Annotated in this window: 39 protein-coding genes and 4 tRNA genes; 24 read left to right on the forward strand and 19 right to left on the reverse strand. The window is 68.3% G+C overall.

The window, feature by feature from the left end:
- Window positions 1–2,382, forward strand: a 2,382-nt coding sequence (locus BGN98_RS11765; protein WP_288121493.1) for an AAA family ATPase, incomplete at its 5' end; no start/stop codon positions are given.
- 150 nt (window positions 2,383–2,532) lie between these two features.
- Entirely contained in the window at window positions 2,533–2,916 is a 384-nt protein-coding gene (locus BGN98_RS11770; RefSeq protein ID WP_125131914.1) for a sulfate permease, read from the forward strand.
- 193 nt (window positions 2,917–3,109) lie between these two features.
- On the opposite strand, the gene glnA is transcribed toward BGN98_RS11770, so the two are convergent.
- The gene (gene glnA / locus BGN98_RS11775; protein WP_005049465.1) at window positions 3,110–4,534 is read right to left on the reverse strand and encodes a type I glutamate--ammonia ligase; all 1,425 of its coding nucleotides are present in this window, start codon (window positions 4,532–4,534) and stop codon (window positions 3,110–3,112) included.
- A gap of 131 nt (window positions 4,535–4,665) precedes the next feature.
- Here glnA and BGN98_RS11780 point away from each other — a divergent pair, with 131 nt between their 5' ends.
- Window positions 4,666–5,115, forward strand: coding sequence for an RDD family protein (locus BGN98_RS11780; protein WP_005049466.1), 450 nt, complete (start codon window positions 4,666–4,668; stop codon window positions 5,113–5,115).
- A gap of 3 nt (window positions 5,116–5,118) precedes the next feature.
- Here the strand turns inward: BGN98_RS11780 and BGN98_RS11785 are convergent, their stop codons facing one another.
- The gene (locus tag BGN98_RS11785) at window positions 5,119–5,829 is read right to left on the reverse strand and encodes a DUF4191 domain-containing protein (protein WP_005049467.1); all 711 of its coding nucleotides are present in this window, start codon (window positions 5,827–5,829) and stop codon (window positions 5,119–5,121) included.
- Between the two features lie 143 nt (window positions 5,830–5,972).
- On the opposite strand from BGN98_RS11785, the gene BGN98_RS11790 reads away from it, so the two are divergent.
- The gene (locus tag BGN98_RS11790) at window positions 5,973–7,331 is read left to right on the forward strand and encodes a hypothetical protein (RefSeq protein ID WP_005049468.1); all 1,359 of its coding nucleotides are present in this window, start codon (window positions 5,973–5,975) and stop codon (window positions 7,329–7,331) included.
- 28 nt (window positions 7,332–7,359) lie between these two features.
- Here the strand turns inward: BGN98_RS11790 and sucB are convergent, their stop codons facing one another.
- From sucB to BGN98_RS11805, 3 genes are all read right to left on the reverse strand, one after another.
- On the reverse strand, window positions 7,360–9,042 hold the full coding sequence (sucB, locus tag BGN98_RS11795; protein WP_288121494.1) for a 2-oxoglutarate dehydrogenase, E2 component, dihydrolipoamide succinyltransferase: 1,683 nt from the start codon (window positions 9,040–9,042) through the stop codon (window positions 7,360–7,362).
- Between the two features lie 100 nt (window positions 9,043–9,142).
- Window positions 9,143–10,522, reverse strand: coding sequence for a dihydrolipoyl dehydrogenase (lpdA, locus tag BGN98_RS11800; protein ID WP_016465204.1), 1,380 nt, complete (start codon window positions 10,520–10,522; stop codon window positions 9,143–9,145).
- A complete protein-coding gene (locus BGN98_RS11805; protein ID WP_288121495.1) occupies window positions 10,519–11,988 on the reverse strand; it encodes a leucyl aminopeptidase in 1,470 nt (489 codons plus the stop codon). Before BGN98_RS11805 ends, lpdA begins: the two co-directional genes overlap by 4 nt.
- Window positions 11,989–12,112: 124 nt before the next feature.
- Between BGN98_RS11805 and BGN98_RS11810 the strand changes: the two genes are divergently transcribed.
- The 3 genes from BGN98_RS11810 to BGN98_RS11820 all read left to right on the forward strand — a co-directional run bounded on the left by BGN98_RS11810 (window position 12,113) and on the right by BGN98_RS11820 (window position 15,317).
- On the forward strand, window positions 12,113–13,081 hold the full coding sequence (locus BGN98_RS11810) for a proteasome assembly chaperone family protein (RefSeq protein ID WP_016465206.1): 969 nt from the start codon (window positions 12,113–12,115) through the stop codon (window positions 13,079–13,081).
- Between the two features lie 206 nt (window positions 13,082–13,287).
- Window positions 13,288–14,619, forward strand: a complete 1,332-nt coding sequence (locus BGN98_RS11815; RefSeq protein ID WP_005049475.1) for an RNA polymerase sigma factor — start codon at window positions 13,288–13,290, stop codon at window positions 14,617–14,619.
- Entirely contained in the window at window positions 14,616–15,317 is a 702-nt protein-coding gene (locus BGN98_RS11820) for a coenzyme F420-0:L-glutamate ligase (RefSeq protein ID WP_005049476.1), read from the forward strand. Before BGN98_RS11815 ends, BGN98_RS11820 begins: the two co-directional genes overlap by 4 nt.
- 66 nt (window positions 15,318–15,383) lie before the next feature.
- Here the strand turns inward: BGN98_RS11820 and BGN98_RS11825 are convergent, their stop codons facing one another.
- Window positions 15,384–16,409 carry a sugar-transfer associated ATP-grasp domain-containing protein gene (locus BGN98_RS11825; protein WP_005049477.1) on the reverse strand — a complete coding sequence of 342 codons (1,026 nt, stop codon included), beginning with the start codon at window positions 16,407–16,409 and terminating at the stop codon, window positions 15,384–15,386.
- Between the two features lie 60 nt (window positions 16,410–16,469).
- Window positions 16,470–16,688 (reverse strand): DUF7455 domain-containing protein, encoded by a 219-nt coding sequence (locus tag BGN98_RS11830; protein WP_005049478.1) that lies wholly within the window; start codon window positions 16,686–16,688, stop codon window positions 16,470–16,472.
- Between the two features lie 192 nt (window positions 16,689–16,880).
- Between BGN98_RS11830 and BGN98_RS11835 the strand changes: the two genes are divergently transcribed.
- Window positions 16,881–18,953, forward strand: coding sequence for a DNA gyrase/topoisomerase IV subunit B (locus BGN98_RS11835; RefSeq protein WP_043340223.1), 2,073 nt, complete (start codon window positions 16,881–16,883; stop codon window positions 18,951–18,953).
- Window positions 18,954–19,265: 312 nt separating this feature from the next.
- Here the strand turns inward: BGN98_RS11835 and BGN98_RS11840 are convergent, their stop codons facing one another.
- Window positions 19,266–20,447 (reverse strand): sensor histidine kinase, encoded by a 1,182-nt coding sequence (locus BGN98_RS11840; protein ID WP_288121496.1) that lies wholly within the window; start codon window positions 20,445–20,447, stop codon window positions 19,266–19,268.
- A gap of 185 nt (window positions 20,448–20,632) precedes the next feature.
- On the opposite strand from BGN98_RS11840, the gene BGN98_RS11845 reads away from it, so the two are divergent.
- Window positions 20,633–21,295: a response regulator transcription factor gene (locus BGN98_RS11845; protein ID WP_005049481.1), complete on the forward strand. Its 663-nt coding sequence runs from the start codon at window positions 20,633–20,635 to the stop codon at window positions 21,293–21,295.
- Window positions 21,296–21,301: 6 nt separating this feature from the next.
- Here the strand turns inward: BGN98_RS11845 and BGN98_RS11850 are convergent, their stop codons facing one another.
- Complete coding sequence (locus BGN98_RS11850; RefSeq protein ID WP_005049483.1) at window positions 21,302–23,746, reverse strand: DNA gyrase/topoisomerase IV subunit A; 2,445 nt, start codon at window positions 23,744–23,746, stop codon at window positions 21,302–21,304.
- 72 nt (window positions 23,747–23,818) lie between these two features.
- Between BGN98_RS11850 and BGN98_RS11855 the strand changes: the two genes are divergently transcribed.
- On the forward strand, window positions 23,819–24,955 hold the full coding sequence (locus BGN98_RS11855; protein ID WP_005049484.1) for an alkaline phosphatase family protein: 1,137 nt from the start codon (window positions 23,819–23,821) through the stop codon (window positions 24,953–24,955).
- A gap of 30 nt (window positions 24,956–24,985) precedes the next feature.
- Here the strand turns inward: BGN98_RS11855 and sepH are convergent, their stop codons facing one another.
- Window positions 24,986–26,026 carry a septation protein SepH gene (gene sepH / locus BGN98_RS11860; protein WP_005049486.1) on the reverse strand — a complete coding sequence of 347 codons (1,041 nt, stop codon included), beginning with the start codon at window positions 26,024–26,026 and terminating at the stop codon, window positions 24,986–24,988.
- A 247-nt stretch (window positions 26,027–26,273) separates the two neighbouring features.
- Here sepH and BGN98_RS11865 point away from each other — a divergent pair, with 247 nt between their 5' ends.
- A complete protein-coding gene (locus BGN98_RS11865; RefSeq protein ID WP_005049487.1) occupies window positions 26,274–26,564 on the forward strand; it encodes a DUF4193 domain-containing protein in 291 nt (96 codons plus the stop codon).
- Window positions 26,565–26,607: 43 nt separating this feature from the next.
- Here BGN98_RS11865 and BGN98_RS11870 read toward each other — a convergent pair whose 3' ends face one another.
- Window positions 26,608–27,084 (reverse strand): DUF3093 domain-containing protein, encoded by a 477-nt coding sequence (locus tag BGN98_RS11870; RefSeq protein ID WP_005049489.1) that lies wholly within the window; start codon window positions 27,082–27,084, stop codon window positions 26,608–26,610.
- Between the two features lie 12 nt (window positions 27,085–27,096).
- Here BGN98_RS11870 and dut point away from each other — a divergent pair, with 12 nt between their 5' ends.
- The 5 genes from dut (at window position 27,097) to dxs (ending at window position 33,988) form a co-directional block, all read left to right on the forward strand.
- A complete protein-coding gene (dut, locus tag BGN98_RS11875) occupies window positions 27,097–27,546 on the forward strand; it encodes a dUTP diphosphatase (protein WP_051498858.1) in 450 nt (149 codons plus the stop codon).
- Window positions 27,543–28,127: a DUF3710 domain-containing protein gene (locus BGN98_RS11880; protein WP_005049491.1), complete on the forward strand. Its 585-nt coding sequence runs from the start codon at window positions 27,543–27,545 to the stop codon at window positions 28,125–28,127. Before dut ends, BGN98_RS11880 begins: the two co-directional genes overlap by 4 nt.
- Complete coding sequence (locus tag BGN98_RS11885) at window positions 28,124–28,882, forward strand: DUF3159 domain-containing protein (protein ID WP_005049492.1); 759 nt, start codon at window positions 28,124–28,126, stop codon at window positions 28,880–28,882. Before BGN98_RS11880 ends, BGN98_RS11885 begins: the two co-directional genes overlap by 4 nt.
- A gap of 202 nt (window positions 28,883–29,084) precedes the next feature.
- Window positions 29,085–31,922 (forward strand): aconitate hydratase, encoded by a 2,838-nt coding sequence (locus BGN98_RS11890; RefSeq protein ID WP_288121497.1) that lies wholly within the window; start codon window positions 29,085–29,087, stop codon window positions 31,920–31,922.
- Window positions 31,923–32,008: 86 nt separating this feature from the next.
- Window positions 32,009–33,988 (forward strand): 1-deoxy-D-xylulose-5-phosphate synthase, encoded by a 1,980-nt coding sequence (dxs, locus tag BGN98_RS11895; protein ID WP_204947051.1) that lies wholly within the window; start codon window positions 32,009–32,011, stop codon window positions 33,986–33,988.
- A 45-nt stretch (window positions 33,989–34,033) separates the two neighbouring features.
- On the opposite strand, the gene BGN98_RS11900 is transcribed toward dxs, so the two are convergent.
- The gene (locus BGN98_RS11900) at window positions 34,034–34,711 is read right to left on the reverse strand and encodes a TetR/AcrR family transcriptional regulator (RefSeq protein ID WP_204947050.1); all 678 of its coding nucleotides are present in this window, start codon (window positions 34,709–34,711) and stop codon (window positions 34,034–34,036) included.
- Between the two features lie 42 nt (window positions 34,712–34,753).
- Between BGN98_RS11900 and pepN the strand changes: the two genes are divergently transcribed.
- Window positions 34,754–37,267: an aminopeptidase N gene (pepN, locus tag BGN98_RS11905; protein WP_288121498.1), complete on the forward strand. Its 2,514-nt coding sequence runs from the start codon at window positions 34,754–34,756 to the stop codon at window positions 37,265–37,267.
- Window positions 37,268–37,382: 115 nt separating this feature from the next.
- Here pepN and BGN98_RS11910 read toward each other — a convergent pair whose 3' ends face one another.
- The 4 genes from BGN98_RS11910 to BGN98_RS11925 all read right to left on the reverse strand — a co-directional run bounded on the left by BGN98_RS11910 (window position 37,383) and on the right by BGN98_RS11925 (window position 42,610).
- Window positions 37,383–39,527, reverse strand: coding sequence for a 3-hydroxyacyl-CoA dehydrogenase NAD-binding domain-containing protein (locus tag BGN98_RS11910; RefSeq protein ID WP_288121499.1), 2,145 nt, complete (start codon window positions 39,525–39,527; stop codon window positions 37,383–37,385).
- A 13-nt stretch (window positions 39,528–39,540) separates the two neighbouring features.
- Window positions 39,541–40,743 carry a thiolase family protein gene (locus BGN98_RS11915; RefSeq protein ID WP_005049503.1) on the reverse strand — a complete coding sequence of 401 codons (1,203 nt, stop codon included), beginning with the start codon at window positions 40,741–40,743 and terminating at the stop codon, window positions 39,541–39,543.
- Window positions 40,744–40,815: 72 nt separating this feature from the next.
- Window positions 40,816–42,012 carry a ribonuclease D gene (locus BGN98_RS11920; protein ID WP_005049505.1) on the reverse strand — a complete coding sequence of 399 codons (1,197 nt, stop codon included), beginning with the start codon at window positions 42,010–42,012 and terminating at the stop codon, window positions 40,816–40,818.
- Window positions 42,005–42,610 carry a DUF3000 domain-containing protein gene (locus BGN98_RS11925; RefSeq protein ID WP_036290729.1) on the reverse strand — a complete coding sequence of 202 codons (606 nt, stop codon included), beginning with the start codon at window positions 42,608–42,610 and terminating at the stop codon, window positions 42,005–42,007. The genes BGN98_RS11920 and BGN98_RS11925 overlap by 8 nt, the downstream gene beginning before the upstream one ends.
- Window positions 42,611–42,635: 25 nt before the next feature.
- Between BGN98_RS11925 and BGN98_RS11930 the strand changes: the two genes are divergently transcribed.
- The 4 genes from BGN98_RS11930 (at window position 42,636) to BGN98_RS11945 (ending at window position 47,026) form a co-directional block, all read left to right on the forward strand.
- Entirely contained in the window at window positions 42,636–43,880 is a 1,245-nt protein-coding gene (locus tag BGN98_RS11930; protein WP_288121500.1) for an alpha/beta hydrolase family protein, read from the forward strand.
- Window positions 43,877–44,905: a cell division protein ZapE gene (zapE, locus tag BGN98_RS11935; protein ID WP_288121501.1), complete on the forward strand. Its 1,029-nt coding sequence runs from the start codon at window positions 43,877–43,879 to the stop codon at window positions 44,903–44,905. The genes BGN98_RS11930 and zapE overlap by 4 nt, the downstream gene beginning before the upstream one ends.
- A gap of 191 nt (window positions 44,906–45,096) precedes the next feature.
- Window positions 45,097–46,368, forward strand: a complete 1,272-nt coding sequence (locus tag BGN98_RS11940) for an ammonium transporter (RefSeq protein ID WP_288121502.1) — start codon at window positions 45,097–45,099, stop codon at window positions 46,366–46,368.
- 91 nt (window positions 46,369–46,459) lie between these two features.
- The gene (locus BGN98_RS11945) at window positions 46,460–47,026 is read left to right on the forward strand and encodes a type II toxin-antitoxin system PemK/MazF family toxin (RefSeq protein WP_005049512.1); all 567 of its coding nucleotides are present in this window, start codon (window positions 46,460–46,462) and stop codon (window positions 47,024–47,026) included.
- 24 nt (window positions 47,027–47,050) lie between these two features.
- On the opposite strand, the gene BGN98_RS11950 is transcribed toward BGN98_RS11945, so the two are convergent.
- The 3 genes from BGN98_RS11950 to BGN98_RS11960 all read right to left on the reverse strand — a co-directional run bounded on the left by BGN98_RS11950 (window position 47,051) and on the right by BGN98_RS11960 (window position 48,038).
- The gene (locus BGN98_RS11950) at window positions 47,051–47,398 is read right to left on the reverse strand and encodes a YnfA family protein (RefSeq protein ID WP_005049513.1); all 348 of its coding nucleotides are present in this window, start codon (window positions 47,396–47,398) and stop codon (window positions 47,051–47,053) included.
- 54 nt (window positions 47,399–47,452) lie between these two features.
- Window positions 47,453–47,878, reverse strand: coding sequence for a hypothetical protein (locus BGN98_RS11955; RefSeq protein WP_005049514.1), 426 nt, complete (start codon window positions 47,876–47,878; stop codon window positions 47,453–47,455).
- Between the two features lie 84 nt (window positions 47,879–47,962).
- Window positions 47,963–48,038 (reverse strand) — tRNA-Val (locus BGN98_RS11960).
- Between the two features lie 160 nt (window positions 48,039–48,198).
- Here BGN98_RS11960 and BGN98_RS11965 point away from each other — a divergent pair.
- The 3 genes from BGN98_RS11965 to BGN98_RS11975 all read left to right on the forward strand — a co-directional run bounded on the left by BGN98_RS11965 (window position 48,199) and on the right by BGN98_RS11975 (window position 48,509).
- A tRNA-Gly gene (locus BGN98_RS11965) sits at window positions 48,199–48,271 on the forward strand.
- 67 nt (window positions 48,272–48,338) lie between these two features.
- A tRNA-Cys gene (locus BGN98_RS11970) sits at window positions 48,339–48,409 on the forward strand.
- 28 nt (window positions 48,410–48,437) lie between these two features.
- Window positions 48,438–48,509, forward strand: a tRNA-Val gene (locus BGN98_RS11975).
- Window positions 48,510–48,572: the final 63 nt, after the last annotated feature.

Genomic DNA, 48,572 nt, shown 5'->3' on the forward strand with positions numbered 1-48,572 from the left:
CTGCGCGCGGAGGATGTGCCGCTGGAGCGGATCGCCAGGCTCGGCGCGTCGGTGGTCGCCGCGGTTGCCGAGAAGCGCACGACGTGGAGCCTCTGGAACCTGTACGCCGAGGCCGCACGGCAGACGATGGGCTGGCGCTTCACCGGCACGGAGGACCGCGAGGCGATCACTAGCATGATCGTCGATGCCGCAGAGCAGGCGTCCATCCGGCTCACCCCGCCCGAGCTTGCCTCCAGTCCCGCTGCGTTCCAGCGCACGGACGGCACGAGCGTGTTCCGGCCTCGCAACGCCGCCCGCTATAGCGGGGCCGCGGTGCTCGCTGCTGAGGATCGGCTGCTTGCACGCTCCCGCGAGCAGGTTGCACCGCGCCTGGCCGACGCAACCATCGCGCACGCGCTGCAACCCCGCCGTGGGCGCGCGCTCGGCGACGACCAGCGCGCCGCGCTCACCGCGATTGCGTCTTCCGGCCGGATGCTCGACCTGCTCATCGGCCCCGCAGGGGCGGGCAAGACCACCGCTCTGCGCGCGTTGCGGCGCGCATGGGAAGCCGAGCACGGGCACGGCTCGGTGGTCGGGCTCGCCCCGTCTGCCGTGGCCGCCGAGGTGCTGGCCGGGGATCTCGGCATCCCGACGGAGAACACCGCGAAGTGGTGGCAGACTTACCGCGACCACGGCATCGGCTTCACCGCCGGGCAGCTCGTGATCGTGGACGAGGCATCCCTCGCCGGAACGCTCGCCCTTGACCGGCTCGTGCGCGTCGCGGTCGACGCTGGGGTGAAGGTGCTGCTCGTGGGCGACACGGCGCAACTGCAATCCGTGGACGCCGGGGGAGCGTTCGGGCTGCTCGTCGCCGACCGCGACGACGTGCCCGAGCTGACCGACGTGCGACGCATCGCCGCAGCCTGGGAGAAGGAAGCCACGCTCGACCTTCGCCACGGGCGCATCGAGGCGATCGACACCTACCACGCCCACGGGCGCATCCATGCAGGGGAGGCCGAACGCATGGCTGATGCCGCCTACGCTTCGTGGCAGAGCGACCGCGTCGCAGGACTGGCGAGCATCCTCATTGCCGAGTCGAGCGCGATGGTCACTACCCTGAACCAGCGCGCCCGCGCCGACCTCATCCTCGCCGGGCAGGTCGACGCGCGCGCCGAGGTGCGGCTGCATGACCATACCGAGGCATCCGTCGGGGACGCGATCATCACCCGCCGCAACGACCGCGAGCTGCGCATCGGCCGCGGCTGGGTACGCAACGGCAGTCGATGGACGATCACCGCCATCGACGCCGATGGGTCGCTGCGGGTGCGTCCCGCCGGACGGCGCTGGGGCGCGACCCTAAGGCTCCCCGCTGAGTACGTCGCCGAGCACGTCCAACTCGGCTACGCCGTCACCGCGTACCGGGCGCAAGGCGTCACCGTCGACACCGGACACACGCTCATCGAGCCCGGCGCGACGCGCGAGAACTTCTACGTCGCCATGACCCGCGGAAGGCTCGTGAACACCGCCTACGTCTCGATCAACCGTCCCGACGACGACCACATCCATCCGCCCACCCAGGACACCAAGGCAGTCGCGGCCCGCAAGGTGCTCGCCGGGGTGCTCCAGCACGTTGGAGCCGAACTCTCAGCCCGCCAGATGATCGCCGCCGAGCAGGACGCCTGGGGCTCGGTCGGCCAGCTCGCCGCCGAGTACGAGACCATCGCCGCCGCCGCACAGCAGCAGAGATGGGAAGCCCTCGTGCGCGCCACCCGACTCACCGAGGCCGAAGCCGACGCCGCCATCGGATCGACCGCGTTCGGTGTGCTCGGTGCCGAGCTGCGCCGCGCCGAGGCGGACGGGTACGACACGGAGCGCCTGCTGCACGCGCTCGTCGCCTCGCGTCCGCTCGACGACGCCGAGGACGTGGCCGCGGTGCTCCACGAACGGGTGATCCGAGCCCTGGCGCGCGCGAACGGTGCGGGGCGCGTGCGCCAGCCCGCCGCGCCCATCGCTGGACTCATCACCCCGGCGCTCGGCACGATGGACGACGACATGCGCGCCGCGCTCCGCGAACGCGCCGCACTCATCGAGCAGCGGGCCGACGCGCTCGTCGCCGAAGCGGTCGAGGCGTCCGAGGCATGGGCCGCGGAACTCGGCCCGGAGCCCGCCGATCCGCAGCTTGCCGCGATTTGGCGACGCGAGGCGCGCACCGTCGCGGCCTACCGCGACACCTACGGCATCGCGGAGACCAGCGCGCTCGGACTCATCGGCGACGACGCGCGGCAGCACGCAGATGCCGCGCGAGCACGCGCCGCGATCCACCGCGCACGGCAGCTCGCGGCACGCGCAGCAGAACCGGAGTCCACGGTCACCGCGGTCGGGGTATCCGCGCCACGTCTGTAGTTGCCCTTCCGTGTGTCCGAGGTCGGGCGTACCCTGAGTGTCGAGGTAGTAGCCACGATTTCTAGGTCGCTTGCGACGGTCCTCTCGGGACGCTCACCACATGATCTACCTCCTCGGCGGAGCTACGCACCCTCTCAGGAGGCGGACATCATGCTCCGACTGCTCTGGAATCTCAGCATCCGAGTTCGGCTGTTCCTGCGGACGTACATGCCGACGAACATCCTGCTCAACGCGCTGCGGACGCGCCGCGGACTGAAGTGGGGTGTGCCCGCCATGCTGATCGCCGTGCCGTACCTGCTCGGCGCGTGGCTGCTGACCGTCTGGATCGCCGACGGCGGGCCGGGGTGGCTGAACCTGCTCGTGCTGCTGTTCATCTGGAACGCGCTGAAGTTCCTCGTCAACGGCCCGATCACGCTCGTCATTCTGATCCGGGCTCGCCTCGCCGAGCGGCGCGACGGCCGACTCGTCGAGCGCGAGTCGGCGGCTTACGCGGCGGGCGACGACCTTCCCATTCTCACCGCGACGCGACTCTGACTTGGACGCATCGGGATCGTCAACGGTACTGCAAGAGCGGCCCGCGCCCTGTCCGAAAACCTGTCCGTTTACTGTCCGTAGCCGTCCGTAAACGTCCAGAGGTACACTGAGCCCCAGACGGCAACTGCCGACTGGGGCTCAGTGAATTGCTGGTCTCAAGAACCGGAAGTGTGGCCCTGAGGGCCTCCCGGAATCAGACCCCGAAGTACAGCTCGTACTCGAACGGGTGCGGACGCGCGGCGAGCGGCTTGATCTCGTTCTCGATCTTGTACTCGATCCAGGTCTCGATCAGCTCGGGCGTGAACACACCGCCGGCGAGGAGGAACTCGTGGTCTGCACGAAGCGCCTCGAGCGAGTCGAGCAGCGAGTTCGGCACCTGCGGAATGTTCTTGGCCTCCTCGGGCGGCAGCTCGTAGAGGTCCTTGTCGACCGGCTCGTGCGGCTCGATGCGGTTCTTGATGCCGTCGAGGCCGGCCATCATCTGCGCCGCGAAGGCGAGGTAGGGGTTACCCGAGGCGTCGGGCGCGCGGAACTCGATGCGCTTGGCCTTCGGGTTGCTGCCCGTGATCGGGATGCGGATCGCGGCTGAGCGGTTGCCCGCGGAGTAGACCAGGTTGACCGGAGCCTCGTAACCCTTGACGAGACGCTTGTAGGAGTTGAGCGTCGGGTTGGTGAAGGCGAGAACGGCCGGCGCGTGCGCCAGCAGGCCACCGATATACCAGCGGGCGAGGTCGGACAGGCCGCCGTAGCCCTTCTCGTCGTAGAAGAGGGGCTTACCCTCGAGCCACAGCGACTGGTGGGTGTGCATGCCCGAGCCGTTGTCACCGAAGAGCGGCTTCGGCATGAAGGTCGCGACCTTGCCCCACTGCTCGGCGACGTTCTTGACGATGTACTTGAACTTCAGGATGTCGTCCGCCGCGTGCACCATCGTGTCGAAGCGGTAGTTGATCTCCTGCTGACCACCGGTGCCCACCTCGTGGTGCGCGCGCTCGAGGATGAGGCCGGACTCGATGAGGTGGAGGCTGATGTCGTCGCGGAGATCGGCCGTCTTGTCGACGGGGGAGACGGGGAAGTAGCCGCCCTTGTAGGCCGTCTTGTTGGCGAGGTTGCCGCCTTCTTCGGCGCGACCCGTGTTCCAGGCGCCCTCTTCGGAATCGACGCTGTAGAAGGAGGCGTTCTGCTTCACTTCATAGCGGACGTCGTCGAAGATGTAGAACTCCGCCTCGGGGGCGAAGAACGCGGTGTCGGCGATGCCCGTCGACGCGAGGTACTTCTCGGCCTTCTTGGCGACCTGACGCGGGTCCTTGCTGTAGATCTCGCCGTTGCGCGGGTTGTAGATGTCGAAGAGCATGATCAGCGTCTTCGCTTCGCGGAACGGGTCGAGGTAGGCCGTCGACACGTCGGGGATGAGCTGCATGTCCGACTCGTGGATGTTCGCGAAACCGCGGATCGACGAACCGTCGAACAGCTGGCCGACCGTGAAGAACTCCTCGTCGACGGTCGAGGCCGGGATGTTGAAGTGCTGCTGCACACCAGGCAGATCCGTGAACCGGATGTCGAGGAACTTGACGTCCTCGTCCTTGATGAACTTCAGAACCTCGGATGAATCTTTGAACATGGAGTCTCCAAGATCGGGTGTGGAACACGCCTGAACGGGATCAGGCCCGCCTCGACGCTATCGATGACCGGTTGCCCGGCAGTATCCCCCGTGTTTCGGGGATGTTACAGCGACGCGGATAAGCTGACCCGGTGACGGCAGGTACCTCCGACAATACGGGACATCGCGACAGCACCTATCCCGGGGAGCGACTCGGGCTGCCCCGGTCGGGCTCGGGGAGCATCGCGAGACTCGGTCGACGCGTCGGCGCTCTCGCCGTCGATCTGGCAACGGCGACATTGATCGCCTACGCGTTCTTCCCGGTCCTGGACGAGGTCACCGGGTTCCGGTACGCCAATCCGGTCGCGTCGAACCTGATCTTCGTCGCCGTGCAGGTGCTGTTCATCCCGACGCTCGGGGGAAGTCCGGGACATCGACTGTTCGGCATGCGGATCGTCCGTGTCGACGGGGGCTGGAGCGGCCTCTGGCGTCCGGTGGTGCGCACACTGCTGCTCGCCCTGATCATCCCCGCCGTGATCTGGGATGGCGATCACCGCGGCCTTCACGACAAGACCGCGGGGACGGTCCTCGTCCGCGGTTGAGGCTCAGCGCGGGCGCGGCGCGCGCGCACGCATCGGGTCGATGCCCTTCGGGATCGGCAGCGAGGTGACGGACTGCGAGACCGAGTCCACGCGCTTGACGACAGCGGCCATCGTCGTACGGTCGACCTTCTTGGGGAACGACTTGATGGTCGCGGAGAGCTTCGAGATGGGCACGTCGCCCTCACCGTGGCCGATGTACAGCACATTGATCGGAACGCCCGAGGCCACGCGCTGGACCTTCATCTTCTCGTCGTTGACGAGTCGGGTCAGCCGCCCCCGCGCGCCCTCGCCCACGATCACGACACCACCGCGGCCGATCACGCGGTAGACCGCGTCCTGCGTCTTCGGGTTGACCCCCACGGGCATCTCCGAGGCCACCCAGCTGCGGCCGAGCGAGGTCGACAGCACGTGACCGGCAGCTCCCGGCATCCCGTCGAGCTTGATGTACATCGCGCGGGTGGACAGACGTGTGAGCACGATCATGGCGCCCAAGAGACCGAACAGCAGGCCGGTGACACCCCACAGGATCACGCTCCAGATGGCCGCAGGCGGGATGAGGAACCCGATGAGGACGCCGATGCCGATTCCGACGACCACGACAGCGGCCAGCACCCACGGCAGCCAAGAGAATTCGGCCTTCGTGAAGGTGTAGAGCGAGCGGATCTGGGAGAAGAAGCCAGGGCCCTTGTCGGGTGCGGAACTGCGGGATGCCATGGCACACAGCCTACCGTCGCGGCGACACGGCGCACGCGCACGCGGTGCGACGAGAACTCCTCCCCAGCGTGGCGAACCCTTGGCGTCTGCACAGTTGACCCGCGCGGCGGCCGGCCCGGTCCACGAGCGGCGACACTCACGATATGAGCATCGATTCCGGTGTGCTCGCCCCGCCGCCGCTGCTGAGGACGCTGGGCGCCGCCGACGCCCCGTTTCCCGGCGACCTGCGCGCGGGCACGCCTCCGAGAGTGTGGGTGCCCCTGCAGGATCTGCCGAGCGAGATCTGGCGGGTACGGGGCGGCGAGCATGTGCTCGCCCCCGTCGACCTGGCGCGCACTCCGGACGGTCACGCCGCCCTGCTCCCGCACTGCCCGCACCGACTCATCACTCTCGTCGCCGGGCGTGTGTGGGAGGCGGGAGCGCTCGTCACCGCCGCCGTCAGTGTGCTGCGTGGCGCCGCCGAGGCAGAGCGCTGCGGGTTCACCGTCGGCTCCTGGTGGGTGGATGCCGACGGGTGTCCACTCCTCGCTGCGACCGGACCGGCCTGGCGGGACGATTCCGTCGCACTGCTGAAGGAGCTCGCCGAGGCTGCCGCGCCGGGTCTGCGGCAGGCGGTGCTCGACGCCGCGGAACTGATCAGCGAGGGTCGCATCACGCCGGGGCGGCGCGAGCGTGCGGAAGATGAGCTCTTCGCCGCCGCTGAACCGGCTCCTCTGCCGACCGCCGACGCGAACAGGGGGGTCGCGGCCATCCCGGCGCCGCGTCGGGCCGTACACCGCGGTCGAACCGGCGACGATCTCGCCTCGGATGCGTCGAGCTGGGTCGCGCCGCTCGTCGAGCGCGATCTTGCCGCTCGTGCGCTGAACGTCCTGGGCGATGTTCGCTCCGCGCTGAGGCGCACGATGAGCGCGACGCGCAGGCACGGGCTGACGGCGGTACGAGACCGGGCCGGACGCCGCGCCCTGTCGGCGACGACCACACGGGCGCACAAGGATCGTGCGCCACGCCGCCGCCGGCGATCCCCGCTGCTCGTGGCCGCTGCCGCGGCCGCGATCATCATCGCCGTGGGTCTCGCGTGGCCGGTCGACGAGAGCGCTTCATCCACGACGCCCGCGGCATCCACACCGTCGCTGGACAGCGGCGCCGTGTCCACCCCGGCGGCGACCCTCGACTCCGGCGCGTCGGATGCCGCAGCGCCTGCGCCGTCGCACAGCGCCGACGAAGGCGACATCGCGCGCCGCCTGCTTGCCGATCTCGCGTCATGCGCCCGGGAGCAGGTCGCCGACTGCTCCGACATTCTGGAGGACCCGAGCGCCGGCGTTCCTGACAGCGTCGTCGTCGAGGACGCTGAACTGCGCGAGGTCACCCTCCTCGACGAGTACGGCGGCGTGGCCGCCTATCGCGTCTCCGGCGGACAGCAGCCCAGCCAGGTGCTCGTTCTCGTGCAGGTCGACGGAAAATGGCTGATCCGCGACGTGTACGACGTCGCGGATCAGCCATGACATGCGAGCCCGTTGGCCGGGCGCGCGCTCAGATCCCCAGGTTGGCCTCGAAGTCCGCCGTCTCCAGGCGGGTCTTGACCGCACCCAGGAAGCGGGCCGCGTCGGCGCCGTCGACGATGCGGTGATCGTACGACAGTGCCAGATAGACGTAGGAGCGCACGGCGATCGCCTCGACGCCGTCGACCTTGACCACACCGGGCTCCTTCACGACCGCGCCTGTGCCGAGGATCGCGGACTGCGGAAGGAAGACGACCGGGGTGTCGAAGAGGGCGCCGCGGGAGCCGGTGTTGGTCACGGTGAACGTGCCACCGGCGAGCTCGTCGGGCTTCAGCTTGTTGTCGCGCGTGCGAGCGGCGAGGTCGGCGATCTCGGACGAGATCCCCGCCAGCGTCTTGGCGCCCGCGTCACGGAGAACGGGGGTCAGCAGGCCGCGCTCGGTGTCGACCGCGATCGAGATGTTCTCGGTGGCGGGGTAGACGATGTCGGTGCCGTCCACCGTGGCGTTGATCACCGGGAACGCCTGCAGCGCCTCGGCGGCAGCGAGGACGAAGAACGGCAGGAACGACAGCTTGCCGCCCGTCTTCGCGACGAAGTCCTTCTGGACCGCCGTGCGGTACGACGCGACCTTCGTGACGTCCACCTTCACGACCGTGGTGAGCTGGGCCGTCTGCTGCATCGAGGCAACCGCGCGCTCGGCGAGCACCTTGCGAAGACGGGACATCGGTTGGGTCGTACCGCGCAACGGCGAGACCTCGAGCGGGGCGGGTGCCGCCGCCGCAGGCGCGACGGCTGCGGCCGCAGGAGCGGCCTGGGCGGCCTCGGCCGCCTTGAGCACGTCTTCCTTGCGGATGCGACCGCCGACGCCGGTCCCCGTGACGGACGCCAGGTCCACGCCCTGCTGCTGCGCGAGTCGGCGCACGAGGGGAGTGACGTAGGTCGCCGCGTCGTCGGCAGGCGCGGCAGCGGGAGCAGGAGCAGCGGCCGGTGCAGGCGCCGCAGCGGGAGCAGGCGCCGCGGCGGGAGCAGGAGCGGCAGCGGCAGCAGGAGCGGCCGGTGCTTCGGCAGCCGGAGCAGGCGCAGCTGCCGCCGGGGCAGCGGCTGCAGGGGCACCCGAACCAATGCGCGCGAGCACGGCGCCGACGGCGACCGTCTCATCCTCGGCGACGAGGATCTCCTGCAGCGTGCCGGCGATCGGGGAAGGGATCTCGGTGTCGACCTTGTCGGTCGAGATCTCGAGGAGCGGCTCGTCGACCGCGACCTCTTCGCCGACCTGCTTGAGCCACCGGGTCACCGTTCCCTCGGTGACGCTCTCACCCAGCTCGGGAAGCACGACGTCCTTCGCGTCGCCGGACGGCGCCGCGGTGGCCTCAGGAGCCGCGGGAGCCTGTTCGGGGGCGGGAGCCGCTTCGGCCGGAGCCTGCTCAGCGGCGGGCTGCTCCGCGGCGGGCGCATCGTCGGACGGTGCGGCAGCCGAGCCGTCTCCGATCTTCGCGAGAACGGCGCCGACCTCGACGGTCTCGTCCTCAGCGACCAGGATCTCCTCGATCACGCCGCTGACGGGAGAGGGGATTTCGGTGTCGACCTTGTCGGTCGAGATCTCGAGCAGCCCTTCGTCGGCCTGGATCGTGTCACCGACCTTCTTGAGCCAACGGGTGACCGTTCCCTCGGTGACGCTCTCTCCGAGCGCGGGGAGGACCACGGATGTGCTCATGACTGTGTCTCCTTCAGAAGTTCGATGTCCGACAACTAGCTTAGTGACCCTCACGGGGCCGAAGCGGTGACGTGTCGGACGGGGGAGGAATGGTGGGTTTTCAGAGGGCGTGCAGAGGCTTGCCCGCGAGGGCGAGGAACGCCTCGCCGAGTGCCTCGCTCTGCGTCGGGTGCGCGTGCACGTACGGCGCGATGTCTTCCGGGTGCGCTTCCCAGGCGACGGCCAGCTGGCCCTCGCTGATGAGCTCGCCGACGCGATCGCCGACCAGATGGACGCCGATCACGGGCCCGTCGACCAGGCGGACGATCTTGACGATGCCGCCCGTGCCGATGATCTCGCTACGGCCGTTGCCGGCCAGGTTGTACTCAGAGACGGCGACCGCGTCACCGTGGGCGGCACGCGCGGCTGCCTCGGTGATGCCGACGGAGGCCACCTCGGGGTGCGAGTACGTGACCCGCGGGATGGTGTGCTCCGCGACCATGACGGGGCCGAGGCCCGCGATCTCCTCGGCCACGAAGATCCCCTGCTGAAAGCCACGGTGGGCCAGTTGCAAGCCGGGGACGATGTCGCCCGCCGCCCAGACGTGCGGGACCGATGTCCGCAGGCGCTCGTCCACGCTCACGAAGCCGCGCTCTAGAGCCACCCCCGCCTCATCGAATCCCATCCCGGCCGTCGACGGACCGCGTCCGACGGCCACGAGGAGGTAGTCCGCGCTCAGCTCGCTGCCGTCGGCCAGGACGATCGTGACCCCGGCATCCGTCTGCGAGACGGAGGCGAAGCGGGAACCGAGTCGAGAGACGATGCCGCGCTTGCGGAAGGCACGCTCCAGGGCTTTGCTCGAGGAGATGTCCTCCGCGGGCAGGAGGTGGTCGAGCGCCTCGACGATCGTGACCTCCGCACCCATCGATCGCCACGCGCTCGCGAACTCGACGCCGATGACCCCGCCGCCGAGGACGATGACCGACGCCGGCACCTCTGCGAGCGCGAGCGCCTCTTCGCTGGAGAGGACCCGGCCGCCGATCTCGATGCCGGGGAGGGTTCGCGTGTGCGAGCCGGTGGCGAGAAGGACGTCGGCACCGCGATAGGTGTCCTCGCCGACCGCGACGGCGGGACCGTCGTCGTCGACGACCAACCGTCCCTCTCCGGTGACCACCGTGATCCCGCGTGCCTTGATGAGGCCGGTGAGTCCCGCGAACTTCTTGGCGACGATGCCCTCGCGGAAAGCGGTGACCCCCGCCACGTCGATGCCCTCGAACGTCGCCGCCACGCCGACGCTCGACGCGTCACGGACGGCATCGGCGATCTCTGCCGCATGCAGGATCGCCTTGGTCGGGATGCAGCCGCGATGAAGGCACGTGCCGCCGAGCTTGTCCTTCTCGACGAGGGTGACCGAGCGACCGAGCTCGGCCGCGCGGATCGCCGCTGCGTATCCGGCCGACCCGCCGCCCAGGACGACGAGATCGGAGTGGTGTGCGGTCATCGTGCGTCTCCTTCGACGAATGCGAGCAGGGATCGAACGGTGGCCGCGGTGGGGCCCTTGTCCGTGGCACCGGTCGCGGATTTGGTGCTCCCGCTGCCGGCGATGTCCAGGTGCACCCAGGGGATGCGAGGCGCGTCCGCGTCGTCGGAGACACGCCCGACGAACCGCTGGAGGAAGAGTCCGGCGAACAGCGAACCGCCCGTCGGGTCGCCGATCTTCGCGTTGACGAGGTCGGCGATGGGGGAGTCGAGCTCCTCTTCCATATGCGCCGGCAGCGGGAGCGGCCAGGCCAGCTCGTCCGCGGACTCCGCCGCATCCAGGTACTCGGCAACCGCTTCCTCCGAGCCCATGACGCCGGTGTGGCGAGAGCCCAGCGCCACCGAGATGGCTCCGGTGAGCGTGGCGACGTCGACGATCACGTCCGGGTGCGTGCGGCTGGCCGCGACGAGACCGTCGGCCAGGACGAGCCGTCCCTCGGCGTCGGTGTTCAGCACCTCGACAGTGGTGCCGCCCAGAATCCGCAGCACGTCTCCGGGACGCGTTGCTCGTCCCGACGGCATGTTGTCGGCGAGACACAGCCATCCCGACACGCGCACCGGCAGACGCAGCTGCGCGGCCGCACGGACCACGGCCAGAACCGTCGCCGCACCGGCCATGTCGTACTTCATGCCCACCATTCCCGCGGGCGGCTTGAGCGAGAGCCCACCGGTGTCGAAGGTGATGCCCTTGCCGACGATGGCGACGTGGCGCTCGGCATCCGCAGGGGAGTAGTCGAGTCGCACGAGACGGGGCGGTCGGTCCGACCCCTGCCCCACGCCGAGGATGCCCCCGTAGCCGTCAGCGGCGAGCTGCTCCTCATCGAGGACGACGACGTCCACGGGGAGCTCCGCCAGCGCCTCCCGAGCGGCATCCGCGACATCCTGCGGCCCCAGCCACTCGGCCGGGGTGTGGACGAGATCCTTGACGAGCGCGGCGGCAGCGCCGACGGCCTGCGCTCGAGCCAGCGCCGAGGCGGCGGGGGGACGCTCACCACGAATGACCACGTGTGACGCGCGAGCGGCAGCGGCAACCGACTTGTACCCGTCGAAGCGGTACGCGCCGAGCGCGGCGCCCTCCGCCACGGCTCGCCACCCGTCCTCATCGACTGCCGGGGCTTCGACGGCCACGGTGTCGAAGCCGGTCGTCGTTCTCAGAGCGGCGCCGACCGCTTCACGCAGCGCCGCGGTGTCGGGCGCGGGTCCGGTGCCGACGACGATCAGGGGCAGCGACGTCGCCTCCGGCGCGTAGGCGCGCACCGTTGCGCCGAGAGCGCCCGAGAAGCCCACGGCGTTCAACGCCGGGGCCAGCCCCGGCCACTGGTCGAGAGCACCCGCATCATGATCGAGGGGAGGGAGGGCGAGCACGAGGGCATCGGCCTTCGTCTCGCGCAGCGGATCGGTCGTGTACGACAGCTCGGGAAACGCCATGACCTCCATCCTAGGTTTGCGTCCTCCGGGGTCGGCGACGCTCGAGGGCGGCGAGCCGCACCCCGCGTGTTCGCTGTCAGCGGCACGCGGACCTGCGCCCGGGGAAGGCTCGTACAGTGGACTCATGCCCTTGAGCGGTCCCCTGTACGAGCGTGTGGCGTCGGCCCCACCGGTCCCTGCCGACCTTCCGCTGGTGATCGTGCTGACCGGGTTCACGGATGCCGGGGGCGCCGTCTCGCAGATGGTGGCGATGTTCCGCGACGACCTCGAGCCGGCGCCGATCGTGACGTTCTCGGCCGACGTGCTCCTGGATTACCGCGCGCGCCGCCCGACGATCACCTTCGACGCCGACCATCTCGCCGACTACCGCCCGCCGCGCCTGGAGCTCTCGCTCGCGCATGATGCGCTCGGTCAGCCCTTCGTTCTGCTGGCGGGGTACGAGCCGGACTTCGCCTGGGAAGCATTCACCGAGACGGTCGTGGGCTTGGCCGAAGGGTTGCAGGTGTCGTCGGTGACGTGGGTGCACGCCATTCCCATGCCTGTACCGCACACGCGCCCGATCGGCACGACGGTGAGCGGGACGCGCGCCGACCTGACACAGGCGCACTCGGTGTGGCAGCCTCACACGCAGGTGCCGGCGACGGTCGGTCATCTCCTGGAGCACCGCTTCGCGCAGAGCGGAGCCTCGGTCGCAGGATTCGTGCTTCTGGTGCCCCATTACCTCGCCGACACCGACTACCCGGCCGCCGCACTGGCGGGACTGGACAGCCTCTCGGTGGCCAGTGGCCTCGTCTTCAACGTCGACGATGTGCGCGAGGAGAACCGAGAGTACGTCGCGAAGGTCGACGACCAGGTTGAGGGCAACGCCGAGCTGACCTCCATGCTGCACGCTCTGGAAGAGCGTTACGACGCGTACATGGCTGGATCGAACCTCGGTCAGCCGATCATCCACCCCGGTGATCTGCCCAGCGCAGACGAGCTCGCTGCGGAACTGGAGCGCTTCCTCGCTGACCGTCGCACCGACGACCACCGCCGGGACGACGACCGCCGAGGCGACGACTGGCGCGGTGAGGACCGCCGCGGTCGACGCTGAGCGGAATGCGCAGCGTCCCCGCGATGTTATGGATGCTGTGGGGATCCTGACGGACTGTTGCGCACGGTCTGTCCGATGATGTATGCGACAATGGAAACCTGACCCGTTGTCGAACCGGGGTCGGCTCGTGACGAGGCGACTGCGGACTTGACAAGGGTCTTACTCCTGTCCGAAAACCCGGCGCGTGCGTCGGTGAAAGGCAAGACGTGACCTCAGGCACGAAGACCACCCGCTCCCGCAAGGTCGAGGAGGAGGAAGCCACGGAGTCCGCCACGGAACAGGCGACGACCACGACCGCCGCCAAGAAGGCGACGTCGAAGGCTCCGGCCAAGGCGAAGGCGGCGCCCAAGAAGGCGTCGAAGAAGACCGCGGACGACGACGAAGAGATCGACGACGACGTCGAGCTCGATGACACCGACATCGAGGACGCCGCGGACGACGAGTCCGGCGATGATGCTGCCGAGGCGTCGACCGGAGCCGCCGGCAAGAAGGGCGAGGACGACGACGAGGATGAGGACGGCACGACGAAGCCTGCATTCTCCGAGCCGCTCCCCACGGGCGCCATCGTCATTTCCTCGAGCGACGAGGACGATGTTCCCGTCTACTCGACACAGATCACCGGCGCGACCGCCGACCCCGTCAAGGACTACCTGAAGCAGATCGGTAAGGTCCCGCTGCTGAACGCGGCCGAAGAGGTCGAGCTCGCGATGCGGATCGAGGCGGGTCTGTTCGCCGAAGAGAAGCTCTCGCACATGTCGGCGTCGGAGAAGTCGAGCCAGCTCGGGCTGGACCTCCAGTGGGTCGCTCGCGACGGCCAGCGCGCCAAGAGCCACCTGCTCGGCGCCAACCTGCGCCTGGTCGTCTCCCTCGCCAAGCGCTACACGGGCCGCGGCATGCAGTTCCTGGACCTGATCCAGGAGGGCAACCTGGGCCTCATCCGCGCGGTCGAGAAGTTCGACTACACCAAGGGCTTCAAGTTCTCGACGTATGCCACCTGGTGGATCCGTCAGGCGATCACGCGCGCCATGGCCGACCAGGCTCGCACGATCCGTATCCCCGTTCACATGGTCGAGGTCATCAACAAGCTTGCGCGCGTGCAGCGTCAGATGCTGCAGGACCTCGGCCGCGAACCCACGCCCGAAGAGCTCAGTCGCGAACTCGACATGACCCCCGAAAAGGTCATCGAGGTGCAGAAGTACGGGCGCGAGCCGATCTCGCTGCACACCCCCCTGGGTGAGGACGGCGACAGCGAGTTCGGTGACCTCATCGAGGACACCGAGGCGGTCGTCCCGGCGGATGCCGTCGGGTTCACCATGCTGCAGCGTCAGCTCGAGTCGCTGCTGGACTCGCTGAGCGAGCGCGAGGCGGGTGTGATCCGCATGCGCTTCGGCCTCGGTGATGGACAGCCCAAGACGCTCGACCAGATCGGCGATACCTTCGGCGTCACGCGCGAGCGCATTCGTCAGATCGAGTCGAAGACCATGGCGAAGCTCCGACACCCCTCGCGATCGCAGTCGCTGCGGGACTACCTCGAATGAGCGGGGAGCTTCCCAACGACGGCAAGGCGCTCACCGTCACCATCGAGGGGACGACGTTCGCACGGATTCCGATCCGCACGCGCGTCGTCATGCCCGGTGACGATCTCGACGAGGTCGTCACCGCGTACGCAGCCGACCAGGTGACGGACGGCGACCTGCTGTTCATCACGGAGAAGATCGTCGCGATCACGCAGGGCCGTTCCTACACGCTCGACGAGATCCGCCCACGCCGCCTGGCGCACTTCCTGTCGAAGTACGTGACGAAGACCTCCTACGGTATCGGGCTCGGCATGCCGGAAACGATGGAGATGGCCCTTCGGGAGTGCGGCACCCCGCGGATCCTCTTCGCTGCGGCGATCAGCGCGGTGACGAAGGCGTTCGGACGCCGCGGCGACTTCTACCGCATCGCCGGCGACAAGGCGCGCGCGATCGACGGTCCGACCAACGGGACCATCCCGCCGTACGACCGCGCGGTCGTTCTGGGCCCGACGCGCCCGGCTGAGGTGGCCGCACGCGTTCAGGCGCTGCTCGGCGGGAACGTGCAGGTCGCGGTCGTCGACATCAACGACATCGGCGGGAACATTCTCGGCTCGACGCTCGACAAGGCGGGGGAGCGTCAGCTCGTCCGCATCCTTGCGGACAACCCCCTGGGCCAGGGCCGCGAGTCCACCCCCCTCGGCATCATCCGGGCGGCGTGACACCGCGCTGAAAAGTGCGAAACGCCGGCGACCTCCGTGAGAGGCGCCGGCGTTTCTCGTCGGTGATCAGAAACCCATTGCAGCGCGGTAGCGGGGAAGATGCCCGTGGCGGATCCCCGTCGCGGAGGGCTTGTTCTCGAACACGCCCGCACCCCAGTTGCCCTCGACCAAGACCGGGCCGGTCGGAGTGACGACGACGTCCCAGCCGACGTAGCGCACCTCGGGGATCACCAGCGCCACGTCGGTGATGAGCGCACGCACCTCGTCCATCATCGGCAGCCGGTAGTCGGCGATGCGGAAGCCGGTGTCCGGGTGGGTCTCGAAGAGCTCGCCCGACGTCGAGTAGCCCATCCCCATGGCGCGCCCGTCTTCGTGGAGGGCGGTGTAGAATCCGCCGAACGATGCCTGGTCGCTGACCTGACCGCGCCCGAACTTCTGCGCCATGTTGATGATCGCGACCGTTCCGTCATCCTTGACGAAGGTCGTGACGCGGGTCGTGTTGGCCGTGCCGGGAGCGATGGCTTCGAGGTCCGGATGCTGCATGATGCGCTCTTCGATCAGGACCTCGCCCTTCGCCAGCAGCTCAGCGTGGAACGCCTCCCAATCGGCGACGGCGCTCGCGTCATAGCGGCGCACCCCGAGTCCGGACTTGCTCACGGGGACCTTGGCGATGAACACGGGATGCCGCTGGGCGAAGGCCGCGAGCTGGTCAGCATTGCCGGCGACGAGCTCGAGCCACTCTCGGCCCAGGAAACGATCGAAATCGCGATTGAAGTCCACTTTGTTGTGGAAGCGATGGACCTGAGCCGGATCGTCGTAGCGGTTCGAGAGCTCCAGTGCGAGGGGACTGGTCACCCATGTGGCCCGCTCGGCGCGCGTCAGGATGGCGAAATCGAACTCCATGTAGTCGTTGAATCCGACGCGATGGCGCGCCGCCGACCAGAGCATGTCGACGAACACCAGCGGATAGCTCTTCCCGTGCACGCGCGCAGTGAAACGCGCCCTCTCACGCACCGATGCGAGATCGAGCCCGCGGGCACGCTCGAAGAGCACTTCGAAACGGTGCAGGAGAGGAAGGCCTCGAGGCGCCATGACAGAGTCCTTCCGGGGACGGACGGAAAAGGGGAACTCCGCCAGTCTACGTGTGAGGGCTCAGCGCGCGTCGGCCAGACGAGCCGTCTCGTCGTGCCACGACGTCGCGATTGCGCGCAGCTTCTCTTCATACTTGCGTCCGTGGTGCGCGCAGAACAGTAGTTCGCTGCCGTTGACTTCGGCCGCGATGTAGGCCTGGGCTCCGCACGAGTCGCAACGGTCCGTCGCGGTCAGTCGGTACTCGAGGACGTCAGGCTCAGCGGTGGTCGACATGCTCATTTCGGTTCCTCCTCGGTACATGAGATGCGGTGCGGTGTCATGACATACAACCATGCCGCGAGCTCAGCAATGCCGCGATCCGGTCACATTTCGCTGTGCGCGTACCCCGCCTCCGTCGCCATCGCCCGCGGTAGGAGGTGCTTCTGTGTGTCGCGGCGCGGGTGTCCGTGGGGCTGGATACGCTTGAGGATTGTGACCGCCGAGTATTCCGCCCACCACCTCCAGGTGCTTGAGGGCCTGGAGGCTGTCCGCAAGCGTCCCGGCATGTATATCGGCTCGACCGACTCCCGCGGGCTCATGCACTGCGTGTGGGAGATCATCGACAACTCGGTCGACGAAGCCCTCGCCGGCTACGGCTCACGAATCGACATCGTCCTGCACTCCGACGGCAGCGTCGAGGTCCGCGACCGCGCACGCGGCATCCCTGTCGACATCGAGCCGCGAACCGGGCTCAGCGGCGTGGAGGTCGTGTTCACCAAGCTGCACGCCGGCGGCAAGTTCGGCGGCGGCTCCTACGCGGCATCCGGCGGTCTGCACGGTGTGGGCGCCTCCGTCGTCAACGCATTGTCCGAGCGTCTGGACGTCGAAGTCGACCGGGGCGGCAAGACCTATGCGATGTCGTTCCGTCGCGGAGAGCCCGGCCTGTTCGCAGGCCCGGGGCCGGAGTCGCCGTTCACCCCGTTCGAGAAGGCCTCGCAGTTGCGTGTCATCGGCACGGCGCCCAAAGGCGTCACCGGGACGCGCATCCGCTACTGGGCCGACCGTCAGATCTTCACCAAGGACGCGACGTTCCATGCGGAAGAGCTGGAGCAGCGGGCGCGCCAGACGGCCTTCCTCATCCCCGGCCTCGAGATCGCGATCGTCGATCAGCGCGGCGAGGAGCCCGTCGAGACGTCTCATCGATACGACGGAGGCATCTCGGAGTTCGCGGACTTCCTCGCACCGGATGCCGCGATCACGGACACCTGGCGTCTGACCGGAGTCGGCACATTCACCGAAACCGTCCCCGTGCTGCAGGCCGGTGGAGCGATGGTGCCGACGGAGGTCGAACGCGAGTGCGAGGTCGACATCGCGCTGCGTTGGGGGACAGGCTACGAAACAGTCACGCGCTCGTTCGTGAACATCATCTCGACGCCGAAGGGCGGAACCCATCAGACCGGCTTCGAGCAGGGGCTGATGAAGGTCGTCCGCGGCCAGGTCGAGCAGAACGCGCGACGCCTCAAGGTCGGCGCGGGGGAGAAGCTCGAGAAGGACGACATCACTGCCGGCCTGACGGCTGTTCTCACTGTTCGACTGCCCGAACCGCAGTTCGAGGGCCAGACGAAGGAGATCCTGGGCACGCCCGCGGTTCGCGCCATCGTCGCGAATGTGGTCGCCAAGGAGCTCGCCGAGCGATTCTCGTCGAGCAAGCGCGACGACAAGGCGCAGACCGCGCTGCTGCTCGACAAGGTCGTGTCCGAGATGAAGGCGCGCATCTCGGCTCGCACGCACAAGGAGACCCAGCGTCGTAAGAACGCCCTCGAGTCGTCGTCGTTGCCGGCGAAGCTCGCCGACTGTCGAACCTCGGATGTCGAGCAGTCGGAGTTGTTCATCGTCGAGGGTGACTCGGCCCTCGGCACGGCGAAGCTCGCGCGCAACAGCGAGTATCAGGCGCTGCTGCCCATTCGCGGCAAGATCCTCAATGTCCAGAAAGCGTCGATCAGCGACATGCTCTCGAACGCGGAATGCGCGGCGATCATTCAGACGATTGGGGCCGGCTCCGGTCGAAGCTTCGACCTCGATGCGGCGCGCTACGGCAAGATCATCCTGATGAGCGACGCCGACGTTGACGGCGCGCACATCCGCACGCTTCTGCTGACGCTGTTCTTCCGCTACATGCGCCCTCTCATCGAAGCCGGCCGCGTATACGCTGCCGTGCCGCCGCTGCACCGCGTCATCGTGGTCAATCCGGGCTCGAAGCCGAACGAGACGATCTACACGTACTCGGAGCAGGAGCTGCACACTCTCCTCACGAAGGTGCAGAAGTCGGGACGGCGCTGGCAGGAGCCGGTGCAGCGCTACAAGGGACTCGGCGAGATGGATGCCGATCAGCTGGCCGAGACGACGATGGACCGTGCGGGGCGACTGCTGCGGCGCGTACGCGTTCAGGATGCCGAGGCGGTCTCGGGAGTGTTCGAGCTGCTCATGGGGAGCGATGTGGCACCGCGACGCGACTTCATCGTCACCTCCAGCGACCGACTCAACCGTGAGGCCATCGACGCCTGACCGCCGGCGTCATCGGGGCCCGCTCTCGCGGAGCCCAGAAAAGACGCGGGGCCCGAGGCCGATCTGGGGGGATTCGGTCTCGGGCCATCGCCGCGGCTACGGGGGACATCCGGATGACGTCGAGCCCCGAACGGTCTCTTCGTCCCCGAAATCACGGACGTCTCGCGCCGTGCCCTGTGAAGAACCGACTGGGGATCAGTTCTTCGGCTAGCAAAAGGTTAGGCGCGCATAGGCGCCGCCAACGTGAACCATCGGCGGATTCGACTGCGACTTTCGTCTACTTTGACGCTGCGCGCTGAAATGTCGTGCTGATCAGCCCGAGAGCGGGAGTGAGGCGCTGACGACCCAGCCCTGGGACTTTCGTTCCGATTCGAAAGTGCCACCGAAAAGTCGGAAGCGCTCACGAAGACGCATGATGCCGTAACCCGACGTGCGGGCAGGCGGCGAGTCGTCGGCAAAGGTGAGGTGCACCCAACCACGCTCGACCCGAAGGACGATGGAGACGGTGTGGGCGCCGGTGGCGTGCTTGAGCACGTTCGTTGCACTCTCGCGGATCACGCGGGTGAGAGCAACGAGGGATGCACTCGGCAGCCGCAGGTCAGAGGGGACATCCGCGGTCACCGCAATGCCCGCCTGTCCGAGTTCTTTCGTGACGGCGGCGATGGTGCCCGTGATCCCGTCCGGCGAAGACACGCGTTCGGGGGAGAGGTTCTCTTCACCTCGAACCATCCCGAGCACGCGACGGATGTCGGTGAGCGCCTGAACCGCCGCTTCGCGGATCGCCGTCTGCGACTGCGACCGCGTCTGCATGTCTTCGGTGCGGTCCAAGACCGCGGCGTGCAGAGCGACGATGGTGATCTCGTGCGCGACGATGTCGTGCAGTTCGTCGGCGATGAGGTCTCGTTCGTGTTTGAGCTGCTCCGCGACCTCTCGCTCGCTCACTTCGAGTTGCAATGCCAAAGATTGTGCCCTCTCGAACTGCCGCCGAATCGCCAGCCCGATCAGGAGACTCACGAGGCTGAGAAGTGCTATGACTAATCCGCCTAGAGGTTGGAAGCCGGACTCGGGTCTGCCGAGAACCGCTAGTAGCCATCCACCGAGCGAAACCGCGTAAAGCAACGTCAGCGCTGCGCTGCAGGTGTAGCTGACAAGTCCCAGGATCGCCGCACCGGCAATCAGGCTGTCCGCAACCCCCGCCGCACCGGCCACGGCTGCCGCAGCGATAAGAACTATGGTAGCCACCGGAGGACGCCACACGAAGATCCCGACGGCCAGCGTGATGCTGGTGGTCACGATCGCCGAGGTTATGCTGCTCGCGCCGCCCACGGTCGCTCGAAAAAGGGAGTCGATCACGATCGCCGTAACGACGAGAATGATGACAAGTCGCCGAACCACAGGGCTCAGCGATTGATACGCCCAGAAGGGCGTCCGCACGTAGCGGAGGACGTTGTCTCGGACGGAGGTCACCTCGCGATTATCTCGCGAACCCACCATCACTTACTTCCAGATGCCCAGCTGCTGACCGATCCAGTACCACATGTGTTTCACCTCCTGCAATCTCTCGAATCGATTCTTCAAACAGAGGTCATCGCGCACGACCGACGTATGGCTACATCAATAGCGACTTTTGTCGACATCGCACGGAAGAGGGGACAACGCGCGGTTCGTAAGATGGTGCTGTGACCCAACCGATTCGCGTGATCATCGTCGACGACGAGTCGCTGGTGCGCGCTGCACTGCGCGTCTTCCTGGACTCTTCGGACGGGTTCGATCTCGTCGGAGAGGCCGACAACGGCATCGACGCCATCGCGCTGGTGCGCAGCACGCACCCCGACGTCGTGCTCATGGACGTGCAGATGCCCAAGATGGATGGCATCGAGGCGACCCAGCGCCTCACCCGGGAGTTTCCCGGGATCAAGATCGTCGCGCTGACCACGTTCTCCTCGGAGCGCGTCATCGTCCCGATGCTCAGTGCCGGCGCTGCGGGCTTCCTGGTGAAGGACACGTCGCCCGACCGCATCCTCGACGCCGCGCGCCTGGCTCACGAGGGCGGCTACGTGCTGTCGCCACGCGTCGCGAAAGAACTCGTCAGCTCGGTGCAGCAGAACGAACCTCCCGCGCCGCGCCAGCTGGGCCGGGAGGAGGAGCTCACCGAACGGGAGCTCGAAGTGGTCACCCTTCTTGCCCAGGGAATGTCGAACGCCGAGATCGCCGCCGCCATGTTCGTGTCCGAGGCGACCGTCAAGTCACACCTCGGCCGCATCACGGCGAAGTGGGGTGTGCGCGATCGCATCCAAGTGCTGATCCGTGCGACCCAGTACGGTCTCGTGTCCCTGGGCTGACGCTCGTCAGGCGATCGCCGCGCCCACGGCAGCGACGACGGCATCCAGCGGGTGACCGGACGCATCCCGCTTCGCGCCCGCGTCCGGCAGCGTGCGCACAGCACCGTCTGCAGCAAGCCCACGGGGCTCTGTACCGACCCAGGCGAGGGTGAGGACGTCCTCGCCCTTCAGGAAGCGCTGGGCGCGCACACCGCCGGTGGCGCGGCCCTTCGGCGGGAACTCCTCGAACAGCGACACCTTCGCGCTGCCCGCGTCGGTTCCGGCGATCGCCTGGGATGAACCGGCGATCGTGACGACCACGGCATCGGCCGGTTCGGTCACCACATTGAAGGCCACGACGGAGGCTCCCGCGCTCAGGCGGACTCCGGCCATGCCCCCCGCCGCGCGGCCCTGCGGTCGCACGCTCGCAGCATCGAAGCGCAGGAGCTGAGCGTCGGAGGCCACGAAGACGAGTTCAGCGCCGTCGGGGGCCACGGCAGCGCCCACCACGAGGTCTCCGTCCTTCAGCGCGATGATCTCGGCCTCGTGCTTTCCGGGCGCGAGCTCCGAGGTCGCAACGCGTTTGACGACTCCCTGTGCGGTGCCCAGCGCGATGACGACGTCACCCAACGGCACGACGGCCACGACGTGCTCACCCGATCCCAGACCGAGGTACGGGTCGGCGCGGGTGCCCGCTGCGAGCTGCACGGCATTGGCCGGCACCGACGGCAGATCGACGGGCGAGAAGCGCACCAGCCGGCCGCGCGTTGTCACTGCACCGAGCTCGCCCCTCGTCGTCGTGTCGACAGCGGACAGGATGCCGTCGTGCTTCGCCCGCCGCGTCGGAGCGACGATCTCGCCGGACTCGCCGAGTTCGGCGCGCACCATCCGCCCGGTCGCGGACAGGAGCACGCGGCAGGGGGAGTCGGCGATCTGCAGGTCTGCCGCTGCGGCGCTGCGTGAGCGCGCTGCGACGGGTCCGCCGTTGAGCAAAAGGGTGCGGCGGGGTGTGCCGAAGGTCTCGGCCGCGGCATCCAGCTCTCGGGCGACGTGCTGCCGGAGGAGCACATCGCTGGCCAGCAGAGCCTGGAGGTCGGCGATCTCCTTCTTGAGCGTGTCCTGCTCGGACTCCAGCTCGATGCGGGAGAAACGCGTGAGACGCCGCAGGCGCAACTCCAGGATGTACTCGGCCTGCACCTGCGACAGCTCGAAGACGCTCATGAGCTTCGCTCGCGCCTGCTCGGTGTCGTCGGAGGCGCGGATGACCTGGATGACCTCGTCGATGTCGAGGATCGCGATGAGAAGACCCTCGACGAGGTGGAGGCGTTCCTGCTTGCGCGCGAGGCGGTAGCGGCTGCGGCGCGTCACGACCTGGATACGGTGATCGAGGTACACCCGCAGCAGCGGCTTGAGACCGAGGGTCTGCGGTTGCCCGTCCACGAGGGCGACGTTGTTGATGCCGAACGAGTCCTCGAGCGGCGTGAGCCGGTAGAGCTGCTCGAGGACGGCTGCGGGATCGAAGCCGGTCTTGATGCCGATGACGAGGCGCAGGCCGTGGTTGCGGTCGGTGAGGTCGTTGACGTCGGCGATGCCCGTGAGCTTCTTGGCGTTGACCGCGTCTTTGATCTTCTCGATGACGCGCTCGGCGCCCACCATGTACGGCAGCTCCGTCACGACGATGCCGGTGCGGCGGGGGCCGAGCGACTCGATCGATGTCTTGGCACGCGTGCGGAAGGTTCCACGTCCGGTCTCGTAGGCCTCGGTGATGCCGTCGAGTCCGACGATGATGCCGCCGCCGGGGAGGTCCGGTCCGGGGACGAACTCCATCAGCTCAGCCGTCGTGGCGTCGGGGTTCTCGAGCAGATGGATCGCGGCGGCGACGACCTCGTTGAGGTTGTGCGGAGCCATGTTGGTCGCCATGCCCACCGCGATGCCGGAGGCGCCGTTGACGAGCAGGTTGGGGAATGCGGCGGGGAGGACCGCCGGCTGCTGGAACTGCCCGTCGTAGTTCGGGACGAAGTCCACGACGTCCTCGTCGAGGTTCTCCGTGAGGGCGAGGGCGGCGGGAGCGAGGCGCGCCTCCGTGTAACGAGCCGCCGCGGGCCCGTCGTCGAGCGAGCCGAAGTTGCCGTGGCCGTCGACCAGGGGCACCCGCAGCGCGAACGGCTGGGCCAGGCGCACGAGGGCGTCGTAGATCGCCGAGTCGCCGTGCGGGTGCAGCTTTCCCATGACCTCGCCGACGACGCGGGCGCTCTTGACGTGCCCGCGGTCGGGCCGCAGCCCCATGTCCGCCATCTGGAACAGAATGCGCCGCTGCACCGGCTTGAGACCGTCGCGGGCATCGGGGAGAGCGCGCGAGTAGATGACCGAGTACGCGTACTCCAGGAACGAGTCCTGCATCTCGGCGGAGACATCGACATCCTCGATGCGGCCGTGGTCTTCAGGAATGGACGCGGTGCGCGAAGCTGCCATGGATCTGCGGTTCCCTCGGTGCTCGGGTGGGCCGGGAAGTGGGGCCGCGCGCCATGTGCGAGACTGGCCCCGATGTCGTTCAGCCTACCCGCGGACCCGCCCACAGCCCGGAGCCTCACCGCCATCGTGCCGCAATTGCTTGCGTCGCTGACGGGCGACGGTGACTGGTTCGCGCCGGCCCGATCGGCGATCCTGATCCTCGTCGACGGTCTCGGTCGCGGGAACCTCACTGCCCGGGCCGGACACGCCCGGTTTCTGACGGGCGCGATGACGAAGAAGGATGCCGCGCGCAGCACTTTTCCCTCGACGACGGCCACGGCCCTCACCGGGCTTCTCACGGCGACCGACGCCGGCGCCCACGGAATCGTCGGATACCGTGCCCGTATCCCGGGGACCGATATCGCGCCCAACCAGCTCAAGGGGTGGGAGAGCGACGGACTCGACCCGATGACCTGGCAGCGCTCGGCGCCCCTGCTCGAACGGGAAGCCCACGCCGGACGTCCCACCTTCGTGGTGACCAAGGGGCTGTATCGCGACAGCGGCTTCACGCAGGCGATCCAGCGCGGGGCGGAGTTCGTCGCCGCCGCGACGCCGTCCGAGCGTCTCGCCGCTGCCGCGGCGCGCGCGGCCGCGCACCCCGGCGCACTGGTCTACGTGTACATCCCGGAGCTCGATACCCTCGGACACGCCTACGGGTGGGAGTCCGCGCAGTGGCTGCAAGGACTGGAGGAGCTCGACGCGGACCTTCGCCGGTTCGACGCTCAGCTCGCCCCGGGTGTCGGCGCCCTCGTCACGGCTGACCACGGCATGGTCGACGTGCCGGCTCATCGGCAGGTGCTGCTGCGGGACGGCGATCCGCTGCTCCAGGGTGTGCGGCTGGTGGCGGGGGAGCCTCGAATGCTGCAGCTCTACACGGAGGACCGCGAGTCTCGCGCCGTCGCGGAGCGCTGGAGTGAGGCCGAGCAGTCGCGCTCGTGGGTGATGACGCGCGACGAAGCGATCGATGCCGGCCTGTACGGCGCCGCGGTGCACCCCGACGTCCGCCCCCGCATCGGCGACGTGCTCGTCGCGGCCCGCAGCGCGGTGGCCTACTACGACGACCGCCTGGCCGACAAGAAGCCACAGCGGATGATCGGCCAGCACGGATCGTTGACCGATCAGGAACGCATCGTCCCGCTCATCAGACTCGGCGCGCTCGCGAAGGGCTGAGCATCCGTCCCGCGCCGACCTCGACGCGACTCACCCGTCTTCGGTGCGCGCTCCGAAGACGATCTCGTCCCACGACGGCATCGAGGTGCGCCCCTTGCGGCGAGACGAATCGCTGATGACGGTGTCTTCCATCGCGGATGCCGAGTCCTCGGCATCCGTCGCCGATTCGTCGTAGCCGGGCTCGAGTGCGTCGAACAGGGCCACGGGGGAGTGCGGACGCTCCGTGGCCGACTCCTCCGCGGGCATGGGCTCACGCTGGCCGCGACGGCGGCGCAGCGCCTCGAGGAGGTCTGCTGTCTCGGCCGATGTGACCGCGTGGTCGGGAGCGCGCTTGATCGCGGCATCCTGAACCGCGGGCGCGACGGGCACGCGCACGTCCGGCCGCGTGATGTCCGCTTCGGGAGCGAGGGAATCGGCGTCCAGACGCCGCGGGACGAACGCACCGGAGTCGAACCGCGACGCATCCTTCAGCGGCGACGCATCGAGCGCGCGCAGGCGGGGGATCAGTCCTTCGGGGAGCGACCCCTGACGAGAGAGCTGGGTCGCATCGGCGTTGAGCGGAGCGAGACTGCTGCGGCGCGGGTCGAAGCCCCACCGTGCGTCGTGGTCGACCTCGTTCGCCGTGAACTCGAGCTTGACGACCCAGCCGTCCTCGTCCTTCCAGCTGGTCCACCGTTCACCGCTCGCGCCCGCTTCGGCGAGCTTGGCCCGCACCGCGACACCGAACGTCGGCTGCGCCGCGGCATCGAGCTCTCCCGCGATCAGCACCGGGACGGCCAACGCCTGGCCCACGATGTGCTCACGCTCGGCGAGAACGGGACGCTCGAAGCGCTGCACGTCCTCCAGACGAGCGCCGAGCAGCTCCGCGACCTCCTGCGCCGACATACCGGAACGGATATGCGCCTGGATGTCGCGAGGGCTCGGTCGCGCTGCACGCGGCTCGTTGTCGCGCTGTGCGCGGCGCAGCTGGCTGCGCAGCGTCTCGTCGATCGGCAGCGCGTACCGTTCGCCGGACTCCGTGGCGAGAACGAGGACACCTTCCTCGGTTCCGATCACCTTGAGCTGTTCCATGCGAAACACCCTCCCGTTCCCTGTTCGGGCACGATTCGATTGCCGGGGCCATGCTGTCACAGCACTTCGCCGCACTCGGGAATATCGCGGGCGCGCCGCGAGTTCCATGCGACGCACCCGCCGGAAGCGGGCACGCACACGACGATCATTTGCGAAATCCGAACCCGTCGTGCAAACTATCGCCGCCCCACGTCGGTCCCCCCGGCCGCGAGTCGGCACTTTGGCAACACACCTGGAAGTTGAGAGCATGGCGACCGATTACGACGCCCCCCGTAAGACCGACGACGACAGCGAGTCGATCGAGGCTCTGAAGGAGCGCGTTCCCGACAAGATGTCCGGGGCCGTCGACGTCGAGGATGCCGACAACCCCTCCGGCTTCGAGCTGCCCGGCGCCGACCTCTCCGACCTGGAGCTGGACGTGGTCGTCCTGCCGCCGCAGGAAGACGAATTCACCTGCGTCGAGTGCTTCCTCGTGAAGCACCGCACCCAGATCGACCACGAGATCGCGGGCGGCGCCGTCTGCATCGAGTGCGCCTGAGAACCCTCGGCCCCGCAGAGCCGATCCCGCTGTCGAGCTGATCTCAGCGCGACTGCGCACGCGTGATCGCGGCGACCACCCGGTCAGGCGTGCGCGTCGCGAACACCCACTCCGTGACGGGGTCGCCGGGATCGAGGACGGGAACGCGAACCACGGGGTCGATCCCGCCGCAGAACATGTGCCATGCCTTCGCGGACAGCTGAGGACCACGCGCAGCACGCGCCTCGTCTGCCCACAACGGCTCGGCGGTGCCCAGCTGATCGACCGGGATATGCGCGCGACCGACTCGCAGCTCGCCGCCTCGCACCTCCACGACCGGAGACGCGAAGACGAGCAGGCAGATCAGGACCGCACCCACGGCGATTCCCGCGGCGAGGGCGATGGTCGGATCCAGCGGGACGAACACCAGTGCGACCATCGGCGCCACCACCGCCGAGCTGAGCAGCGTCCACAGCGACGGACTGAGCCGTTCGCGGTAGCGGACGTCGGAAACGGGAGCGGCTGGAGCGGCGATGTGCATTACCCTCGTGGAGTGATCGAATCCGTGGACGTTCCCATTATCGCGCCGCAGGTTCCCGTCTACGCACATCCCGGCGACGCCGGCGCAGATCTGGTCTCCTCCGAGAGCGTGAGACTCGAACCGGGCGCCCGCGCACTGGTGGGCACGGGCGTGCGCATCGCCCTGCCGGACGGATACGCCGCTTTCGTCGTGCCCCGCAGCGGTCTGGCCGCGAAGCACGGCATCACCATCGTCAACGCGCCCGGAACGATCGACGCGGGGTACCGCGGTGAGATCAAGGTCGCGCTCCTGAACACCGATACGCGCGAGGCGTACGACATCGCCGTGGGCGACCGCATCGCACAGCTCATCGTCATGCCCGTCCCGCGCGTCCGCTTCCTCCCCGTCGACGACTTGCCCGACACCGCACGCGGCGAGGGCGGGTTCGGCTCGACGGGCTATCAGACAGGAGTCACCGCATGAGCGATGAACTGCAGCCCACCGGCACAGGCGACCGCGCGTCGACGGGGCCCTTCGACGAGGCGGAGGCGAACCCCGTTCGCCCCTACATCGATCTCGGTGGCATCAAGGTGCTCCCGCGCGAGGGACTGAACCTTCGCCTCGAAGTCGAGGAGCAGACCAAGCGCATCGTCGCGGTCGGGCTCGACTACGCCGATTCGACCCTGCAGGTGCAGCCGTTCGCCGCCTCGCGCTCCAGCGGACTGTGGGAAGAGACCCGCGACCAGATCCGCCAGCAGATCCGCCAGCAAGGCGGGCGCGTGGAGGAGCGCCACGGCCCGCTCGGCGCCGAACTGCTCGCGGAGGTTCCCGTGGTGAGCGGGCCCGACGCGGTGGCCGGCAAGCGCCTGGCACGGTTCGTCGGCGTAGACGGACCCCGCTGGTTCCTGCGCGGTGTGATCGGGGGAGCGGCCACGACCGACGTCGAGGCGGCTGCGCGTGTGGAGGATCTCTTCCGCTCGATCGTCGTGGTGCGCGGCGGTAGCCCCATGCCGCCGCGCGATCTCATCCCGCTGAAGATGCCCGCCGCCCCCGGCACCGCATGAGCTCGCCCGCGCAGGAGCCCGAGGACGCGGCATCCGATCCGCTCACGCCGCCACCGCCGTCGGCGTCGGATCTTCTCGGAAGCGCACTGGGCAATGCGGCGCGACGGGCCGGCCTCGATCCGTCCCGACAGTCGCACACGGGACACGTCGTCTGGGCCGCCATGGGCGGCTGGCGAGGCGTGCTGGAGAGCGTGCTGCCCGGACTCGCGTTCGTCATCCTGTTCACGACCACGGCTGACCTCACGCTCTCGCTCGCGATCTCCGTGGGCGCAGCGGCGATCTTCACGATCGTCCGCCTCATCCAGCGCTCGCCCGTCAGTGCCGCACTGGGAGGACTCATCGCCACCGGTGCCGCCGCCGCCCTCGCACTGTGGACCGGCCGAGGACAGGACAACTTCGTCCCGGGCCTCATCACCAACGCTGTCTACGGGACTGCGTTTCTGATCTCGGCTCTCGTCGGGTGGTCCTTGATCGGACTGGCCGTCGGCTTCCTCATGAACGAGAGCACACGCTGGCGCAGCGATCCGCGCAAGCGCCGGGTGTTCTTCTGGCTGGCGATCGCCTGGGCCGCACTGTTCTACCTGCGCCTCGCGGTGCAGCTTCCCTTCTACTTCGCTGGCGATGTCACCACGCTCGGCACCCTGAAGCTCGTGATGGGACTGCCGTTGTTCGCCCCGCTCGTCGCCGTCACCTGGCTGGCCGTGCGGGCGGTCTATCCGCGCCACCACGACGCCAGCGCGGCATCCGAGGCGTGATAGATTTATCTTGACATCAAGATAAATTCCTTCGCCCGTGATGCGCCAGAGGCGCCATCCGCGGGTAAGGACAACCTCACTAGCCCGCCGCCGCGGCGGCGGGGATGATGGAGAATCAGGCGACGGCCGTCCATGCCCGACCCTGACCCCGCCGACCGACTGAGCCCGCGGCCTCAGGAACTCCCAACGAAGGAGAGCAGACGTGTCCACTGTTGACAGCTTCGGAGCCAAGAGCACCCTCACGGTCGGTGGCACCGACTACGAGATCTACCGGATCGACACCGTCGCCGGGTACGAGAAGCTCCCGTTCAGCCTGAAGGTGCTGCTCGAGAACCTCCTTCGCACCGAGGACGGCGCCAACGTCACGAAGTCGCAGATCGAGGCCCTCGGCAACTGGGATGCCGATGCGGAGCCCGATACCGAAATCCAGTTCACCCCGGCGCGCGTCGTGATGCAGGACTTCACCGGCGTGCCCTGCATCGTCGATCTCGCCACCATGCGCGAGGCCGTCACGGCCCTCGGTGGCGACGCGGCGAAGATCAACCCGCTGTCGCCGGCGGAGATGGTCATCGACCACTCCGTCATCGCCGACCTGTTCGGCACCGAGAACGCGCTCGAGCGCAACGTCGAGATCGAGTACGAGCGCAACGGCGAGCGTTACCAGTTCCTGCGCTGGGGCCAGACCGCGTTCGACGACTTCAAGGTCGTCCCGCCGGGAACCGGCATCGTCCACCAGGTGAACATCGAGCACCTCGCGAAGGTCATCTACGACCGCACGGGCCGCGACGGCGTGCTGCGCGCCTACCCCGACACCTGTGTGGGCACCGACTCGCACACCACCATGGTCAACGGCCTCGGCGTGCTCGGCTGGGGCGTGGGTGGCATCGAGGCCGAGGCCGCCATGCTCGGTCAGCCCGTCTCGATGCTCATTCCCCGCGTCGTGGGCTTCAAGCTCACGGGCGAGATTCCCGCGGGCGTCACCGCCACCGACGTGGTCCTCACGATCACCGACATGCTGCGCAAGCACGGCGTGGTCGGCAAGTTCGTGGAGTTCTACGGCGCGGGCGTCGCTTCGGTACCGCTGGCCAACCGCGCCACCATCGGAAACATGAGCCCGGAGTTCGGCTCGACCGCGGCGATCTTCCCCATCGACGACGTCACGCTGGAATACCTGCGCCTCACGGGACGCGACGAGCAGGCGGTGGCCCTGGTCGAGGCGTACGCCAAGGAGCAGAAGCTCTGGCACGACGCTGACAGCGAGCCGGTCTTCAGCGAGTACATGGAGCTCGACCTCTCGACGGTCGTGCCGTCGATCGCCGGCCCGAAGCGTCCCCAGGACCGCATCCTCCTCAGCGAGGCGAAGACGCAGTTCGAGAAGGACATCGTCAACTACACCACCCCGTCGGTGTCCAACTCGATCGTCGACCTCGACTCGATCCACTCGTTCCCGGCATCCGACCCGGGCTCCACCCCGGGCGAGGAGGAGCCCGCGACGCGCGACGTACGCATCTCCAGCGGGGCGCCGGCCGCGGCATCCAACCCCGTGCCGGTCACGTCACCGGCAGGTGAGTCCTACCTGCTCGACAACGGCGCCGTGACGCTCGCCGCGATCACCTCCTGCACCAACACGTCGAACCCGTCGGTGATGATCGCCGCCGGCCTTCTCGCCCGCAAGGCGCGCAACAAGGGCCTCAAGCAGAAGCCGTGGGTGAAGACGACGCTCGGCCCCGGTTCCAAGGTCGTCACCGATTACTACGAGAAGTCGGGGCTCGACAAGGACCTCGAAGGCCTCGGCTTCTACACGGTCGGCTACGGCTGCACCATTTGCATCGGCAACTCCGGACCTCTCATCGAGGAGGTCTCGGCGGCGATCAACGAGAACGACCTGGCCGTCACGGCCGTGCTGTCGGGCAACCGCAACTTCGAGGGCCGCATCAGCCCCGACGTGAAGATGAACTACCTCGCCTCGCCGCCCCTCGTCGTCGCCTATGCCCTCGCCGGCTCGATGCACTTCGACTTCGAGACCGACCCGCTCGGGAAGGACTCGGAGGGCAACGACGTGTTCCTCAAGGACATCTGGCCCTCGCCGGACGAGGTCCAGGAGGTCATCGACTCGTCGATCTCGCGCGACCAGTTCATCAAGCAGTACGCCACCGTGTTCGACGGTGACGAGCGCTGGACGAGCCTGCCCACCCCCGAGGGCCCCATCTTCGAGTGGGATGCCGATTCGACGTACGTGCGCAAGGCGCCGTACTTCGAGGGCATGTCCATGGACCTGACCCCGGTCACGGACATCCACGGCGCTCGGGTGATGGCGACCCTCGGCGACTCGGTCACCACCGACCACATCTCGCCCGCGGGGAACATCAAGGCCGGCACGCCCGCCGCGCAGTACCTCACCGAGCACGGTGTCGCACAGAAGGACTTCAACTCCTACGGCTCGCGTCGTGGCAACCACGAGGTCATGATCCGCGGCACGTTCGCCAACATCCGCCTCAAGAACGAGCTGGTCGCCGCGGTCAACGACGGTCAGATCGTCGAAGGCGGCTTCACCCGTGACTTCACGCAGGAGGGCGGCCCGCAGTCGTACATCTTCGACGCGTGCGAGAACTACCGCGCCGAAGGCACCCCGCTCGTCGTCTTCGGTGGCAAGGAGTACGGCTCGGGCTCATCGCGCGACTGGGCCGCGAAGGGCACGTCGCTGCTGGGCGTCAAGGCGGTCATCACCGAGAGCTTCGAGCGCATCCACCGCTCCAACCTCATCGGCATGGGCGTCGTGCCGCTGCAGTTCCCCGAGGGCCAGAGCTGGAAGTCGCTGGGCCTGGACGGCACCGAGATCGTCTCGATCGAGGGCCTCGAGAAGCTCAACGAGGGCGTCACCCCGAAGACCGTGAAGGTCACGGCGGCCCCCAGCGAGTTCTCGCCGGAAGGCAAGGAGACGATCGTCTTCGACGCCAAGGTGCGCATCGACACCCCCGGTGAGGCGGACTACTACCGCAACGGCGGCATCCTCCAGTACGTGCTGCGTTCGCTGGTCTGAGCGCCGGTTATAACGCCCCGGCATCGGTCCCTGCAAGGGGACGCCGATGCCGGGGCGTCGGCGTTTGGGCGACGTAGACTCGGAGGATGAGTCTGCTCGCTTCGATCACCGGTCCGCGCGACCTGGACTCCCTGTCCACCGAGCAGCTCGAGCAGCTCGCGCACGAGATCCGTGACTTCCTCGTCGAGAACGTGGCGCGCACGGGCGGTCATCTCGGACCAAACCTCGGTGTCGTAGAGCTCACCATCGCGCTGCACCGGGTCTTCAACTCACCCGACGACCCCTTCGTCTTCGACACCGGCCATCAGTCGTATGTGCACAAGCTGCTCACCGGCCGCCAGGACTTCCGCGGCCTGCGCTCGCGCGGCGGACTCGCCGGCTACCCGCAACGCGCGGAGAGCGTCCACGACGTCGTCGAGTCCTCGCACGCGTCGAGTTCGCTGAGCTGGGCGGACGGCATCTCGCGCGCGCTGACCCGCACCGGCCGCAAGGATCACCACGTCGTCGCTGTCGTCGGTGACGGCGCGCTGACGGGCGGGATGACCTGGGAGGCACTGAACAACATCTCCGACGACAACGATCGCAATCTGGTGATCGTCGTCAACGACAACGGACGCTCCTACGCTCCGACGATCGGGGGGATGGCTCGCTATCTGAACCGGGTGCGCACCACCGAGGGCTATGAGAGCCTGCGCAAGAGTTCGGCATCCTTCTTCCGTCGACTCGGGCCCATGGGGCGCGCCGTCTACCGTGGTGTCCGCGGCGCCACGCATGGATTCCTCTCGCGCTTCTCCAACAACGAGGCGCTGTACTCGAACCTGGACATCAAGTACCTCGGGCCGATCGACGGACACGACCTCGTCGCGCTGCAGGAGACGTTGCAGCTGGCCAAGGACTACGGTGCCCCGGTGATCGTGCACGTCATCACCGAGAAGGGCCGCGGCTACGAGCCCGCACGCAACGACGAGGCCGATCAGTTCCACGCCGTCGGCAAGATCGACCCGGCGACGGGCGAGCCGCTGGGCTCCTCGGATGCCGTCGCCTGGACCGACGCTTTCGCCGACGCACTCGTGGCGGCGGGGGAGCGACGTGACGATGTCATCGCGATCACGGCGGCGATGCTGCGTCCGACGGGCCTGCAGCCGTTCGCGCAGCACTTCCCCGACCGCGTCTATGACGTGGGCATCGCCGAGCAGCACGCGGTGGCCTCGGCGGCGGGCCTCGCCTTCGGCGGACTGCACCCGGTGGTCGCGATCTATGCGACGTTCATGAACCGCGCCTTCGACCAGGTGCTGATGGATGTGGCCCTGCATCGCGCGGGCGTGACGTTCGTTCTCGATCGCTCCGGTGTGACCGGCCCCGACGGCCCCAGCCACCACGGTGTGTGGGATCTCGCGATGCTGCAGCTGGTGCCCGGCATCCGCATCGCCGCGCCCCGCGACGAAGCGCGGTTGCGGGAGGAGTTCGACGAGGCGATCGCCGTCGATGACGCGCCCACGGTGATCCGCTTCCCGAAGGGCGCCGTCGCGGTGGATCAGCCGGCCCTCAAACGCCTCTCCGACGGCGTCGACGTGCTGTGGCAGGACGGCGCCGAGGATGTTCTACTCGTCGGCATCGGCCCGATGACGCAGCTCGCGGTCGAGGTCGCCGAGCGCCTCCGTGCCCAGGGGATCGGAGCGACCGTCGTCGACCCGCGCTGGGTCGTGCCCGTGCAGCCCTCGATCGTGAAGCTCGCTGCCGCCCATCGCCTGGTGATCACGATCGAGGACGGCATCCGCGTCGGTGGCGTCGGAACGCGCGTGCGTCAGGTGCTGCGCGAGGCGGGCGTGGACACGGCGGTCGACGAGCTCGGCCTGCCCGACGCCTTCATCGATCACGCGAGCCGGGAGCAGATCCTCGAGGATGCCGGCCTGTCGGCCGCGAAGATCGCGCAGGACGTCGTCGCGCAGGTGCTCGGCACCCGCATTCCGATCGCCCGCCCCTCGACCGAAACGGGCGCCATCTGGACCGTGCGTGGCGGCGCCGACAACTCGGAGCACGCCGACCACGGCGATGGTCGGGGCTGAGCCGGAGTCAGGGGACGACCGCGCGCCGCTGTCGCGTGCGCACGATCACCGCCCCGCCTCGGCGATGAGTTCGAGCAGGTCGCGCACCACGCCGCGCACCAGCGGCAGCCGCGCCAATGGCAGCGTCGTCCGCAGCAGCGCCAGGCCGAGATCGAGCAGGCGCCGCGTCCGCTGCTGACCGTCGGAGCGGTCGTAGACCCAGAAGAGCGCCAGCAGGAGATGCCCGAGGAAGAGCACCGTGGGCAGCGCCTGACGGAGATCGCTCGGGACGGTTCCGGAACGTGCGCCGTCCACCGCCTCCCCGAAGAGTGCTTCCGTGATGGCGCGCGCCTCGCCGGATGCCTCGGCGAGCGGGTTGATCTCCGAGCGTGGGGAGACGGCGGCAGAGAGAAACTGCGCCGCATGCTCGTGGTACGCCGTCAGCTCGTCGAGCCCGGTGCGATAGACGATGGCGATGCGTTCGACGAGATCCTCCGTCTCGGCGAGGGCCGGTTCGGCAGCCGCACGATGGCGGCGTTGCACGTCGAGGTACAGCTCCTGGACCAGGTCGTTCTTGGTGGCGAAGTGGTAGTAGGCGTTACCCACCGACACGCCCGCCTCCTGCGCGATGAGGCGCATGGTCGTCGCTTCGTATCCGCGCTCGCGAAACGAGGCGAGCGCCACCTCGCGAAGCCGGCCACGCGTGCGTTCGCTTTTGGACGCAGGCCCTTCAGAAGTGAACATGTTCGGAAAATATCACAACGTCCGGCGTGACAGCATGGAGCAATGAGTTCCGCCAACCTCACGCGCGAAGAGACGGCGGCTCGCGCCGCCGGCGTCCGACTGCACACCGTCGAGGTCGACCTCGACCTGCGTTCAGCCCCGGATGCCGCGGTGACGACGTTTCCCACGCGGTCGACGTTCGCGTTCACGGCCGTGACCGACACCACGTGGGTCGACTTCATCGGTGAGAGCGTCATCGAGGTGATCGTCAATGACCGTGCGCAACCGGTCGAGTGGGACGGTGCGCGCATCCGCCTGCGCGGGCTGGTGGCCGATGGGGCGACGCCGAATGTGGTGCGCATTGACGCGGCGGCGCGGTACAGCACGACCGGCGAGGGTCTGCACCGCTTCCGCGACCCCGTCGATGACGCCACCTATCTGTACACCCAGTACGAGCCTGCCGACTGCCGTCGCGTCTACCCGTGCTTCGAGCAGCCGGATATGAAGGCGCGCTGGCGCTTCACCGTCGCCGCCCCGACGGGCTGGGAGGTGCTGTCCAACGGCGCTGAGGCCTCACGCGACGAGGTCGCGGGGGGAGTGCGCGTGCACTTCACGGAGACGCTGCCACTGTCGAGCTACATCACCGCCGTCGCCGCGGGTCCCTACCATCGCGTCGACGGCACGCATCGCGGCACGCAGGCCCCCATCGCTCTCGGTGTGCTCTGCCGCGCGTCGCTGGCCGCTCACTTGGACGCCGCCGAGATCCTCGACATCACCCGACGGGGCTTGTCGTTCTTCGAGAACGCGTTCGACTTCCCGTACCCCTGGGGGAAGTACGACCAGATCTTCGTCCCCGAGTACAACCTCGGGGCCATGGAGAACCCCGGATTGGTGACCTTCACCGAGGCGTACGTGTTCCGCGGTGCGTCGACGACCGCGCAGCACGAAGCCCGAGCGAACACGATCCTGCACGAGATGGCCCACATGTGGTTCGGCGATCTGGCGACGATGCGGTGGTGGGATGACCTGTGGCTGAAGGAGTCGTTCGCCGACTACATGGGCACGCATGCTGCCGCGGCCGTGGGGGGCTTCCCGGACGCGTGGGTCAGCTTCGCCACCCGGCGCAAGGGATGGGCATACACGCAGGACCAGCTGCCCACCACGCACCCGATCGTCGCCGATATCCCTGATCTGGAAGCCGCCAAGCTCAACTTCGACGGCATCACGTACGCAAAGGGCGCGTCGGTGCTCAAGCAGCTCGTCGGCTTCGTGGGGGAGGAGGCCTTCTTCCGCGGAGCGCAGCGCTACTTCGCCCGACACGCCTTCGGCAACACCACCCTCCCCGACCTCCTCACGGCTCTCGAGGAGGCATCGGGGCGTGATCTGGCGGCGTGGAGCGCGGCGTGGCTGCAGACGACCGGTGTCACCGAGCTCAGTGCCGAGCGCACGTCGGACGGCCTGGAGCTGGCCGTCTCGACGGTACGCCCCGACCGGGTGACCGTGGGGCTGTACGGCGACGCGGGCGGGCGTCTCGTGCGCCGCGGCGAGATCGCGACCGATGTCGTCGCACCGCGCACGCCGCTCGAGGGGGCCCGGCACGATGACGTCGTCCTCGTCGTCCCCAACGACGACGATCGCACCTATGCGAAGGTCCGTCTGGATGCCGCGTCCACCGCGGCCGTCGCCCGCGGTCTGTCGACGATCGACGACGCGCTCGCGCGCGCCGTGATCTGGGCGGCACTGTGGAATGCGACGCGCGACGGCATCCTGCCCGCGCGGCGCTACATCGACATCGTCGCGCGCCATGCGCCGGAGGAGACGGATGCGGCGCTGCTGACGGATGCGACGGCCCGCGCCGCGTTCACGATCGGCCATTTCGCCGCGGATGATGACCGCGCCCCGCTGGCCGCGCAGTGGCTGGACACGGCGTGGAATGCGCTGAGCCACGCGACACCGGGCTCTGACGCTCAGCTCATCTGGGCACGTACGGTCGGCACCGCGACATCGGTCTGCGGCGACCGCGCCGCCGACCTGCGGGCAGCGCTGTCCGGAGCCATCCCGCCGCCGGCGGGTCTGCCGCTGGACCCCGAGCTCCGCTGGGCGTGGCTCATCGCCCTCGCCACGAGCGGAGACGCCGACGAGGCAGACATCGCACGCGAGCTGCGCACCGATGACACCGCGTCGGGACGCGTGGCCGCGCGGACCGCGCGGACCGCTCACCCCGCGGCATCCGTCCGCGCCGCGGCGTGGCAGGCGGCATGGAGCGACGAGACGCTGACCAACGATCACCTCGATGCCACGATCGCCGGCGTGCGCGCGGGCGGACGCCGTGACCTGGTCGCCGACTTCGACGACGACTACTTCGCACGTATCCTGCCCACCTGGCAGTCACGGTCGATCGAGATCGCCCGTCGCCTGGTGATCGGCCTGTTCCCGGCATCCCCGTCGCTCGACGCCGCCGACGCCTGGTTGCGAGATCACCCGGACGCGCCGGGGGCCCTCCGTCGTCTCGTGATCGAGCAGCGCGACGGCCTCGCCCGCGATCTGCGCGTGCGGGCGGCACAGCCCTCGCGCTGAGCCTGCCCCGGCGTCGCCACCGGACGCGGACATGAAGAACGGAATCGGATGCCGCGAGGTGCGGCATCCGATTCCGTTGCGTTCGTCCGGATCCGTGACGACGGATCCGGCGGTATCAGCCGCCGATGCCGCGAATCGGCGGGTGGTGGAAGGTGTCGCCGAACGCCCGCTCCGACGCGCCCTCGCGGTCGAGGTAGGGTGAGGCGCCGCCGTCGATGAACGGCCAGCCGGCGCCCAGGATGAGGCACAGGTCGATGTCTTCGACCTCGGGCACGACACCCTCGTCGAGCATCAGCTTGATCTCGGTGGCCAAGCCGTCCTGCACGCGGCGCAGGATCGTGTCGGCGGATGCCGGGGCCGACGCAACATGCCCCTTCAGCGCCTTCTCGGCGGCCTTGGTGAAACCGGTGACCCGTCCGCCCTTGTCCTTCTCGACGACCTCCGGCAGCTCTGCGAGCTGATGGAAGTTCTCGTTCGCGTAGAAGCGGTCGGGGAACGCATGGACCATCGTGTCTTGGACGTGCGCAGCGACCTTCCAGACCACGAGATCGATCAGCTGGAACGGCCCCATCGGCAGGCCGAGCGGCGCGAACGCCTTCTCGACATCCGCGACGGGAGTGCCCTCATAGACGGCGCGGGCCGCCTCGCCCATGACCTTGGCCAGAAGACGGTTGACGACGAAGCCGGGGGCATCCGCGGTCAGCACCGCGTTCTTGCCGAGGCCCTTCGCCACCACGAAAGCGGTCGACAGCGCGGCATCCGTCGTGTCCGACGTCTTGACGATCTCGATCAGCGGCATGACCGCGACCGGGTTGAAGAAGTGGAATCCGACGAGCCGCTCGGGGTGCGCGAGCTTCGAGCCGATCTCCGCGACCGACAGCGACGAGGTGTTGGTCGCGAGAATCGCATCCTCGGCGACGATCTTCTCGATCTCACCGAAGACGGCCTGCTTGACGCCGACCTCCTCGAAGACGGCCTCGATGACGAAGTCGCAATCGGCGTACAAGCTCTTGTCGGTCGTCCCGGTCACGAGCGCGCGCAGCTTGTTCGCCGCATCGGCATCGAGGCGGCCCTTGGCCTCGAGCTTGCCGATCTCGTCGTGAATGTAGGCGACACCCTTGTCGACGCGAGCCTGATCCAGGTCGGTGATGAGCACCGGCACCTGGAGCTTGCGCACGAACAGCAGGGCGAACTGGCTCGCCATGAGTCCGGCACCGATGATGCCGACCTTCGTGACCTTCTTCGCGAGTGCCTTGTCGGGGGCGCCGACGGGTCGCTTCGCCCGCTTCTGTACGAGGTCGAAAGCGTACATGGATGCCGCGAACTGATCGCCCGTGACGAGATCGGCCAGAGCCTCGTCTTCCCGCGCGAAGCCTTCGGCCTTCGTGCCGCTCTTGGCCTTGTCGAGCAGTTCGAGCGCGGCGTAGGGGGAGCGGGGGACGGTGCCGATCTTGGATTCGAGCATGCCGCGGGCCATCTTGATGGCGATGGGCCACTTGGTGAGGCGCTCGATCTTGCCCGGCTCGTTCTTGCGCTCGACCTTGACGGCGCCCGTGAGCACCGCGTCGGCCCAGGCCAGGGAGCTCTCGAGGTAGGTCGCCGCGGGGAAGATCGCGTCGACGATCCCGTAGTCGAACGCCGGCTGCGGCTTCAGCATGCGGTTCTGCTTGAGCGGGTTGCTGATGACGACCTCGAGCGCGTTCTCGATGCCGATCAGGTTGGGCAGCAGGTACGCGCCACCCCAGCCGGGGATGATGCCCAGGAACACCTCGGGCAGCGCGATCGCGGCTGCCGAGGCATCGACCGTGCGGTACGTCGAGTTCAGCGCGATCTCCAGGCCGCCTCCGAGAGCGAGGCCGTTCACGAAGGCGAAGGAGGGCACCCCGAGATCGCCGAGCGAGCCGAGCACTTTGTGGCCGAGCTGCGCGACCAGTCGGGCGTTGTCCTTCGAGCCCACCCGAGTGATGTCGGAGAGATCGGCGCCGGCGGCGAGGATGTACTGCTTGCCCGTGATGCCGACGGCCTGGATCTCGCCGGCGGCTGCGCGGGCCTTGAGTGCCGCCAGCGTCTCTCCGAGCTGGGTGAGGGTCGCCGGCCCGAGGGTGTTGGGGCGCGTGTGGTCGCGACCGTTGTCGAGCGTGATCAGTGCGAGCACTTTGCCCGAGGGCAACGTGATGTCACGCACGCGCGAGTGGGTCACGACCTCACCGTCTGCGAGTGCGGTGAGCGGGGAGAAGTCGATCTCGTCGTAGTTCGTCATGTCCGTCGTCCTCTCAGCGCTTGCGACCGTTGTAGTGCGGGTTCTCCCAGATGACCGACCCGCCCTGGCCGAGCCCCACGCACATGGCCGTGAGGCCATAGCGGACGTCGGGGCGTTCGGCGAACTGCGCGGCGAGCTGGATCATCAGGCGCACGCCCGACGCGGCCAGCGGGTGGCCGAGGGCGATCGCCCCGCCCCACTGGTTGACGCGCGGGTCGTCGTCGGCGATGCCGAAGTGATCCAGAAGCGAGATGACCTGCACCGCGAAGGCCTCGTTGAGCTCGAACAGCCCGATGTCGGCGATGGTCAGACCCGCCTTCTTGAGCGCCTTCTCGGTGGAGGGGATCGGGCCGATGCCCATGATCTCCGGTTGCACTCCGGCGAAGGCGAACGAGACCATGCGCATCTTCGGGGTGAGACCGAGTTCCTTGACGGCGCCGCCCCCGGCGAGCAGCGACATCGTCGCCCCGTCCGTGAGCGGTGAGGACGTGCCGGCGGTGACCCGCCCGTGGGGACGGAACGGGGTCTTCAACGCGGCGAGGTCTTCCATCGTGGTCTGCGGGCGACGGCCCTCGTCCTCCGTCGCCAGGCCCCAGCTGCCCTCGGCATCCTTCACCGCGACGGGCACCAGATCGGGCTGGAACTTGCCGGCCTCGTATGCGGCCTGCGCCTTGTGCTGGCTGAGCATGCCGAAGCGGTCGGAGCGCTCCTTGGTGAGCTGCGGGAACCGGTCGAAGATTCTCTCGGCCGTCACGCCCATGTTCAGCGCACCCGGGTCGACCATCCTCTCGGCCACGAACCGCGGGTTGGGGTCGGCGTTTCCGCCGATGGGGTAGTGGCCCATGTGCTCGACACCGCCGGCGAGGGCGACGTCGTACATGCCGGCGCTGATCGAGGCGCCCATCATGGCGACGCTCGTCATGGCGCCGGCGCACATCCGGTCGATCGCGAAGCCCGGCACGGTCTGCGGAAGGCCTGCGAGGATGGCCACGGAGCGCCCGAGCGTGAGGCCTTGTTCGCCCGTCTGACTCGTCGCGGCGATCGCGACGTCGTCGACCCGGTCGGCGGGAACCGCGGTGTTCCGCGCCATCAGTCCGATCGTCGCCTTCACGGCGAGGTCGTCCGCGCGGGTGTTCCAGTACATGCCCTTCTCGCCGGCGCGACCGAACGGGGTGCGCATTCCATCGACGAAGTAGACGTCCGAGAGCTCGGCCACACTGCCTCCAAGGGTTGAGATTCAGTCCAGCGTACGGTGAAACTCAGTCTCACGGAAACGCTTGGAACGATTCTACGACGCGAGGTCGGAGGCAGCCTCGGTGGTCTGCACGGATTCGACAAACGCGCCGGCGATGACCCTCGCCGTCGTCTCGATCTGCCACGGACGCGCGCCATGGGCCGCGAGCGCTTCGCCGATGGATGCCGCGTCGATCTCGGCCGGGGGAGCCCACGCGACCCGCCGCAGGGTGTCGGGGGTCAGAAGGTTCTCCGTCGGCATCCGCAGGTCGACGGCAAGCTGTTCCACGAGCGGGCGCGCCGCCTTCAGCCGAAGGTCCGCCGCCGGGTTGCGCTCCGCCCATGCCCGCGGAGGCGGCATTCCATCGCCGGAGGCGCGCTCCGCGGGCAACGCGGGATCGGCGCGGCCGGCCTCGATCGCGGCCCACCACCGGTCGAGCTGACTGCGGCTCGCGCGGCCAGTGAAGTCCTTGACGCGCGCCAGATCCTGCTTCGTCTTGGGGTCGGCGATGACAACGGCCACCAGAGCGCGATCGGGAACGAGTCGACCGGGCGAGGTGTCCTGCTCACGCGCGTACTCCTCGCGGGCGATCCAGAGGGCTCGCGCGATCGCCAGCGCTCGGCGACCGCGGACGGTGTGCAGACCGCTGAGGCGCCGCCAGGGCTCCTCGCGAGGGGGCTTCACGGGCCGCGTACGCACCGTCTCGAACTCCTGAGCCGCGATGTCGGTCTTTCCCTGCTCCTCGAGCTCGTCGCGCAGCACCTCGAAGACATCCACGAGGTGCAGCACATCCAGCGCGGCGTACTCGAGCCAGGGCTGAGGCAGCGGACGCGTCGACCAATCCGCCGCGGAATGCGCCTTCGCGAGGGTGATTCCCAACGTGTCCTCGACGACCGCGCCGAGGCCCACGCGCTCATGCCCGAGAAGACGGGCGGCGAGTTCGGTGTCGAAGATCTGAGGCGGCTCGAGGTTCTCCTCCCGAAGGGAGGGCAGGTCCTGGCTGGCGGCGTGGAGGATCCAGGTGATGTCTCCGATCGCCTCTTGCAGCGGCGACAGATCGCCCACCGCAGGAGGGTCGACGAGGAAGACGCCGGCACCGCGCCGGTACACCTGGATGAGATACGCCCGCTGCGAGTAGCGGAAGCCTGATGCGCGCTCCACGTCGACGGCCACCGGGCCGGTGCCCGCGGCGAGCGCGTCGGCGGCGGCGGCGAGGCCGGCGGCATCCGTGATGACGTCGTACTCAGCCACGCGTTCCCCTTCCTGATGCACCCCGCTGCGAGCCGAACACGGCGATGCCCTCTGATCCCGGCGGCAATCCCGCCAACATGCACACGAGCTCCGCCCACGCCTCGATGTGGGCCGTCAGGTCACCGGCGGGCGTCCAGGACGACCGCAATTCGATCTGCGCCCCGTCGCCCTCGGCGGCGAGCGAACCGAACCCCTTCGACAGGGTCTTGGTCGCCGTACCGGACTCCGAATGGAAGGCCGCGCCGCGCGCCTCGAGCGCATCGACGAGCCACGACCAGGCGACGTCCGCGAGCAGCGGGTCGACGCCGATCTCGGCTTCGAGTGGAGCTTGCGCAAAACACACGATACGCCACGGCCCACCCCATGCGTCCGGTTCGGCAGGGTCGTGCATGAGGACGAAGCGCCCGGTGCCGTAGGGCGAATCCAGCCCGTCCGCATCCGGACGGACGTCACCCGCGAAGGCGATCGCCTCCGGGGCGAGACTCGTCGGAGCGGCGATCTCGCGCACGGAGAAGTCAGACCGGAAAGTCAGGGACCGCAGCTGCTCTGCGGCGCGTGCGAAGGCCGGTGTCTCAGCGGCGGGACGGGTGTCATCCACGGTCACAGACTAGGATGGGCCCACGATGAAGGCACCCAGGCGCGCCGCCCTCGGCGCCTCACGAATCGGCGCTCCGGCCACCCTGCGGATGCTAGCCCTCTCCCTCGCTGCGGCCCTGTTCGCGACGGCCGCGATGGCTTTCGCCGTCGCACTGCGCATGGCACGTCGAGTGGTCACCCCGTCAACGCGCGTCCCCGACACGCGCATCGTCGACATCGACGTGTCCGCGCAGACGATCACGTTGGCACGCACGCCCGACACGGTGCTGCCCGGACGCTACGGCCTGTTCACGACCGGTTCCGCCGACTATCTCAAGGTGGGCTCGGTGCTGGCCAGCGACGGCGACACCGTCAAGCGGAAGCTGCTCACGCAGGTCGGCGGTCAGTCGAGCCTCGATGCCGACGCGGCGTTCAGCGGCTGGTACTACCAGCGCCCGGAGGAACTGCATCTGCCGTTCACGCGCGAGCACGTGCCGGCGGCGATCGGCGCCTGCCCGGCGTGGCTGTTTCCGGCAGAGCCGCCGAGCGACGTCGACGACGAGACCTGGGTCATCCAGATCCATGGACGCGGCACGACGCGTGCCGAATGCCTGCGTGCCGTGCCGGTGTTCCATGCTCTGGGCATCACGTCGCTCGTCGTGTCGTACCGCAACGACGGCGACGCTCCGCGCAGCCGTGCCGGAGCCTACGCGCTCGGCGCGACCGAGTGGCGCGATGTGGATGCCGCCGTCAGCTGGGCTCTGCGACACGGCGCCCGCCGCATCGTGCTCATGGGCTGGTCGATGGGCGGCGCGATCGCGCTGCAGACGTCGCTCGGCTCCGCGCACCGCGAGCAGATCGTCGGCGTCATCCTCGATTCGCCGGTGGTGGACTGGCGCACCGTCCTCTCCTATCAGGCCAAGGCGTTGCACGTGCCCGCGCCCGTCACCGATCTGGCGATGGGAGCACTGCGCACGGGATGGGCGGCGCCCGCGATCGGCGCCGACGGAGCGATTCCGCTCGACCGACTCGACATCGTGGCGCGTGCCGCAGAACTGCGCCATCCCGTGCTCATCCTGCACAGCGATGACGACGGGTTCGTCCCGTCCAGCGCCTCGCACCGCCTGGCCGATGCCCGACCCGACCTGGTCGAGTTGCAGGTGTTCCGCACGGCGCGTCACACGAAGCTCTGGAACTACGACCAGCAGCGCTGGACCGACGCGATCGGCGACTGGCTGCGCACACACGATCTGGTGCCCGCGTCGGCGCCGGTCGACGAGGGAGAACGATGACATCCACCGGCTCCGGCACGATCCGCCTCGTCGATCGCCAGCCGGCGGTGTCCGGTGCCGAGATGGTCGCCGCGCTGGTACCGCCGCCGCAGTTCGACGGCGCCACGTTCGACACGTATCGCGCAGACCCGGCGTTTCCTTCGCAGCAGGAGGCCAAGGAGCGACTCATCTCGTTCAGTCTCGGCGGAGGACCGGCAGAACGCGGAGGACTCTTCCGTCGTGCGAAGAAGGTCCCGGAGATGAAGCCGGGCGTGTATCTCGACGGCGGTTTCGGCGTCGGCAAGACCCACCTGCTGGCGGCGATCTACCATGCGATGCCGGCGCGGCGGAAGTACTTCGGGTCGTTCATCGAGTACACCGCACTGGTCGGAGCACTCGGGTACCAGAAGACGGTCGAGCTCTTCCGCGGTGCGGACCTGCTGTGCATCGACGAGTTCGAGCTCGACGATCCGGGCGACACGATGGTGATGACGCGGCTGCTGGGGGAGCTGGTCCCGACCGGCACACGGCTCGCGGCGACGTCGAACACGCCGCCCAATGCGCTCGGCGAAGGGCGGTTCGCCGCGCAGGACTTCCTTCGCGAGATCCACGCCATGGCGTCGAGCTTCGAGACCATCCGCATCGACGGCACCGATTACCGTCAGCGCGCCCTCGACGGGCACGCCGAGGTGTGGGACGACGATGCCTATCGCGCGGCGATCGATGCCGCCGCGGCATCCGGTGTCGTCTCGGACGACGCCTTCGCCGACCTTATCCGCCACCTTGCGACGGTGCATCCGTCGCGCTACGTGCGGCTGATCGAGAACCTGTCGACGATCGGCCTGCGCGATGTCGTCACGCTGCAGGACCAGTCCGCGGCGCTGCGATTCGTCGCCTTCGTGGACCGGGCGTACGACGCGCAGATTCCCGTGCGCGCGACCGGTCGACCGCTCGACGAGGTCTTCGGCGAGGAGATGCTCGCGGGCGGCTACCGCAAGAAGTACCTGCGAGCGATCTCCCGCCTGAATGCACTCACGCATTCCTGACCGCTCTCACGGGCGACGGATGCCGCGCCGAAACGTGATGTTTACCTGGGCGCGTCGGCCGTAACGAGCGCGAAACACGACGCGGGTACCGGCGGTAACCGCGTACCGCAACACTGAGTGCGCTGGGACGTCCCGACCCCGAAACCGCGACGCCCCGGTCCGAGTTACACAACACATCAGTGAGGACCTTCATGGACAGCGGAAATCTCGCTTGGTATATCGCCGCTACGGCTCTCGTGCTCTTTATGACGCCGGGCGTGGCTTTCTTCTACGGCGGCCTCGTCAAGGCGAAGAGCGTCATCAGCATGATGATGATGAGCTTCGGCGCGATGGGTCTCGTCGCGGTGCTCTGGATCCTCTACGGATACAACATGCAGACCGCCGACTGGTGGGGCGGCATCCTGGGCAACCCCTTCTCCGACTTCGGCCTCGGCGCGATGGCGACCGGTGAGAACGCGACCGTGAACCTCACGGCCGTCGCCTACGGCGCCACCTTCGCCATCATCACCGTGGCCCTCATCTCCGGCGCTATCGCCGACCGCGCCCGCTTCGGCTCGTGGATGATCTTCGCGTTCTTCTTCGCGACGATCGACTACTTCGCCGTCGCCGGCTGGGTGTGGAACACCAACGGCTGGATCTTCAACCTCGGCACCACGCTGGGCTTCTCGACCGAGGTGATCGACTACGCCGGTGGAACCGCTGTCCACATCAACGCCGGTGCCGCCGCCCTCGCTCTCGCGCTGGTGCTCGGCAAGCGCGTCGGCTTCCAGAAGGGCATCCACAAGCCGCACAACGTGCCGCTGGTGATGCTGGGAGCTGCGATCCTGTGGTTCGGCTGGTTCGGCTTCAACGCCGGCGCCGCGGCCTTCTACGCTGCACCCGAGGGCACCTCGGGAGACATCCTCTCCGGCATCGCCGGGGTCGGATCGCCTGCCGGCCTCATCGTCCTGAACACGCTGGGCGCGACCGCTGCCGCCATCCTCGGTTGGGCGATCGTCGAGAAGCTGAAGGACGGAAAGCCGACCGCCGTGGGCGCCGCCTCGGGTGCCGTCGCGGGTCTCGTCGCCATCACGCCCTCCTGCGCCAACCTGGCACCGGGCTGGTCGCTGCTGCTCGGTGTCATCGCCGGCGCGGTGTGCGCCCTCGCGGTGGAGCTCAAGTGGCGTCTCGGCTTCGACGACTCGCTCGATGTCGTGGGCGTCCACCTCGTCGGTGGTCTGATCGGAACGCTGTACCTCGGCTTCTTCGCCACGGGCACGGGCCTGTTCCTCGGCGGCAACGCCGAGCAGCTGATCCTCCAGGCGATCGCTGCCGTCACCGTGCTGGTGTTCTCCTTCGTGGTCGCCTACGTGCTGGGCTTCATCATCGAGAAGACGATCGGCTTCCGCGTCAAGAACGAGGACGAGATCGCCGGCATCGACACCGTCGTGCACGGTGAAGAGGGCTACGCGCTCGTCGACTGACACGAATCCCTCGAAGGGGCGTCGGATCTCACGATCCGACGCCCCTTCGGCGTGTGCGAACACATCCGACAGCGATTGGTAGCGTGAAGCCATGGCATCTCGCGACGGACGCGGCACTCTGACATCGCTCGTCCGGGGGATTCTCGGCCTCTTCGGTGGCCGCTCCCGCCCCTCGGCGCCCGCGAGGACGCCGGGGCCGTCGCGGCCCACCGCCCCCACGACGCTCAGCCCCGGTCAGGACGGACAGACGGCGACACGCGAGGTCCGCCCGCCGGCGCGTGGCGGTCTGACGATCAGATACGCCCCACAGCGTGACGGGGCTCCGGATGCCGGGGAGGTCGTGTGGACCTGGGTGCCGTACGAGGAGAACGACGGGCGCGGCAAGGACCGCCCCGTCCTGGTGATCGGCCACGACGGCGCCGACCGGGTGTTCGCGGTGCGTTTGACCAGCAAGGCCCACGACGGCGACCGTGATTACCTCTCCATCGGCACCGGGGCGTGGGACTCGCAGGGCCGGCCGTCGTGGGTCGATATCGAGCAGCTCTACAGCGTGCACGTGCGCGGGATGCGACGCGAGGCCGCAGCCCTGGACCGTCGACGGTTCGCGGGGGTCGCCGCGGCACTTCAGGGTCGCTACGGCTGGCTGAGCGAGGTCTGAGCGGCCCGGCGCACCCGGTGCCGGCTACTCCGCCCCGCGCTGGAGTGCGGGGGCGAAGATGATGATCGCGGCTCCGAGAAGCGCCACAGCCGAGCCGATGTAGTCCCAGAGCGTGGGTTTGAAGCCGTCGATGACGATTCCCCAGGCAAGGGAGCCGGCGACGAAGACTCCACCGTACGCCGCGAGCACACGCCCGAAGTGTGCGTCGGGCTGGAAAGCCGCGACGAACCCGTAGCCGCCGAGGGCGATCACCCCGAGCACGGCGAACAGCCACCCCCGGTTCTCACGGACCGACTGCCAAATGAGCCAGGCCCCGCCGATCTCGGCGATCGCCGCGAGCACGAACAGGATGATGATCCGCGCGGTGGTCATCACGCCAGTTTGTCAGGCGGACGTATCGGCCGTGTTTCCCGTGCCGGTGCGAGATCATCTCGGCATCCGGGCGAGGAACGGCCGTGGCCAGGCCCCGAGGGCGAGAACGGCGAGCACGGTCTGCAGGAGCCCGGTCGTGAAGTAAATGCCGTGCATCGGGGACCAGACCAGCAGCAGGGCGATCTCGACGAAGATCCAGATCATCATCACGAGACCGGATGCCGCGTGCAGCCCCCATGCGATGGAGTATCGCCCTCGCTGCGCGACGATCGCCAGCAGCTGAGAGCCGCCGACGATGACGCCGAGGATGAGTCCCGGCCACACCCACGACGAGAAGGGCGTGCGCTCGAGCCACTCGTGCGGCATTCCGACACGGTCGCCGCCCACGAGCACGAGGAGCACGCACCCGGCAACGGACGATGCCAGATTGAAGAGGGCGACGACCACCAGCGTCACGCGGATGCCGGGGGAGACGCTCACGATCGTGACGCTACGCGTCAGCGCCACCGGGTGTTCGATTGTTCGCCGTGAATAGAGAAACCCCCGGCGGGGCCGGGGGTTTCGTGGTGGGCGATACCAGACTCGAACTGATGACCTCTTCCGTGTGAAGGAAGCGCGCTACCAACTGCGCCAATCGCCCAAGACCCGTGCGGGCCGAGACTCGATGCTACCGGATGCCGGGCGCTGACACGAATCCTGTGGCCGCCCAGACCGCGAGACACGCGCGGGCGGCGCTCGGTTTTGCGATGGCGAAATAGTCGGCTAAAGTCGATCAAGTTCCCGGGGCAACCAGGGAGCATGCGGATGTAGCGCAGTTGGTAGCGCATCACCTTGCCAAGGTGAGGGTCGCGAGTTCGAGTCTCGTCATCCGCTCGAGTGCAGGGATCGTTTTTCGAAACGATCACGGCACGTGGGGTCAAACCACACGGTTAATCCACACGGTGGCGTGGCCGAGCGGCTAGGCACCGGCCTGCAAAGCCGTTTACACGGGTTCGAATCCCGTCGCCACCTCGCCTCATAACTGAACAAGCCTGTACAGGCGCGATTGGCGCAGCGGTAGCGCGCTTCCCTGACACGGAAGAGGTCACTGGTTCGATCCCAGTATCGCGCACAGAATAAGCCCCGGTTAGCCGGGGTTTTTTTGTGCCCGGAAGGTGCGGCGCTACGTGTGCAG

Origin of the sequence: Microbacterium sp. 69-7 (assembly GCF_001897985.1) — a bacterium.
In the GTDB taxonomy this organism is placed as follows: Bacteria; Actinomycetota; Actinomycetes; order Actinomycetales; family Microbacteriaceae; genus Microbacterium; species Microbacterium laevaniformans.

Coding starts and splice junctions, on each gene's coding strand:
- BGN98_RS11770 (WP_125131914.1), top strand. CDS start 2,533: ATGCTCCGACTGCTCTGGAATCTCAGCATCCGAGTTCGGCTGTTCCTG.
- glnA (WP_005049465.1), bottom strand. CDS start 4,534: ATGTTCAAAGATTCATCCGAGGTTCTGAAGTTCATCAAGGACGAGGAC.
- BGN98_RS11785 (WP_005049467.1), bottom strand. CDS start 5,829: ATGGCATCCCGCAGTTCCGCACCCGACAAGGGCCCTGGCTTCTTCTCC.
- BGN98_RS11790 (WP_005049468.1), top strand. CDS start 5,973: ATGAGCATCGATTCCGGTGTGCTCGCCCCGCCGCCGCTGCTGAGGACG.
- sucB (WP_288121494.1), bottom strand. CDS start 9,042: ATGAGCACATCCGTGGTCCTCCCCGCGCTCGGAGAGAGCGTCACCGAG.
- lpdA (WP_016465204.1), bottom strand. CDS start 10,522: ATGACCGCACACCACTCCGATCTCGTCGTCCTGGGCGGCGGGTCGGCC.
- BGN98_RS11805 (WP_288121495.1), bottom strand. CDS start 11,988: ATGGCGTTTCCCGAGCTGTCGTACACGACCGATCCGCTGCGCGAGACG.
- BGN98_RS11810 (WP_016465206.1), top strand. CDS start 12,113: ATGCCCTTGAGCGGTCCCCTGTACGAGCGTGTGGCGTCGGCCCCACCG.
- BGN98_RS11820 (WP_005049476.1), top strand. CDS start 14,616: ATGAGCGGGGAGCTTCCCAACGACGGCAAGGCGCTCACCGTCACCATC.
- BGN98_RS11825 (WP_005049477.1), bottom strand. CDS start 16,409: ATGGCGCCTCGAGGCCTTCCTCTCCTGCACCGTTTCGAAGTGCTCTTC.
- BGN98_RS11830 (WP_005049478.1), bottom strand. CDS start 16,688: ATGAGCATGTCGACCACCGCTGAGCCTGACGTCCTCGAGTACCGACTG.
- BGN98_RS11840 (WP_288121496.1), bottom strand. CDS start 20,447: ATGGTGGGTTCGCGAGATAATCGCGAGGTGACCTCCGTCCGAGACAAC.
- BGN98_RS11850 (WP_005049483.1), bottom strand. CDS start 23,746: ATGGCAGCTTCGCGCACCGCGTCCATTCCTGAAGACCACGGCCGCATC.
- BGN98_RS11855 (WP_005049484.1), top strand. CDS start 23,819: ATGTCGTTCAGCCTACCCGCGGACCCGCCCACAGCCCGGAGCCTCACC.
- sepH (WP_005049486.1), bottom strand. CDS start 26,026: ATGGAACAGCTCAAGGTGATCGGAACCGAGGAAGGTGTCCTCGTTCTC.
- BGN98_RS11865 (WP_005049487.1), top strand. CDS start 26,274: ATGGCGACCGATTACGACGCCCCCCGTAAGACCGACGACGACAGCGAG.
- BGN98_RS11870 (WP_005049489.1), bottom strand. CDS start 27,084: ATGCACATCGCCGCTCCAGCCGCTCCCGTTTCCGACGTCCGCTACCGC.
- BGN98_RS11880 (WP_005049491.1), top strand. CDS start 27,543: ATGAGCGATGAACTGCAGCCCACCGGCACAGGCGACCGCGCGTCGACG.
- BGN98_RS11885 (WP_005049492.1), top strand. CDS start 28,124: ATGAGCTCGCCCGCGCAGGAGCCCGAGGACGCGGCATCCGATCCGCTC.
- dxs (WP_204947051.1), top strand. CDS start 32,009: ATGAGTCTGCTCGCTTCGATCACCGGTCCGCGCGACCTGGACTCCCTG.
- BGN98_RS11900 (WP_204947050.1), bottom strand. CDS start 34,711: ATGTTCACTTCTGAAGGGCCTGCGTCCAAAAGCGAACGCACGCGTGGC.
- pepN (WP_288121498.1), top strand. CDS start 34,754: ATGAGTTCCGCCAACCTCACGCGCGAAGAGACGGCGGCTCGCGCCGCC.
- BGN98_RS11910 (WP_288121499.1), bottom strand. CDS start 39,527: ATGACGAACTACGACGAGATCGACTTCTCCCCGCTCACCGCACTCGCA.
- BGN98_RS11930 (WP_288121500.1), top strand. CDS start 42,636: ATGAAGGCACCCAGGCGCGCCGCCCTCGGCGCCTCACGAATCGGCGCT.
- zapE (WP_288121501.1), top strand. CDS start 43,877: ATGACATCCACCGGCTCCGGCACGATCCGCCTCGTCGATCGCCAGCCG.
- BGN98_RS11940 (WP_288121502.1), top strand. CDS start 45,097: ATGGACAGCGGAAATCTCGCTTGGTATATCGCCGCTACGGCTCTCGTG.
- BGN98_RS11945 (WP_005049512.1), top strand. CDS start 46,460: ATGGCATCTCGCGACGGACGCGGCACTCTGACATCGCTCGTCCGGGGG.
- BGN98_RS11950 (WP_005049513.1), bottom strand. CDS start 47,398: ATGACCACCGCGCGGATCATCATCCTGTTCGTGCTCGCGGCGATCGCC.